This window comes from Streptomyces sp. DH10 (assembly GCF_029813805.1).
Lineage (GTDB): Bacteria > Actinomycetota > Actinomycetes > Streptomycetales > Streptomycetaceae > Streptomyces > Streptomyces coeruleofuscus.
The window spans coordinates 1-57671 of record NZ_JARVKU010000028.1; the positions used below are offsets into that span (position 1 = coordinate 1).

Consider the following 57671-nt stretch of genomic DNA (forward strand, 5'->3'; position numbering starts at 1 on the left):
GTTTCGGTGGTTATAGCGTAGGGGAAACGCCCGGTTACATTCCGAACCCGGAAGCTAAGCCTTACAGCGCCGATGGTACTGCAGGGGGGACCCTGTGGGAGAGTAGGACGCCGCCGAACAATTCTTGAAGGGCTGGACCCGTAACTTCGGTTACGGGTCCAGCCCTTTTTTGTTCTGCGTCACTTGAAGTTCACGTTGCGCGATCAGCATCCACGGTATGGGTACTGCTGCAATGCTCAGGGCCGCCGGTGTCGGACTCGGTGACGAGGTCGTCGTGCCGGCCTTCGGGAACGTCGAGGTCGCCGAGGCCGTGGCCAAGGCCGGGGCGATGCCGGTGTTCGCCGACATAGATCCGGTCACCTACTGTCTCGATGCCTCCGCTGTGGAAACGGCGGTGACTCCGCGGACCGCGGCCGTGGTGGTCGTACACCGCTTCGGGCGGCTCGCCGACATCGCGCGGCTTCACACGCTGGGAGCGCGGCACGGGCTGCTCGTGCTGGAACAGGGGGAGTCCGAGGCGCCGTACGACGAGATAGCCCAGCGCAGGGAGCGGGCGGCTTATCTCCATGCGAAGTTGAGGGGCGTGCGGACGCCGGACGACGGTGACGGGCACACCTATCAGCAGTACGTCGTGCGGGTTCCGGGCAATGGGCGACCGGATCGGGATGCTTTCGCGCGGGCTGTGCGGGCCAAGGGGGTCGAGTGCCGGGTGCCGGTGAAGACTCCGGTGCACCGGCTGCCCGAATTCCGGCGGTGTGTTTCTCTCCCGGAGACGGAGCGGGCTTCCGACGAGACGCTCGCACTGCCTGTGGACGCCACGCTGACCAAGCGGGACATGCAGCGGATCGTGTCCGCCTGCAATGCCCTTGGAGGGCTTCTCCAGCCCGCCTTCTGACGCGGTTGGGAGCACGGGTCTGTTCGGGGTATGATCTATCCCGTTGCCGCGCGGGAAACCCCGCAGGCGACAGGCCCCTATAGCTCAGTCGGTAGAGCGTCTCCATGGTAAGGAGAAGGTCAACGGTTCGATTCCGTTTGGGGGCTCCAGCAGAAAAGGCCCCACCCTCACGGGTGGGGCCTTTTTCATGTCCTAGTCCTTGTGGAGTCCCGGGACGCGCATCGCCAGGATCGCCATGTCGTCGGACGGGGCGTCCGAGGCGAAGCGTTCCACCGCGCGCATGATGCGGGCCGCGACCGCACCGGCCGTGAGGCCCGTGCAGGTCGTGAGGACGTCCGCGAGGCCGTCGTCGCCCAGCATGCGGGCGCCCTCACGGCGTTCGGTGACGCCGTCCGTGACGCACAGGAGGACGTCGCCCGGGTCGAGGGTGACCGTCTGCTCGTAGAGCTCCAAGTCGTCGATGACGCCGAGGAGCGGCTGGGGTTCGGCCGCCGGTTCCACCGAGCCGTCCTGGCGCAGGCGCAGCGGGAGCGGGTGGCCTGCGCAGACGACCTTGAGTTCGGCGCTGCCGTCCTCCTGGGGGCGCATCTCGCCGTAGAGGAGGGTGAGGAAGCGGCTGCGGGCGCCTTCGTCGAGGATGGCGGAGTTGAGGCGCTCCAGGACCGCCGGGCCGCTGAGTCCCTCGCGGGCCAGGAGGCGCAGGGCGTGACGGGCCAGGCCCGTGACCGCCGCCGCGTTCGGGCCCGTACCGCACACGTCGCCGATGGCGAAGCCGTAGGCACCGTCGCGGATGGGGAAGACGTCGTAGAAGTCGCCGCCGACCTCGTTGCCCTCGCCGGCGGCGCGGTAGATGACCTCGACCTCGACTCCCTCGATCGTGGGAAGTTCCGGTGGGAGGAGGCTGCGCTGGAGGGACTGGCTGATGGCCGTTCGCTCGGAGTAGAGGCGGGCGTTGTCCAGGGCCAGGGCGGCCCGGCGGGAAAGGTCCTCGGCGAGTTCCAGGATCTCCTGGCGGAAGTGCTCGTCGGTCGGCTTGCCGAGGGTCAGCATGCCGATGACGCGGTTGCGGGCGACCAGGGGGAGGACCACCGTCTCGCCGCCCACCGCGGATGCCGTGGCGAGGGTCGGGCCGATGCCGGGGGTGACCTGGTGGGTCGGGCCGCCGCTGAGGCCGAGGCTGCGCATGGAGCTGCGCAGGGCCGCCTGGTGGGCCACCTCGGCGGGGGCCGTCCAGACGCGGGCGCCGGGGGTGGGGACCGGGTCGGGCGGGGGGACCTTCGACAGCAGGGACTTGATGCCGTCGATGAGTTCCTCGTCCTCGTGCAGGACGTACGAGAGGTAGGGCTCGGAGGCCTGGTGGGCGATCGTGTAGACGGCGCACCAGGTGGCGAGGGTGGGGACCGTCATCTGGGCCATCAGGGCCAGGGTCTGGTCGCGGTCCAGGGTGCCGGCGAGCAGGTCCGAGGCCTCGACGAGGAAGTTCAGGGAGCCGCGGCGCAGGCGTTCCAGTTCGCCGAGGCGGGCCGATTCGACGGCGAGTGCGATGCGGTCGGCGGCGAACTGGAGGCGCAGAGCCTCCTCGTTGGAATATCTGCCGGGGGCCTCGGCGGCGACGCCGAGCGAGCCGGTGAGGCGGCCCTCGACCTTCAGCGGGACCGTGACGACCGAGCGCATGCCCGTGCCGTTCAGCAGCGGCACCGCGCCGGGGACCGCCGTCAGGTCGTCGTGGACGGCCGGCATGCGGGCGGACCCGTAGCGGCCGGAGCCCGCCTCGACGGGGACGCGGGCGAAGCGCTGGCGGGCGGAGGGCAGGCCCGTGGAAGCGCGGACCTCCAGTTCCGTCTCGTCGTCCGTGGCCAGCAGGAGGAACGCGGAGTCGCCGTCGAGCATGTCGCGGGCGCGTTCGACCGTGCGCTGGAGGAGGCCGTCGAGGTCGTCCGGGGCGGGGTAGCCGATGAACACCTCGAAGGGGTCGGTGCTCTGGCCCTCGGAGGTGGTGCCGGTGTCGGAGGCGGGGACGCGCAGAGGTGTCTGGAGAACTGCCCGTTCGTGGTCGCGTACCAGGAGGCACACGGTTGACGGTTCGCCGCCGGTGTCGCGGACGCGCAGGTGGGAGGCGTAGACGGGGGTCACACGGCCGTCGGCGGCGCGGACGCCGTAGCTGCCCTCCCAGCGGGAGAGCTGGAGTGCCTCCGCGATGCCGGTGCTGGTGCCCGGGGTGTGCGGCCAGGCAGCGAGGTCGGTCAGGGGCTTGCCGGTGACCTGCTCGGCCGAGTAGCCGAAGAGGTCCTCGGCGTCCTCGTTCCAGGCGGTGATGTGGCCGGTGCGGTCGATCTGGACGACGGCCACGCGGACCCGGCCGTCGGCGAGGGGGAGGAGGCCGACGGGGAGGGCCGGGCCGGCCGCGCGGGTGCCCACTGTCCGGGCGGGGAGGTCGAGTTGGAACCAGACGGTCTTGTGGGTGGGGGTGTACTCGACGCCCCAGTGGCCGGCGAGGGCCGCGCACAGCTGGAGGCCGCGCCCGCCCTCGCGGTCGGGGCTGCCCATGTTGATGGCCGAGGCCTGGAGCGGGATCTCACGCTCGGGGTAGCGGTCGGCCACCTCGATGCGCACGCCCTCGTCGCTGCGCAGGCAGAGCAGGTCGGCGGAGGTGCCGGCGTGGACCACGGCGTTGGTCACCAGTTCGCTGGTGAGAACGACGGCGTCGTCGACGATGTCGGCGAACCCCCAGCCCTGGAGGGTGTCGCGGACGAAGGAGCGGGCGCTGGCGACAGATCGCCCGACGGGCTCGAAACTGGCGGCCGCTCGCGCGGTGATCACAGAACTCCTCGACCGGTTCTCGACGTGCTGGGCTGCGTGACCGACCGGCTCGCGCCGCTGTTGCGGCAGGCCGCCCGTCGGCCGGGGGTCCGGGGGCTGTCCCCCAGGGATCAGTCCGGTGGTCATGTGTGCGGCCGCCCCTCCGATGCCCGCTCGTCTTCGTGCCACCGCCCAGGCCGGACGGACCGGCGTGGCTGGACAGCCGGATGCAAGGTTACTTACCTTCGCGGTCCATGCGGATGCCGGTCTGCAGTGTTTCCGTCCGGAGGGTGTGCGGACGATGTGCGAAGCTGCCGAACTGTTATGGCCTGGTTCGGCCAGGGTGAAACACTGGGCAAGCTTCTTGTGAAAGTCCGGGCAGGCTGAGTGTCTTCTGCGTACGGGGGGCAGCAGCCCCCTGGGAACGGCCTGGTATGCAGGGCGGAGAATACGCAGTAGTAACCGGTACGCCGAGCGCGGTACCTCAGCACAGCAGTGACGGTCGACCCCTGCGGGAGGGACACAGTGGAGTCTGGCGCAGCGACGCGTGGCAAGAAGACGCGCGCGAAAGGCGGACAGTCCCCAAGTAGTCAGGGCAAAGTGCGCAGCGGCACTACTGAAGTGGACACGGCAGCCCTGAACCGGCTGATGGTTGCCCTGGTGGCGATGCGGGACGGCAACTTCCGCAAGCGGCTCACGGTGTCCGGGGACGGCGTGATGGCCGAGATCGCGGCGGTTTTCAACGAGGTTGCCGACCGCAATCTGCATCTGACGGGTGAGCTCTCGCGCGTGCGGCGGATGGTGGGCCGGGAGGGCAAGCTCACCGAGCGGCTGGAGACCGGGGCCTGCGAGGGCTCCTGGGCGACCGCGATCGACAACTCGAACGCCCTGGTGGACGACCTGGTGCGGCCGGTTTCCGAGGTCAGCCGGGTGCTCTCCGCGGTGGCCGAGGGTGATCTGTCGCCGCGCATGGAGTTGCGGACGCAGGTGCCGGACGGGAACGGGCAGCCGCTGCGCGGCGAGTTCCTGAAGGTCGGGCGGACCGTCAACAACCTGGTCGACCAGCTGTCGACGTTCACCGACGAGGTCACGCGTGTGGCCAGTGAGGTGGGTACCGAGGGCAAGCTGGGCGGGCAGGCCCGTGTGCGTGGTATGTCGGGTTCATGGCGGGATCTCACGGACTCCGTCAACACGATGGCGTACCGGCTCACCGCTCAGGTGCGGGATATCGCGCTGGTGACGACGGCGGTCGCCAAGGGTGATCTGTCCCGGAAGGTCACGGTTCAGGTGGCCGGCGAGATGCTGGAGCTGAAGAACACCGTCAACACGATGGTGGACCAGCTGTCGGCGTTCTCCTCCGAGGTGACCCGGGTGGCCCGTGAGGTGGGCACCGAGGGTGCGCTGGGCGGGCAGGCGCAGGTGCCCGGGGTGGACGGCGTGTGGAAGGAGCTCACCGACTCCGTCAACACCATGGCCGGGAACCTCACGGCCCAGGTGCGCGGCATCGCGGAGGTGACGACGGCGGTCGCCAACGGTGACCTGTCGCGGAAGGTGACCGTGCAGGCGCGGGGCGAGGTCGCGCAGCTCGCCGAGACGATCAACCAGATGACCGAGACGCTGCGGATCTTCGCGGACGAGGTCACGCGTGTGGCCAACGAGGTCGGGGCCGAGGGGCGGCTCGGTGGTCAGGCGAACGTGCCGGGTGCGGCGGGGACGTGGAAGGACCTCACCGATTCGGTGAACACGGTCTTCCGGAATCTGACCACTCAGGTGAGGGACATCGCCGCCGTGACGACGGCCGTGGCCAACGGTGATCTGTCGCAGAAGGTCACCGTGGACGTGGCCGGCGAGATGCTGGAGCTGAAGAACACCGTCAACACGATGGTCGACCAGCTCTCCGCCTTCGGTGCTGAAGTGACCCGTGTGGCTCGCGAGATCGGTGTCGAGGGTGAGCTGGGCGGTCAGGCGCAGGTGCCGGGCGTGGCCGGGACCTGGAAGGACTTGACGGACTCCGTCAACACGGCGTTCCGGAACCTCACCGGACAGGTGCGGAACATCGCGCAGGTGACGACGGCTGTGGCCAACGGTGACCTCTCGCAGAAGGTCACGGTCGACGTCTCCGGCGAGATGCTCAAGATGAAGAACACCGTGAACACCATGGTGGATCAGCTGTCGTCCTTCGCCGACCAGGTGACCCGGATGGCCCGGGACGTGGGCACGGAGGGCCGTCTCGGCGGTCAGGCCCAGGTGGACGGCGTGTCCGGCACGTGGAAGGAGCTCACCGACTCCGTCAACTCCATGGCCGGGAACCTCACCTCCCAGGTGCGCAACATCGCGCAGGTGACGACGGCGGTGGCCCGGGGTGATCTGTCGCAGAAGATCGACGTGGACGCGCGCGGCGAGATCCTGGAGCTGAAGAACACCATCAACACGATGGTCGACCAGCTCTCGGCCTTCGCCGACCAGGTGACCCGGGTCGCGCGCGAGGTGGGTACGGACGGCCGGCTGGGCGGACAGGCGCAGGTGCCCGGCGTCGCCGGTGTGTGGCGTGACCTCACCGATTCCGTGAACGGCATGGCCGGGAACCTCACCGCGCAGGTGCGCAACATCGCGCAGGTGGCGACCGCGGTGGCCCGGGGTGATCTGTCGCAGAAGATCGACGTGGACGCGCGCGGCGAGATCCTGGAGCTGAAGAACACCCTGAACACGATGGTGGATCAGCTGTCGTCGTTCGCCCAGGAGGTCACGCGTGTGGCCCGTGAGGTGGGTACGGAGGGCATCCTGGGCGGCCAGGCCGAGGTGCAGGGCGTCTCCGGCACCTGGAAGGACCTCACCCAGTCCGTGAACGGCATGGCGAACAACCTGACCATCCAGGTGCGCAACATCGCCGAGGTCACGACCGCGGTCGCCCGGGGTGATCTGTCGAAGAAGATCACCGTCGACGCCAAGGGCGAGATCCTCGAGCTCGTCACGACCGTCAACACGATGGTCGACCAGCTGTCCTCCTTCGCCGAGCAGGTGACCCGGGTGGCCCGTGAGGTGGGCACCGAGGGCATTCTCGGCGGCCAGGCGCACGTGCCCGGGGTCACGGGCATCTGGAAGGACCTGAGCGACAACGTCAACCTGATGGCCAAGAACTTGACCACTCAGGTGCGGAACATCTCCCAGGTCTCCGCGGCGGTCGCCAACGGTGACCTGACGCGGCAGGTCACGATCGAGGCGCGTGGTGAGGTCGCGCAGCTCGCCGACACCATCAACACGATGGTGAAGACGTTGAGTTCGTTCGCCGAGCAGGTCACCAAGGTGGCCCGTGAGGTGGGCACGGACGGCATCCTCGGCGGGCAGGCGCACGTGCCGGGTGTGGCCGGCACGTGGAAGGACCTGACCGAGTCCGTGAACCAGATGGCGTCCAACCTGACCGGCCAGGTGCGCAACATCGCCATGGTGACCACGGCCATCGCCAAGGGTGACCTGACGAAGAAGATCGACATCGATGCGCGCGGCGAGATCCTGGAGCTGAAGACGACCATCAACACGATGGTCGACCAGTTGTCGTCCTTCGCCGAGGAGGTCACCCGAGTCGCCCGCGAGGTGGGTACGGAGGGACAGCTCGGCGGTCAGGCACGCGTGCGTGACGTCGACGGCACCTGGCGGGACCTGACCGAGTCCGTGAACGAGATGGCCGGGAACCTGACCCGGCAGGTGCGTGCCATCGCGCGCGTGGCGACGGCGGTGACCCGCGGTGACCTGAACCTGAAGATCGACGTGGACGCGTCCGGGGAGATCCAGGAGCTCCAGGACTACATCAACAAGATGATCGCCAACCTGCGCGACACCACGATCGCCAACAAGGAGCAGGACTGGCTCAAGGGCAACTTGGCCCGGATCTCCGCGCTGATGCAGGGCCGCCGGGACCTGGAGGACGTGGCCTCGCTGATCATGAGCGAGCTGACGCCGGTGGTGTCCGCGCAGCACGGCGCGTTCTTCGTGGCGATGCCGCTGGTCGACGGCGAGGACATGAACGCCGCGGACGAGGACCAGTACGAGCTGCGCATGCTTGGTTCGTACGGCTACTCGATGGGCTCCATGCCGACGTCGTTCCAGCCGGGTGAGGCGCTGGTCGGCACGGCCGCCGAGGAGAAGCGCACGATCCTGGTGGAGAACGCGCCGAGCGGCTATCTGAAGATCTCCTCGGGGCTCGGTGAGGCGCCGCCCGCGCAGGTGATCGTGCTGCCGGTGCTGTTCGAGGGCAGCGTGCTCGGGGTCATCGAGCTGGCGTCCTTCACGCCGTTCACGCAGATTCAGAAGGACTTCCTCAACCAGATCGCCGAGATGATCGCGACGAGCGTCAACACCATCTCCGTCAACACCAAGACCGAGCTGCTGCTGGCGCAGTCGCAGGAGCTGACCGAGCAACTGCGTGAGCGTTCGGCTGAGTTGGAGCAGCGGCAGAAGGCCCTCCAGGCGTCCAACGCCGAGCTGGAGGAGAAGGCCGAGCTGCTGGCCCAGCAGAACCGCGACATCGAGGTGAAGAACACCGAGATCGAGGAGGCGCGGCAGGTCCTGGAGGAGCGCGCCGAGCAGCTCGCCGTGTCGATGCGCTACAAGAGCGAGTTCCTGGCGAACATGTCGCACGAGCTGCGTACGCCGCTCAACTCGCTGCTGATCCTGGCCAAGCTGCTCGCCGACAACGCCGAGGGGAACCTCTCCCCGAAGCAGGTGGAGTTCGCCGAGACGATCCACGGGGCCGGTTCCGACCTGCTCCAGCTCATCAACGACATCCTCGACCTGTCGAAGGTCGAGGCGGGCAAGATGGACGTCTCCCCGACGCGGATCGCGCTCGTGCAGCTCGTGGACTACGTGGAGGCCACCTTCCGCCCGCTGACCGCGGAGAAGGGCCTGGATCTGTCCGTTCGGGTGTCGCCGGAGCTGCCCGCGACGCTGCACACCGACGAGCAGCGGCTGCTCCAGGTGCTGCGCAACCTGCTGTCCAACGCGGTGAAGTTCACCGACTCCGGGTCGGTGGAGCTGGTCATCAGGCCGGCGCGGGACGACGTGCCGCAGAAGATCCGGGAGCAGTTGCTGGAGACGGGGTCGCTGACCGACCCGGAGGCCGAGCTGATCGCGTTCTCCGTGACCGACACCGGAATCGGCATCGCGTCCAGCAAGATGCGGGTGATCTTCGAGGCGTTCAAGCAGGCCGACGGCACGACCAGCCGCAAGTACGGCGGTACGGGTCTCGGGCTGTCCATCTCGCGGGAGATCGCCCAGCTGCTCGGCGGTGAGATTTACGCGCAGAGCGAGCCGGGCCGCGGCTCGACGTTCACGCTGTACCTGCCGCTGCACCCCAGCGAACTGCCGCCGCAGGGCTATCAGCAGCAGCTGCCGGCCCTGGAGCCCGGGGACCTGATGGCGTCGACGCCGGACCTGTCCGAGCTGTCCGAGGTCGAGGTCGAGACGCCGGCCGAGGTGAAGTCGTACAACGAGACGCAGAACGGTCCGGCCGCCCTGTTCCGGCGGCGGCGCAGGATGCCGGAGCTGGCCCCGCGCCCGGCGCAGCCGGAGCAGTGGACGCCCGCGGAGCAGGAGGCGGCGCCGAAGCCGCGGCGCGGCATCCGCTTCGGCGGCCAGAAGGTCCTGATCGTCGACGACGACATCCGCAACGTCTTCGCGCTGACCAGCGTCCTGGAGCAGCACGGCCTGTCCGTGCTGTACGCCGAGAACGGCCGTGAGGGCATCGAGGTCTTGGAGCAGCACGACGACGTGGCGGTCGTCCTGATGGACATCATGATGCCCGAGATGGACGGGTACGCGACGACCACGGCGATCCGCAGGATGCCGCAGTTCGCCGGGCTGCCGATCATCGCGCTGACCGCGAAGGCGATGAAGGGCGACCGGGAGAAGGCGATCGAGTCGGGCGCCTCCGACTACGTCACGAAGCCGGTCGACCCCGATCACCTGCTGACGGTGATGGATCAGTGGATGCGAGGGGAATGAGGGGAAGGTTGGACCGTTACGCAACGTTGGCGGGAAGGTTCGGTGTTCACACGGAGTTGCGGACTCAGTGTGCGCATAGTCGTGTAGAAGTACGAGATCTGGGGAACCTTCTGGTCTCCTGCTGCGTTTCTGCTATGTGCACAGTGACATCCCGGTGACAGGGTGTGGCGACAGGCGGGGTGCGGCTACGATGACCGGCACAAGGACGGGCGGCGCAAGGGAGTCGTCCCCTGGGGCGGCACCCACCGGTGCGACCCCAGGTCCTGCGGACAGGGGAGGCCCCACGCCGGGGCGAGGAGGGCGGGCCATGGTGCAGAAGGCCAAGATCCTCCTGGTCGATGACCGGCCGGAGAATCTGCTTGCGCTGGAGGCGATCCTCTCTGCGCTCGATCAGACGCTGGTGCGGGCATCGTCCGGGGAGGAAGCGCTCAAAGCGCTGCTCACGGACGACTTCGCGGTCATTCTGCTGGATGTCCAGATGCCGGGCATGGACGGCTTCGAAACAGCCGCGCACATCAAGCGGCGGGAGCGGACCCGGGACATCCCGATCATCTTCCTCACCGCGATCAACCACGGGCCCCACCACACCTTCCGGGGTTACGCGGCGGGCGCGGTCGACTACATCTCCAAGCCGTTCGACCCGTGGGTGCTGCGCGCGAAGGTCTCCGTCTTCGTCGAGCTGTACATGAAGAACTGCCAGCTGCGTGAGCAGGCCTCGCTGCTGCGGCTCCAGTTGGAGGGCAACGGCAAGGACGCGGAGGGTGAGGCCAAGGAGTCGGCCGGTCTGCTCGCCGAGCTCTCGGCGCGGCTCGCGGCCGTCGAGGAGCAGGCCGAGGCGCTGACCAAGCAGCTCAACGACGACTCGACGGACGCGGCGGCGGTGGCCACGGCGGCTCATCTGGAGCGCAAGCTCACGGGGTTGCGGCGGGCGCTGGACGCGCTGGAGCCGGGCACCGGGAGCACGTCGTCGGTGTCCTCGCAGAACTGACGCCCGGCCAGGCGTCGTTGCCCGCTCATGAGCGCGCGTCAAGTTCTGGGCCTCTTTCGGAGCGACACGAACGGGTGAAGCCGTAGGCACACGTGTCCCTTGTCGTCTCCACCGGTAACCTCACACCCATGGCCTCACGTCCCTCCGCAGCCAAGAAGACGCCCGCGAAGAAGGCGGCCGCTTCGGCGAAGGCTCCGGCGAAGAAGGCCGCTGCCAAAAAGGCTCCAGCGAAAAGGGCGCCCGCCAAGAAGGCCGCGGCCAAGAAGGCCGCGCCCAAACCGGCTCCGAGCCCGACCGGGGGCATCTACCGGCTCGTGCGCGCCCTGTGGCTCGGGGTCGCACATGCCGTCGGCGCCGTCTTCCGCGGCATAGGGCAGGGCGCCAAGAACCTCGACCCGGCTCACCGCAAGGACGGTGTCGCCCTGCTGCTGCTCGGTATCGCGCTGATCGTCGCCGCAGGCACCTGGGCCGACCTGAAGGGCCCCGTGGGCGACCTGGTCGAGATCCTGGTGACCGGCGCCTTCGGCCGGCTCGACCTGCTCGTGCCGATCCTGCTCGCCGTCATCGCCGTGCGGTTCATCCGCCACCCGGAAAAGCCCGAGGCCAACGGACGCATCGTCATCGGCCTGTCCGCGCTCGTCATCGGGGTGCTCGGCCAGGTCCACATCGCCTGCGGCTCACCGGCGCGCGGCGAGGGCATGCAGGCCATAAGGGACGCCGGCGGCCTCATCGGCTGGGCCATGGCGACCCCGCTGTCGTACGCCATGGGCGACATGCTCGCCGTGCCGCTGCTCGTGCTGCTGACGATCTTCGGACTGCTGGTCGTCACGGCCACCCCGGTCAACGCCATCCCGCAGCGGCTGCGGCTGCTCGGGGTGCGGCTGGGGATCGTGCGCGACCCCGCCGAGGACGAGTTCGGGGAGGACGACGAGCGCTACGACGAGCAGTGGCGTGAGGCGCTGCCCGCCCGGCCGCGCGGCCGGCGTACGCCGGGGCCCACGGCGTACGACCCCGACAGCGCCGAGCAGGAGGCCCTCTCCCGGCGCCGCGGCCGTCCCCGGCGCTCCGCCGTGCCACAGCCCGATATGGACCGTCCCGGGGACGCCGTGGACGTCGCCGCGGCGGCCGCCGCCGCGCTCGACGGCGCCGTGCTGCACGGGATGCCGCCCTCGCCGATCGTCGCCGACCTCACCCAGGGCGTGACCGTCGGGGACCGCGAGCCGACCACACCGACGCCCGTCCCGGCCGCCCGGCCGCAGCAGGAGAAGCTCGAGCAGGACAAGCCCGAGCGGGAGAAGCCGAGGGCGGGCGTCCGCGACCTCACCAAGTCCCCGCCCGCCAAGCCCCGCGACCTGCCCCCGCGCGCGGAACAACTCCAGCTGTCCGGGGACATCACGTACGCGCTGCCGTCCCTCGACCTCCTCACGCGCGGGGGCCCCGGCAAGGCCCGCAGCGCCGCCAACGACGCCATAGTCGCCGCGCTGACCAACGTCTTCACCGAGTTCAAGGTGGACGCCAGTGTCACGGGCTTCACGCGCGGGCCGACGGTCACGCGCTACGAGATCGAGCTCGGCCCCGCCGTGAAGGTCGAGCGCATCACCGCACTGGCCAAGAACATCGCCTACGCCGTCGCCAGCCCGGACGTGCGGATCATCAGCCCGATCCCCGGCAAGTCCGCGGTCGGCATCGAGATCCCGAACACCGACCGGGAGATGGTCAACCTCGGTGACGTCCTGCGGCTCGCGGAGTCCGCGGAGGACGACGACCCGATGCTGGTCGCCTTCGGCAAGGACGTCGAGGGCGGCTACGTCATGCACTCGCTGGCGAAGATGCCGCACATGCTGGTCGCCGGCGCCACCGGCTCCGGAAAGTCGTCCTGCATCAACTGCCTGATCACCTCGATCATGATGCGGGCGACCCCCGAGGACGTCCGGATGATCCTCGTCGACCCCAAGCGGGTCGAGCTGACCGCCTACGAGGGCATCCCGCACCTGATCACCCCGATCATCACCAACCCCAAGCGGGCCGCCGAGGCGCTCCAGTGGGTCGTACGCGAGATGGACCTGCGCTACGACGACCTGGCCGCCTACGGCTACCGGCACATCGACGACTTCAACCGGGCCGTACGCGAGGGCAAGGTCAAGCCGCCCGAGGGCAGCGAGCGCGAGCTCCAGCCGTACCCGTACCTGCTGGTCATCGTCGACGAGCTCGCCGACCTGATGATGGTCGCGCCGCGGGACGTCGAGGACGCGATCGTGCGCATCACACAGCTCGCGCGCGCGGCCGGCATCCATCTCGTGCTCGCCACCCAGCGGCCGTCGGTCGACGTCGTCACCGGTCTGATCAAGGCGAACGTGCCGTCGCGGCTGGCCTTCGCCACGTCGTCGCTGGCCGACTCGCGGGTCATCCTCGACCAGCCGGGCGCCGAGAAGCTCATCGGCAAGGGCGACGGGCTTTTCCTGCCGATGGGCGCCAACAAGCCGACCCGTATGCAGGGCGCCTTCGTGACCGAGGAGGAGATCGCGGGCGTCGTCCAGCACTGCAAGGACCAGATGGCGCCCGTCTTCCGGGACGACGTCACCGTCGGGACCAAGCAGAAGAAGGAGATCGACGAGGACATCGGCGACGACCTCGACCTGCTGTGCCAGGCGGCCGAGCTGGTCGTCTCCACGCAGTTCGGGTCGACGTCCATGCTCCAGCGCAAGCTGCGCGTCGGCTTCGCCAAGGCCGGGCGGCTGATGGACCTGATGGAGTCCCGCAACATCGTCGGACCGAGCGAGGGTTCGAAGGCTCGTGACGTTCTTGTGAAGCCTGACGAGCTGGATGGCGTGCTCGCGCTGATCCGGGGGGAGTCTGAAGGGTAGGGAAGCGGGACACGCCGGTCGCCTCGCCGAGTTGTACTGCAAACGGGTGTCCGGATCGTGACTCACCCGTAAGGGATCATCGAGCAACCGTTTCCCGTCGGCGTACGTCAAGTTGAGGGAAACGACGAACAGCTTTCCCACCATCGGAATGTCGGGCCATTCCGATGGCGTACAAAGTGCCACCGCCCGGTTGCCCCACCCTTTTGTACCCCCCCTAGACTGAACCTCCAGCACAGGCGGCTACACGCTCGAAAGGCGCCCCCGTGTCCATCGGCAACTCCCCTGAAGACGAGCGTCCGTTCGAAGACGAGCGCGTCGAAGAAGACCGCGAGGAAGCCCGCCCCTCCATCGGCCGTGCCCTTCAGCAGGCGCGAATCGCCGCTGGGCTGACCGTCGACGACATCAGTAGCGCCACCCGGGTCCGCATGAACATCGTGCACGCCATCGAGGCTGACGACTTCACCGCCTGTGGCGGGGACGTCTACGCCCGCGGGCACATCAGGACCCTGGCCAAGGCTGTCCACCTCGACCCCGCCCCGCTGCTCGCCCAGTACGGCGACGAGCACGGCGGGCGCCCGGCGCCGACCCCGGCGGCTCCCCTGTTCGAGGCGGAACGTATCCGTCCGGAGCGGCGGGGGCCCAACTGGACCGCCGCCATGGTCGCCGCGATCGTCGCCGTGATCGGTTTCGTCGGGTTCACGATGTTCCAGGGCGACGACGGAGCCAACGAGGCGAACGTGGCCGAGGGCTCCACGCCCGGCGACTCCGCCTCTCCGACCACCAAGACCAAGAAGCCCGCCGACCCCAAGCCCGAGGTGTCCGACAGCGCCATCGCGGCCGCGCCGCAGGACAAGGTGACGGTCCAGGTGGCAGCCGTCGACGGCCGCAGCTGGATCGCCGCCAAGGACCACAACGGCCGGATGATCTTCGACGGCGTCCTCAAGCAGGGCGACACCAAGACCTTCCAGGACAGCTCGAAGGTCCACCTGGTCCTCGGGGACGCCGGCGCGATCGACCTCTTCGTCAACGGCAAGAAGATCAAGGACGACTTCCAGCCGGGCGCCGTGGAGCGCCTGACGTACACGAAGGGCGACCCCGAAGCCGGATAACCGGTTCGAGGGACGCAGTCACCACGGGGTTGGCCGGGAAACGGCCAACCCCGTCGACGTGGGGTGTCAGCGGGACGAAGTACTCTTGAGCCCATGCCTGAACGCCGTACCGTCGCACTCGTCACCCTTGGCTGCGCCCGTAACGAGGTGGACTCGGAGGAGCTCGCAGGCCGTTTGGAGGCGGACGGCTGGCAGCTCGTGGAGGACGCCGGGGACGCGGACGTCGCTGTCGTGAACACCTGTGGCTTCGTCGAGGCCGCCAAGAAGGACTCCGTCGACGCCCTCCTGGAGGCCAACGACCTCAAGGGACACGGCAGAACCCAGGCCGTCGTGGCGGTGGGCTGTATGGCCGAGCGGTACGGCAAGGAACTCGCCGAGGCCCTCCCCGAGGCCGACGGCGTGCTCGGGTTCGACGACTACACGGACATCTCGGACCGGCTCCAGACGATCCTCAACGGCGGCATCCACGCCTCGCACACCCCGCGCGACCGCCGCAAGCTGCTGCCGATCAGCCCGGCCGAGCGGCAGGAGTCGGCCGGCGCGGTCGCGCTGCCCGGGCACGCCCCGGCCGACCTCCCGGAGGGCCTCGCTCCGGCCTCCGGTCCGCGTGCGCCCCTGCGCCGCCGTCTGGACGGCTCCCCGGTCGCCTCCGTGAAGCTCGCCTCCGGCTGCGACCGGCGCTGCTCCTTCTGCGCCATCCCGTCCTTCCGGGGCTCCTTCATCTCCCGCCGCCCGAGCGACGTGCTGAACGAGACGCGCTGGCTGGCCGAGCAGGGCGTGAAGGAGATCATGCTGGTCTCCGAGAACAACACCTCCTACGGCAAGGACCTCGGCGACATCCGCCTGCTGGAGTCGCTGCTGCCCGAGCTCGCCGAGGTGGACGGCATCGAGCGGGTCCGGGTGAGCTACCTCCAGCCCGCGGAGATGCGGCCGGGCCTGATCGACGTGCTGACGTCGACCCCGAAGATCGCGCCCTACTTCGACCTCTCCTTCCAGCACTCCGCGCCCGGTGTGCTGCGCGCGATGCGCCGCTTCGGCGACACCGACCGGTTCCTGGAGCTGCTCGACACGATCCGCGGCAAGGCGCCCGAGGCCGGCGTGCGCTCCAACTTCATCGTCGGCTTCCCCGGCGAGAGCGAGGCCGACCTCGCGGAGCTGGAGCGGTTCCTGAACGGCGCGCGGCTGGACGCCATCGGCGTCTTCGGCTACTCCGACGAGGAGGGCACCGAGGCGGCGACCTACGAGAACAAGCTCGACGAGGACGTCGTCGCCGAGCGGCTGGCCCGCGTCTCGCGGCTGGCCGAGGAACTCGTCTCGCAGCGTGCCGAGGAGCGCGTCGGCCAGACGGTGCACGTGCTCGTCGAGTCCGTCGACGACGAGGAGGGCATGTACGGCCGCGCGGCGCACCAGGCGCCCGAGACGGACGGCCAGGTGCTGCTCACGAGCGGCGCGGGTCTGAGCAGCGGCCGTATGGTCGAGGCGAAGGTGGTCGGTACGGAGGGCGTCGACCTGGTGGCCGAGCCGCTTCGGAGCTCGTTCGCGTCGCCGTCGTGGAGTGAGGAGGCGGGCAGATGACCGGTGCTCCGGCATCCGCGGCGGGAGGCCCCTCCGGCGCGAGGAGGGCCGCGGCGGGTCCGGCCTCGGGGAAGGCTCCCGGGGCTGCGATGGGCCGTGGGGCCGCGCGGTCGGCCGAGGGCGGAGCGCCCGGTACGGGCGGCGGTGGGGCGTCTGAGGGTGACGGCTCGGAGAGCGCCGTCGTCGACGCGCAGGACGACGGGAAGCCCCCGCGGGGCGGGAAGCTGGCGGCCGCGGCCGTCAACCAGGCCAGCGTCTGGAACGTGGCCAATCTCCTGACCATGCTCCGGCTGATCCTCGTACCGGCCTTCGTCGCGCTGATGCTCGCGGACGGCGGATACGACCCGGTGTGGCGGTCCCTCGCCTGGGCGGCCTTCGCCATCGCCATGATCACCGACCTCTTCGACGGCCATCTGGCGCGCAGGTACAACCTGGTCACGGACTTCGGGAAGATCGCCGACCCCATCGCCGACAAGGCGATCATGGGGGCGGCGCTGATCTGTCTGTCCCTGCTCGGAGATCTGCCGTGGTGGGTGACCGGAGTCATCCTCGGCCGGGAACTCGGGATCACCCTGCTGCGTTTTGTGGTCATCCGCTACGGCGTCATCCCCGCCAGCCGCGGAGGCAAGCTCAAGACGCTCACCCAGGGCGTGGCCGTGGGCATGTACGTGCTGGCGCTGACGGGGTGGCTGGCGACCCTGAGGTTCTGGGTGATGGCGGCAGCGGTCGTTCTGACCGTGGTGACCGGGCTCGACTATGTGAAACAGGCCATTGTGCTGCGCAGGCGGGGAATCGCCGAGCGCAAGGCCGCGTTGGAGGAGAAGGAAGCGTGAGTTCCACGGCCACCGACGTGGTACGACTACTCACGGTGAAGGGCCGGACGCTTGCCGTCGCGGAGTCGCTGACCGGTGGCCTCGTCGCGGCGGAGATCACATCCGTCCCCGGGGCGTCCAAGGTCTTCCGGGGCTCGGTGACGGCCTACGCCACCGAGCTGAAGCATGAACTGCTGAGTGTCGACACCACCCTGCTGGCGGCGCGAGGAGCGGTGGATCCGCAGGTCGCGGCCCAGATGGCGGCCGGAGTGCGCAAGGCGCTCGGCACGGACTGGGGCATCGCGACCACCGGTGTCGCGGGCCCTGAGCCGCAGGACGGACAGGCCGTCGGGACGGTTTTCGTCGCCGTGGACGGACCCCTGAGGGCAGATTCCGGTTCTGCCGGCGGCGGAAAAGTGGAGGCTCTGCGGTTGAACGGCGACCGCGAGGAAATTCGTAGAGAGAGTGTACGGAGCGTACTCGCACTGCTCCTGAAGGAGCTTGCGGGCGAACAGACTGGGAATGAGCGGGCACAGGATACGGAACGGAACGGGGGGTTTTGATGTTTGCAGCCCTGAGTGAACACGACATCGCTCCCCGCACGGCCGCGGCGCAAGGCGGTACGGTGGGGCGTAATGGATGCGGCTACGCGGTCCGAGGAGGGAGCCACCGATGATTCTGCTCCGTCGCCTGCTGGGTGACGTGCTGCGTCGGCAGCGCCAGCGCCAGGGCCGTACTCTGCGCGAAGTCTCCTCGTCCGCCCGAGTCTCACTCGGCTATCTCTCCGAGGTGGAGCGGGGGCAGAAGGAGGCTTCCTCCGAGCTGCTCTCCGCCATCTGCGACGCGCTGGACGTACGGATGTCCGAGCTCATGCGGGAAGTGAGCGACGAACTCGCCCTTGCCGAGCTGGCTCAGTCTGCTGCGGCCACCCCCAGCGAACCTGTGCCCACGCCGGTTCGTCCGATGCTGGGCTCTGTTTCGGTGACCGGCGTGCCACCGGAACGGGTGACCATCAAGGCGCCCGCCGAGGCGGTGGACGTCGTCGCCGCGTGACGCTTCGCGCGTACGTGGCATGAGCGAGCGGCGCCGACCAGGCGCCGAGACTGGTGAGGCCCCGGCCGGGGTTCTCCGGGAGATCCGGAGGGGTGTCGGTCGGGGTTTTCGCTTACCCGCAGGCCTTCGGACAGGCGTGTGCCCGATTTGTTTGCGTTTGCCCATGGGGCGTGCGGCGGTCATCGTTGAGGGGATGGCGGGGGGCAGCCAACGGAGGTGCGGATGTACGTCGTGAAGAGCCCGCTGTCCGACGCGAGCCTGAAGACCGTGTCCGAGGCGTTGCAGGGCGCCCTCGTCGACCTGGTGGACCTCGCCCTCGTGGCGAAGCAGATCCACTGGAACGTGGTGGGGCAGCGCTTCCGTTCCGTGCACCTCCAGCTCGACGAGGTCGTCGACATCGCGCGGAAGTACTCCGACACCGTGGCGGAGCGCGCCGCGGCGCTCGGGATCCCGCCCGACGGGCGAGCCGCGACCGTGGCCGTCGGCAGCGGCATCGGCGTGACCCCCGAGGGGTGGGTCGACGACACGACCGCCGTGCGAACGCTCGTCGAGGCACTCGGCGCGGTGATCACGCGGATGCGCGGGCGGGTCGAGGCGACCGGTGAGCCGGATCCGGTGAGCCAGGACATCTTCATCGGGATCACGGCGGACCTGGAGAAGCATCACTGGATGTTCCAGGCCGAGAACGGGTGACCGCAGCGGGCACGGCAGCAGGCGACGGGCCGGCCGGAGGGCTCGCCGCTCGGCGTTGCGCGGCTCGCGGTCTCACGGCTCGCGGTCTCGCGGCTCGGCGCAATGGGGCTCGGGGCGGTGGGGTGCGCGGTGCGCCTGCGTGCCGTTGGTGCGCCCTGTCCGTCGGCCCGAGTGGCCGAATAGCGTCGGGCTGGAGGTGCCGGCCATGGCGGGGATAGGGCGCTGGGGGGTCCGCGGAGCCGTGCTGGGGCTGGGGGCGCTGTGGTGGTGGGCGGTGCTGCGGCTGGCGGTCGCGCCCGGGGCCGGCGTGCTGGAGGCGACGGTCGCGGCCGGAGGGTGGGGGCTGAGTGTGCTGCCGGTGCATTGCGTGCCGAAGGGCCAAGCGAACGGGGCGGTCGGTGCGGGGCGGTGGCGGAAGGTGCTGGGAGCGGGGGGCCGGGGTGTGGTGTCGCGGCGGGGGTGACGTCGGGGGCGTGGCGCGGGCCCTGGGTGGGCGGGTGTGCGCTACCAGGGCATCGCGACACCGCCGTTCGGGCGGATGATCTGGCCCGTCGTGAAGGCCGAGGCGTCGGATGCCAGGTGGAGGACCGCGTGGGCGATGTCCTCCGGGGAGCCGACCCTGCCCAGGGGTGACATACGAGCCATGACGGCCTCGGTGTGCGCCTGGGCCTCGCTGTCGTGGCGGTCGGTCATGGGGGTACGGATCCATCCCGGGGCGACCGCGTTCACGCGGATGCCGTGCCGGCCCGTCTCGGTCGCGAGGGTCCTGGTCAGCTGGACCACCGCCGCCTTGGCCGCGCCGTAGCAGAGCAGGCCGGGAGCGCCGGTGTCGACGGCGCCCGAGGCCATGGTGACGATGCTGCCGCCGGTGCCCCGGGCGATCATCAGGCGGGCAGCCTCCTGGCAGGCGTACAGCACTCCCTTGAAGTTGACGTCGAGCACCCGGTCGAGGTCCTCGTCCCGGGTCTCCAGGACCGGGCTGCTGTGCATGATCCCGGCGATCGCGGCCATGACGTCCAGGCGCTCGCAGGAGCTGATGGCCTGTCTCAGCCGGGCGCGGTCGGTGACGTCGAGGTCGTGGGTGCGGGCGGTGCCGCCGCCGTCCTTGATCAGGGTCGCCGTCTCGTGCAGGCCCTCGGTGTCGCGGTCCGCGCAGTGCACGGTGGCGCCCGCCTCCCCGAGCAGGAGCGCCGAGGCACGGCCGATGCCGCTCGCGGCTCCGGTGACGAACGCGGTGCGGCCGGTGAGGTCGTACGCCGTGACGGGCATACAGGGACCGTACGAGCGTTTCTGACGGGTCGTCAATTGGTGCGGCTTCGCCGCGGTGGGGGAGTGGCCGGGGCGGGGCCCGGCTGGCAGGTGGGACACCAGTACGTGGGGCGTTCGCGGGAGCCGTCACCCTGGTCGGCGACGCGGACGGAGGTGTGGCAGCGCAGACAGGGGCGGGGAGCCCGGCCGTACACGAAGAGGTCCTGGCCACGGCGGCCCGTCGTGGTGCGGATCGGGCGGTCGCGGTTGGTCTCCAGCAGCTTCTTGGCAAGCGCGGGCAGCTTGGCGGCGCGCTCGGCGGGCAGGTCGCCGACGGGGAGCCAGGGGGTGACGCCGAGCAGGAAGCAGAGCTCGCTCTTGTAGACATTGCCGATGCCGGCCAGATTGCGCTGGTCGAGCAGGGCCTCGCCGAGGGGGCGGGCGGGGTCCTTCAGGAGATTGGCGAGGGCCAGGCCGGGGTCCCAGTCCGGGCCCAGGAGGTCGGGGCCGAGGTGGCCGACCGCGCGGTGCTCGTCGGTGGTGCGCAGGAGTTCCAGGACGGGGAGGCGGTAGCCGACGGCCGTGCGGTCGGTGGTGCCGAGGATCGCGCGGATCTGGTGGCCGGGGCCGCCGCTCCAGCGCCGGCCGTTCTCGTACACCTTCCAGGAGCCGTCCATCCGCAGGTGCGAATGCAGGGTCAGGCCGCCCTCGACGCGGGTCAGGAGGTGTTTGCCGCGCGGGGTGACGTCCAGGACCGTGCGGCCCGTGAGGTCGGCCGTGGCGAGCCGGGGCACCCGGAGGTCGCTGCGGATCAGCACCTTGCCCGCGAGGGCGTCGTGCAGCCTCCTCGCGGTCTGCCAGACCGTGTCACCTTCGGGCATGGGTCAAGGGTGGCACGGGCGCGGGACGGTCAGGCGCGGAGACGGAGGCCTCGGGGGGTCGCGATGAAACCCGCTCCTTCCAGGAGGGTGCCGATGGGGGAGGTCAGGGCCTGGGCGCCGTTGACGCGCTCCACCGTGACCGTGCCGAGGGAGCCCGCTCGGGCGGCTGCGGCGAGTGCCTCGGCGGCCGTGTGGAGGCGGGGGTCCTCGGTGGGGTCGCCGTCCGGGGCGGTGGTCCAGGCCAGCAGGGTCTTGCCGCCGCGCTCCATGTAGAGCGTCAGCTCACCGTCGACCAGGACCACCAGGGAACCCGCCTTGCGGCCCGGCTTGTGCCCGGCGCCGGTCGGAGGCTCGGGCCAGGCCAGGGCGGCGCCGTACGCGTTCGCCGGGTCGGCGGCGGCGAGGACGACCGCCCGGGAGGCGGAGTCCGGGCGGGTGCGGCGGCCGGGGAGCCCGGCACCGTACGGTGCGCCTCCGCCGTTCTGCCAGGGCGGGGTGCCCTGCGGGGCGTAGTCCCGGGGCGAGACGTACTCGTCCCGGGACGGCTGGGGGGCCGGGGTGACGTAGGCGGGGCCGGGGCCGGGGAAGCCGTCGGGGCCGGGGTCGCCGGGGTGGCTGCCGAACAGGAGCGAGTCGTCCTGCCCGGCGAAGTCGTGTGCGGGGAACGGGTCGAGGTCGTGGCCCGGAGGGGGGCCGGGCAGGTCCTCACCGCGGTCGCGGGCGTTGGACACCGCGCGCAGGCGGTCCACGGCACCGTCCATCGCGAACTGTGCGGCGCCGAGGCCCTCCACGACGTAGCCGCGGCGGGCCTGGCCGCTCTCCTCGAAGGCGGACAGGACGCGGTACGTCGCCGAGAACCCGCCCTCGACGCCCTCCGCCGAGACCGCGCCCCTGGTCACCACGCCGTGCCGGTCGAGGAGGGTGCGGGCGAGGGCGTGGGCCCGCACCGTGGGATCCGGCTCGTGGGCCGGGAGCAGGGACCAGCGGCCGGCGACGGTCGGCGGGCCGGAGCGGGAGGCGGGGCGGGCCGCGGCCGTCAGGGAGCCGTAGCGGCCGCGCGGGACCGTGCGCTTGGCGCGGTGGGCCGTGGAGCCGGCGGTGCGGCCCGAGCCGAGCAGGGAGCGCATGGGAGAGAGCGTGTCGTTGGTCAGGCGTCCGGACCAGGCCAGGTCCCAGATGACGTCGGCCAGTTGGGGATCGGTGGCGTCGGGGTGGGTGGTGGCGCGGACCTGGTCGGCGATCTGGCGGAAGAACAGGCCGTAGCCACCGGAGAGGGCGTCCAGGACGGACTGGTGGAGAGCGGTCAGCTCCAACGGGTGCGGGGGCGGCAGGAGCAAGGGGGCCGCGTCCGCCAGGTAGAGGGAGACCCAGCCGTCCTTGCCGGGGAGAGCGCCGGCCCCGGACCAGACCACCTCTCCGGCGGCGGTGAGCTCGTCCAGCATGGCCGGGTTGTAGTTCACGACCCGGGAGGGCAGGACCAGCTTCTCCAGGGCGGAGGCGGGCACGGACGCGCCCTGCACCTGCTCGATGGCGCGCACCAGGCCGTCGATGCCGCGCAGGGAGTGTCCCTTGCCGATGTGCTGCCACTGGGGGAGGAACTGGGCGAGTGCGGCCGGCGGCACCGGCTCCAGCTCATGGCGCAGGGCGGCCAGCGAGCGGCGGCGGAGTCGGCGCAGCACCGCCGCGTCGCACCACTCCTGGCCGATGCCCGCCGGATGGAACTCGCCCTGGACGATCCGGCCCGCCGCGGCCAGCCGCTGGAGGGCGCCTTCGGTGACGGCCACGCCCAGGCCGAAGCGGGCCGCCGCCGTGGTGGAGGTGAACGGGCCGTGGGTGCGGGCGTGGCGCGCGAGGAGGTCGCCGAGCGGGTCCTTGACGGGCTCCGTGAAGGCTTCCGGGACGCCGACCGGCAGGGCGGTGCCCAGTGCGTCGCGCAGCCGGCCCGCGTCCTCGATCGCCGCCCAGTGGTCCCTGCCCGCGATCCGGACCCGGATGGCCCGGCGGGCGCCGGCCAGTTCCTGAGCCCATCGCGGTTCGGCGCCCCGTTCGGCCAGTTCCGCGTCCGTGAGCGGGCCGAGGAGGCGGAGGAGGTCCGCGACGCCTTCGGCGTCCTTGACGCGGCGGTCCTCGGTCAGCCACTGAAGCTCCCGCTCCAGCTCCGTCAGCACCTCCGCGTCGAGCAGCTCACGCAGCTCCGCCTGGCCCAGCAGCTCGGCCAGCAGCCGTGAGTCCAGCGACAGGGCCGCGGCGCGGCGCTCGGCGAGCGGTGAGTCGCCCTCGTACAGGAACTGCGCGACGTAGCCGAAGAGGAGGGAGCGCGCGAAGGGGGACGGCTCGGCAGTGGTGACCTCGACGAGGCGTACCTTGCGGGACTCCAGGTCGCCCATCAGCTCGACGAGACCGGGAACGTCGAAGACGTCCTGGAGACACTCGCGGACCGCCTCCAGGACGATCGGGAACGAGCCGAACTCGCTCGCCACCTGGAGCAGCTGGGAGGCGCGCTGGCGCTGCTGCCACAGCGGCGTGCGCTTGCCCGGGTTGCGGCGCGGCAGCAGCAGCGCGCGGGCGGCGCACTCGCGGAACCGGGCCGCGAACAGGGCCGAGCTGCCCACCTGGTCGGTGACGACCTGGTCGACCTCGCCCTTGTCGAAGACGACGTCGGCGGCGCCCACGGGGGCCTGCTCGGCGTCGTACTCCCGGCCCAGCTTCACCGGCTCCTGGTCGAGCAGGTCCAGGCCCATCAGGTCCGCGTCCGGCAGGCGCAGCACGATGCCGTCGTCGGCGTGCATGACCTGCGCGTCCATGCCGTAGCGCTCGGAGAGCTTCGCGCCGAGCGCGAGGGCCCAGGGGGCGTGCACCTGGGCGCCGAAGGGCGAGTGCACGACCACGCGCCAGTCGCCGAGCTCGTCGCGGAAGCGCTCCACGACGATCGTCCGGTCGTCCGGGACGTGCCCGCAGGCCTCGCGCTGCTCGTCCAGGTACGACAGCACGTTGTCCGCCGCCCAGGCGTCCAGGCCGGCGGCGAGGAGGCGCAGCCGGGCGTCGTCCTTGGACAGCGAGCCGACCTCGCGCAGGAACGCGCCCACCGCCCGGCCCAGTTCGAGCGGGCGGCCCAGCTGGTCGCCCTTCCAGAAGGGCAGCCGCCCCGGCACGCCCGGGGCCGGGGAGACCAGGACGCGGTCGCGGGTGATGTCCTCGATGCGCCAGGAACTCGTGCCGAGCGTGAAGACGTCGCCGACGCGGGACTCGTAGACCATCTCCTCGTCGAGCTCGCCGACCCGGCCGCCGCCCTTCTTGGGATCGGCGCCGGCGAGGAAGACACCGAAGAGCCCCCGGTCGGGGATCGTGCCCCCGGAGGTGACGGCGAGGCGCTGTGCGCCGGGGCGGCCCGTGATCTCTCCGGTGACGCGGTCCCACACCACGCGCGGGCGCAGCTCGGCGAAGGCGTCCGACGGGTAGCGGCCGGCCAGCATGTCGAGGACCGCCGTGAAGGCCGACTCCGGGAGCGAGGCGAAGGGCGCGGTCCGTCGGACGGCGGCGAGGAGGTCGTCGAACTGCCAGGTGTCCATGGCCGTCATCGCGACGATCTGCTGGGCCAGGACGTCCAGCGGGTTGGCGGGGACCCTGAGGGACTCGATGGCACCGGTCCGCATGCGTTCGGTGACCACCGCCGCCTGCACCAGGTCACCGCGGTACTTCGGGAAGACGACGCCGGTGGAGACCGCGCCCACCTGGTGGCCTGCCCGGCCGACGCGTTGCAGGCCGGAGGCCACCGAGGGGGGTGATTCGACCTGGACCACCAGGTCGACGGCGCCCATGTCGATGCCCAGTTCGAGGCTGGACGTGGCGACGACCGCGGGCAGGCGGCCCGCCTTGAGGTCCTCCTCGACCAGGGCACGCTGCTCCTTGGACACCGAGCCGTGGTGCGCACGGGCGATGACCTGTGGCGCCCCATGGGCGGCTCCCGAGCCGCCCATGAGCTCGGCGGGGGAGTGGTGCTCGTCGAGGGTCTCGCCCGTGGCCCGTTCGTACGCGATCTCGTTCAGGCGGTTGCACAGGCGCTCCGCGAGGCGGCGGGAGTTCGCGAAGACGATCGTGGAGCGGTGGGACTGGACGAGGTCGGTGATCCGCTCCTCCACATGGGGCCAGATCGACGGGCGCTCGGCTCCTTCCGAGCCGTCCGCCACCGGGGAGCCGCCCAGCTCGCCCAGGTCCTCGACCGGGACGACCACGGAGAGGTCGAACTCCTTGCCCGACTCCGGCTGGACGATCTCCACCTTGCGGCGGGGCGAGAGGAAGCGGGCCACCTCGTCGACCGGGCGGACCGTCGCGGACAGGCCGATGCGGCGGGCGGGCTTGGGGAGGATCTCGTCCAGCCGCTCCAGGGAGAGCGCGAGGTGGGCGCCGCGCTTGGTGCCCGCGACCGCGTGCACCTCGTCGAGGATCACCGTCTCCACGCCGGTCAGCGCGTCGCGCGTGGCCGACGTCAGCATCAGGAACAGTGATTCGGGAGTGGTGATCAGGATGTCCGGCGGGCGGGTGGACAGGGCGCGCCGCTCGGCGGCGGGGGTGTCGCCCGAGCGGATGCCCACCTTGACCTCGGGCTCGGGCAGGCCCATCCGCACGGACTCCTGGCGGATGCCGGTCAGGGGGCTGCGGAGGTTGCGCTCGACGTCCACGGCCAGGGCCTTCAGGGGGGAGATGTAGAGGACCCGGCAGCGCTTTTTGGGGTCGGCGGGGGGAGGGGTCGAGGCGAGCTGGTCCAGGGCGGCGAGGAAGGCGGCCAGGGTCTTGCCGGAGCCGGTGGGGGCGACGACCAGCACGTCCGAGCCCTGGTGGATGGCCTGCCACGCGCCGGCCTGGGCGGTGGTGGGCGCGGAGAAGGCGCCGGAGAACCAGGCGCGGGTCGCGGGGGAGAAGGCGTCCAGGGCTCGGTGTGCGTTGCTGGCCATGCGTCCATCGTGCACCTCGCCACTGACAACGGGTGTCCGCGGCGGTCGGGCCGGGGAGCGCGCGACCGCCGGGGGCGTATCGGCGCGTGCGGATGCGTGAGGCTTGCCACCGTGCGTTCGGGGCCGCGGACAATGGCCGTATGAACGAGCGCGCGCGGCATTGGCAGTACGACGAGCTGCCCGGGGTGGATCTGCTGCGGGCCCGGTACGTGCACAAGACGTTCGTGCGGCACACGCACGAGAACTTCGTGATCGCCGCCATCGCCGACGGGGTGGAGGTGTTCCACCACGGTGGGGGTGACCAGTACGCGGGGGCCGGGGCGCTCGCGCTGGTGAACCCGGACACTCCGCACACCGGGCGGGCCGGTGTGCCCGAGGGGTGGCGGTACGGAGCCGTGTATCCGCCCGTCGATGTGGTGGCGGAGATCGCGGCCGAGACCACGACGCTGCGGGGGACACCCGGGTTCGTCAGCCCGGTGGTGGATGATCCGTATGCCGTCGGGCTGGTGCATCAGGTGCTGCGCGCCGCCGACGAGGGCAACCCGCTGGCCGCGGACACGCTGCTGCGGGTCGCCGTGACCAGGTTGCTGCGCCTGAACGGTGGGCCCATGCCGCGGCGGGAGGTGCGCACGGCCGGGGCCCGGATCGCCGCACGCGCGCGTGCGGCGCTGGAGGAGCGGCTGGCGCGGCCGCCGAGCCTGGAGCGGTTGGCGGCCGAGCTCGGTACCAGCCCGTTCGCGCTGTTGCGGGCCTTCCGGGACGCCTACGGGATGCCGCCGCACGCGTGGCTCACCGACGCTCGGGTGCGGCGGGCGCGGCGGCTGCTGGACCTGGGGACGGCGCCGTCCGAGGTCGCCGTGACCGTGGGGTTCACCGATCAGCCGCACCTCAACCGGCACTTCAGCCGGATGGTCGGGGTGCCCCCGGGGGCGTACCAGCGCGAGCGCAAGAACGTACAAGACGTGCGGTAGCGGCCCCTCGTAGCGTGCGGGGCGTGGCAGATCGGACAGCTCTCACAGATACAGAAACCGGTGGGAAGGCGGACCGTGCCGTCGTGCGGGACGCCCTGGGCGTCGGGGTGGCCGTCGGGCTCTCCGGGTTCGCCTTCGGGGTGACATCGGCCGGCAGCGGACTCACGCTGATGCAGACGTGCGCGCTCAGTCTGCTGGTGTTCACCGGGGCGTCACAGTTCGCCCTGGTGGGCGCCCTCGCGGCCGGTGGCGGCCCGTTCACGGCGGCGGCCGGGGCCTTCTTCCTGGGCGTGCGGAACGCCTTCTACGGGCTGCGTCTGTCGCAGTTGCTGGCCCTCCCGCGCGCGGTACGGCCGTTCGCCGCCCAGTGGGTGATCGACGAGACGGCCGCCGTCGCGCTGGCACAGCCCACGCGGCGCGCGGCGCGGCTCGGGTTCGTCGTGACCGGGCTGAGCCTGTACGTGCTGTGGAACCTCACCACGCTGCTCGGTGCCCTGGGCGCCGGAGCCATCGGGGACACCGGCGCGTGGGGGCTGGACGCCGCGGGGCCCGCGGTGTTCCTGGCGCTGCTCGCGCCCATGCTGAAAACCGGCACCGAGCGGGCCGTCGCCGGGCTCGCCGTGCTGCTGGGGCTCGGGCTGCTGCCCGTGCTGCCCGCCGGTGTGCCGGTTCTGATGGCCGCGCTGGCGGCGCCGGTCGTGCTCTGGGCGGACGGCCGGCGCAAGGGACGGGGGATCGAAGGATGAACGTCTGGATCGCGATCGGTGTGACCGTCCTCGGGTGCTACGCCGTCAAGCTGGCCGGGCTGCTGGTGCCCGCCGGGGCTCTTGAGCGGCCCGTGGTGAAGCGCCTCGCCGCGTTGCTGCCGGTCGCGCTGCTGGCGGCCCTCACGGCCCAGCAGACCTTCGCCGACGGGCAGGCGCTGGTCCTGGACGCGCGGGCCGCCGGGCTCGGAGCAGCGGCCGTGGCGCTGATGCTGCGCGCCCCGTTCCTGCTCGTCGTCGCGGCGGCCGTGCTGGTGACCGCGGGCGTGCGGGCCATGGGCGTGGGGTGATCAGCCGACAGGGCGACCGTGGGACCGGAGCGTGCGCAGGGCCTCGACCGTCACCAAGGGGCGTGCCTCCAGAGCCGGCGCCGGGGCCCACCGACGCCACCGGACGGGCCAGCCGCCGTCCTCCTGTTGCCGGGCCGCGAGGTGGTCCAGGGAGCGCGCCATCTCGTCGTCCGTGAACCACGCGCGCGCGAGCGACTGCGGTGTCCTCGCGTAGTCGTACGGGAAGTGGTGCTCGCCCGGGGCGTAGCCGGGGGAGACCGGATACGCGTCCAGGTCGTCGGGGTCCAGGGCCGCGAGGCGGTGTGCGCGTACCAGGCGGCCCAGGCGGTCGGCGGCCGCCTCCGCGCGCGGGCGGTCGGGGGCGGAGTCGAGGAAGGCCACGGCGGCCTCGATCTCGTACGGGTGGGACTCCTCCAGGGACTCGACCGCCTGCCAGCAGAAGTCCGTGGCCCGGAACAGCCAGGCGTGCCACACCTCGTTGCGATGCAGCAGCCCCACCACCGGCCCGGTGGCCAGGAGAGCGCTGGGCGGGTCGTCCACGACCGGCACGAAGGGGGCCGTCGGGTAACCGCGCTGGCTCGGGTGGATCGCCGGGAGGGCACCGTCCGCCGTGGAGACGGACGTCAGGTAGCGGCAGATGCGTTCCACACGCTGCCCGGCGCAGCGTCCCACGGCGTCCAGGACGCGCAGGGCGTGGGCGGTGTGCAGCGGCTGGCTGACCGGGCCGCGCAGATCGGGCTCCAGCGCGTGGCCGTACCCGCCGTCCTCGTTGCGGTAGGCGTCCAGGGCGGTCTCCACCGGGTCGGAGGCGCCGCCCCGGAAGTGGTGGGCGAAGAGGCGCTGCTCGAGCACGCGCGCGGTGAGCCAGACGAAGCGTTCCGCGCGCGCCACGGGGGTGTGCGGCGGGTGCGACGGGGGGAGTGGGGGAGCTCCTGTTGCGGCCATGGGTCAGACCGTAGGGCGGAAAACGGTGCCGGCAGGCGGTCCCGGCTCAGGCCCACCCCCACGGGCGGGATACTTGAGTCATGCGGTTGACGGTCTTCTGGCAGCGGATGGCGGAGCACTTCGGTCCGGGCTACGCCGACACCTTCGCACGCGACCATGTGATGTCGGATCTCGGCGGGCGCACCGTGCACGAGGCCCTCGACGCCGGCTGGGACGCCAAGGAGGTCTGGCAGGTGGTGTGCGCGGTGATGGACGTGCCGAGGGAGAAGCGTTGACCCGTCGTGGAGACCGCTGACCGGCGGCCCACGAAGATCGCAGGCGGGCAGACGGCTGTCGGTGCCGTGGGCGAGACTTGGTGCGTGGCACGCACTGACGAGACCGGGCGGGAAGCCCAGCAGTCCTCCCCGTTCGGCACGACCCCGCCCGCCCCGCCCCCCGTCGACGGGGCCGCCGGGCCGAACGGCCGTATGCCGCGCTGGCTGCCGCGCGCCCTGGTGCTCGCACTCGCCCTCGTCGCCGTCTTCCAGCTGGGCAGCTGGGCCTTCCACCAGCTCACCGGCCTGCTGATCAACATCCTCATCGCGTTCTTCCTGGCGCTCGCCATCGAACCGGCGGTGAGCTGGATGGCCTCGCGCGGCATGCGCAGAGGACTGGCCACGTTCGTCGTCTTCATCGGCGTGATCATCGTGGCGGCGGGCTTCGTCACGTTGCTCGGCTCCATCCTGGCGGACCAGATCATCAAGATGATCGAGGGCTTCCCGGACTACCTCGACTCCGTCATCAACTGGATCAACACGCACTTCAAGACCGACTTGAAGCGCGTGGACATCCAGGAGGGCCTGCTCCGCTCCGACTGGCTGCGCACCTACGTGCAGAACAGCGCCACCGGTGTCCTGGACGTGTCCGCCCAGGTCATCGGGGGTCTCTTCCAGCTGCTGACGATCGCGCTGTTCTCGTTCTACTTCGCCGCGGACGGCCCGCGGCTGCGCCGCACGATCTGCTCCCTCCTGCCGCCCGCACGGCAGGCCGAGGTGCTGCGCGCGTGGGAGATCGCCGTGAACAAGACCGGCGGCTACATCTACTCGCGCGGCCTGATGGCACTGATCTCCGGCATAGCCCACTTCGTCGTGTTGCAGGCCCTGGACGTGCCCTACGCGCCCGTGCTCGCCGTGTGGGTGGGCGCGGTGTCGCAGTTCATCCCCACCATCGGTACGTATCTCGCGGGCGCGCTGCCCATGCTGATCGCGTTCACGGTCAACCCCTGGTACGCGCTGTGGGTGCTGATCTTCGTGGTGATCTACCAGCAGTTCGAGAACTACGTGCTCCAGCCGAAGCTGACGGCCAAGACCGTCGACATCCACCCCGCGGTCGCCTTCGGCTCGGTCATCGCGGGCACCGCGCTCCTCGGTGCGGTCGGCGCGCTGATCGCCATCCCCGCCATCGCCACGCTCCAGGCCTTCCTGGGGGCGTACGTGAAGCGGTACGACGTCACGGACGACCCCCGGGTCCACGGCCATCGCCGACGCGGGGAGGGGCCGAGCCTGGTCACGCGCGCGAGGCAGCTGTGGGCACGGCGGGCAGGTGCGGAGCGGCCCGAGGGCGGGGGCTCCGAGGGCGGGGGTTCCGGCAAGAGCCCGGCCTGAGTCGCCCGGCGCCCTGCCGTAGGCGGTGCCGCCTGGTGCCGTACCGAGGTGCCGCGTGTGCCGCACGGACGTGCCGCGTGGTGCGCTTGACACGAAAATCGAACATCCATTCTTATGGAGTCTCCGGTGCAGCTCAACGACGGGCGTTTCGACGTACTTTGGGTGGAGAAGTGCCCGAGTTATCCACAGGCCGGACGTGCGTCGAGGCGCATTGTCAGTGGCAGGCGTTAGCGTCTTTGACGTGAAGCGATCGACTCAAGCAAATCGGGTGGAACCCATGGCAGGAACCGACCGCGAGAAGGCCCTGGATGCCGCTCTCGCACAGATTGAACGGCAATTCGGCAAGGGCGCGGTCATGCGCATGGGTGACCGGACCAACGAGCCCATCGAGGTCATCCCGACCGGATCCACCGCCCTCGACGTGGCCCTCGGTGTGGGCGGACTGCCCCGCGGCCGTGTCGTGGAGATCTACGGACCGGAGTCCTCCGGTAAGACCACCCTCACCCTGCACGCGGTGGCGAACGCGCAGAAGGCCGGAGGCCAGGTCGCCTTCGTCGACGCGGAGCACGCACTCGACCCCGAGTACGCGAAGAAGCTCGGCGTCGACATCGACAACCTCATCCTCTCCCAGCCGGACAACGGCGAGCAGGCCCTGGAGATCGTGGACATGCTGGTCCGCTCCGGAGCCCTCGACCTCATCGTCATCGACTCCGTCGCGGCGCTCGTCCCGCGCGCGGAGATCGAGGGCGAGATGGGTGACAGCCACGTGGGTCTTCAGGCCCGCCTGATGAGCCAGGCCCTGCGAAAGATCACCAGCGCGCTCAACCAGTCCAAGACCACCGCGATCTTCATCAACCAGCTCCGCGAGAAGATCGGCGTGATGTTCGGCTCCCCGGAGACCACGACCGGTGGCCGGGCGCTGAAGTTCTACGCCTCGGTGCGCATCGACATCCGCCGCATCGAGACCCTGAAGGACGGCACGGACGCGGTCGGTAACCGCACCCGCTGCAAGGTCGTCAAGAACAAGGTCGCGCCGCCCTTCAAGCAGGCCGAGTTCGACATCCTCTACGGCCATGGCATCAGCCGCGAGGGCGGTCTGATCGACATGGGTGTGGAGCACGGCTTCGTCCGCAAGGCCGGCGCCTGGTACACGTACGAGGGCGACCAGCTCGGCCAGGGCAAGGAGAACGCGCGCAACTTCCTGAAGGACAACCCCGACCTGGCCAACGAGATCGAGAAGAAGATCAAGGAGAAGCTGGGCGTCGGCGTGCGCCCCGAGGAGCCGGTCGCGGAGCCGGGCACGGACGCGGCGGTCTCCCCGGCACCGGCCGACGCGGCGGCGGCGGTCCCCGCTCCGGCAGCGGCCAAGTCCGCCAAGTCCAAGGCCGCCGCAGCCAAGAGCTGACCCGTGACACGACGAACCGACTGGGCGGAGTACGAGTACGCCGCCTCCGGTGCCCCACGGGGGAGGGGCACCGGAGAGGAGACGGGCTCGGCCGTGGACGGGGAGGACGCGCACGGGAACGACCGGCTGTACGGGGACGACGGTCCGTACGGGGACGACCGGCTGTACGGGGACGCCTCCCAGGGCAGCGGCTCAACCGGCAGAGGCTCACGCGGAGGCGGCTCGTCCAGGGACGGCTCGCGTGGCGGCGGGTCGCCTGACGGGCGGGGACGCGGGCGCCGCCGGCGCGGCTTCGGCGCGGCGGTCGCCGAGGACGGAGGTTCGCTCTCCTCGTCGAGGGCCGAGCAGGGGGAGCCTCCGGGGGACCCGGTCGAGCAGGCGCGGGCGATCTGCCTGCGCCTGCTCACCGGGACCCCGCGGACCCGCAAGCAACTCGCCGACGCCCTGCGCAAGCGGCAGATCCCGGACGACGCCGCCGAGGAGGTGCTGTCGCGGTTCGAAGAAGTCGGCCTCATCAACGACAGCGCCTTCGCGGAGGCCTGGGTGGAGTCCCGGCACCACGGCCGAGGACTGGCGCGGCGTGCGCTCGCCCGGGAGCTGCGGACCAAGGGCGTCGACTCCACGCTGATCGACGAGGCCGTCTCCCAGCTCGACTCCGAGCAGGAGGAGGCGACCGCGCGGGAGCTCGTCGCGCGGAAGCTCCGCTCCACTCGTGGACTCGACCGGGACAAGCGCCTCCGACGCCTCGCGGGCATGCTCGCCCGCAAGGGCTACTCCGAGGGCCTGGCCCTGCGTGTGGTCCGGCAGGCGCTGGAGGAGGAGGGCGAGGACACGGAGTTCCTCGGGGACGAAGGGGTCTGAGGCGAGGCCGGACCCTCATGGGGCCGCGCCCGCTGTCGAGCCCCGCGATCACACCACCGGCAGCCCCGCGGCCCGCCAAGCCTGGAACCCGCCGACCAGATCGGTGGCCCGGTGCAGTCCCAGCTGGTGCAGGGACTGGACCGCCAGGCTGGAGGCGTACCCCTCGTTGCAGATCACGACGACGCGCAGGGCGTGGCTCGTGGCCTGAAGGAGACGGTGGCTGCCCTGCGGGTCGAGGCGCCACTCCAGCTCGTTGCGCTCGACGACTAGGGCGTCCGGGATCAGGCCGTCCCGTTCACGCAGGGCCGCGTAGCGGATGTCCACCAGCAGTGCGTCACCGGACCGAGCGGCCGCGTACGCCTCCTGCGGTTCGATCCGCTCGTAGCCCGCCCGTACGCGCTCCAGCAACTCGTCGATTCCGACGGCACGGTGGACACGGCCGCTGCCATCGCTGTTGCCGTCGCCGCCGCTGCTGCCGTCGCTCACCCGCTCGTGCGCCGCGCTCACTGCCAGTCCTCCGGTCGTTCCACCTGCTCGAGCCGCAGGATCGACCCGCTGCGGCTGTAGCGGCGGATCTGCGGCAGGGGCGGGTAATAGGCGTGGACGGAGACCGCGTGACGGTCGAGGGACTCGTTGAGCACCTCGTGGACGTGGTGACGGCCGAAGGCGCGGCCCTGGCCGGATGGCAGCCGGCGTTCGCGGTCGACATCGTCGGTGAGTTCCAGGGTCTTCCAGCCGTCGGTGGGCAGCCGCGCGGCGAGCGAGTTCTCCTTGAGTTCGCCCGACGCGGTCAGGAAGGCGCCGACGGAGTCGGCGTGGTCGTGCCAGCCGGTGCCGGTGCCGGGCGGCCAGCCGATCAGCCAGGCCTCGCTGCCGCCTGGCCCGTCCAGTCGCACCCAGGTGCGGCCTTCCGGGTCGAGTGGCAGGGAGGCGATCAGCTCGGCGTCGGCGGCCGTACGCCGCACGAAGTCGAAGAGGTCGGCCTGAGTGGGCTCCGAAACGGTGGAGGGGACAGACGAGGAGCCGGAAACGGAAACGGAGCCGGAAACGGATCCGGAATCGGATCCGGAATCGGATCCGGAAGAGGAGACAGCGGGGGATGCGGAAGGTGATACAGACACGGGTGCCGTCCTGAAGGTCCTGATGAGAGTTCGCGAGTCAGGCGCGTCGGCCGCAGCAGACAGAGAGCGGCGCGCGCACAAAGGAAGAGGGGTGCGAAGTCAGCAGGACGGGCGACACACGCAGCCCGCATAGCGGACGAGGTCCATATGGACCCTCCGCCACAGGCGCACACAGGTGTCGGTCACGCACCGGAGTACACCATGACCGCCCGGACCGGTCAACTCACTGTCACCATGCGGACGCACGGTGACAGCGATCACGTCACTCTCGGTGCCGACGTCAGCGAGAGCCGGCCGACGCACCGGCTTCGGCCTGCGTCTTCGCCGGTCCGCCCACCGTGGCCTCCGCCGCCGCGTACAGGTCGTCCGGCCGCACTCCGCTCAGCGCGGTGACGAGGTGCCCGTCGGGACGCACCAGGAGCACCGTGTGCGCGGCAGCACCCGGATAGCTCTCGGCGACCAGCAACTCGGCGGGATGCGGCAGCGCCGTGACCGCGGCCGCGAGCCGGGGCATGATGCCGGCGCCGACCCAGTGCTTGCGCTCCCACACACCCGTACCCGGGGCGATCAGCACCACGAGCAGGGCGCCGCGGCCGAGCCGGTCCCGCAGCCGTACGAAGGTGCCGTCCTCCGCGGTGACCCGTACGTCGGTGACCGGTGCTCCGGGCGGCGTGTCGACGGGGGTCTCTCCTTCGAGGCGTCCGGGCGCGAGGGGCGAGTCGGCGTACGCCCCCGGCGCGCCGAGCTGGCCGAGCCCCAAGTGACCGTCCGTAAGCAGCGCGTCGTGGCCCCGGGACGAGCCGGGGACGTAGGAGCGCAGGCCCCCGCCGCCGCGCAGCAGCGGCAGTGCCTGGTCGGCGGCGCGCAGCCGGGCGGCGACGGCCGCCCGTCGCTCGGTCTGATAGCTGTCGAGGAGCGCCTCGTGCGGCCCGTGGTGCCAGGCCAGGGCCAGCTTCCAGGCGAGGTTGTCGGCGTCCCTGAGGCCTTCGTCCAGCCCGTGCGTGCCCAGCGCGCCGAGCAGGTGTGCCGCGTCCCCGGCGAGGAAGACGCGGTCGGCGCGCCAGCGGCGGGCCAGACGGTGGTGGACCGTGTGGACGCCGGTGTCCAGCAGTTCGTACGGCGGGGTCGTCCCGCCCGCCCAGCCGGCCAGGGTCTCCCGGATGCGGGTCAGCAGCAGTTCGGGGGTGACCAGGTCCTTGCCGGGCGGCAGGAGCCAGTCCAGACGCCAGACGCCGTCCGGCAGCGGGCGCGCGGTGACCTCGCCGGCCGAGGGGCCCGACGTGCGCCACGGCGGCATGCGGTGCAGCAACGCCTCGTCGTGCCAGGGCAGTTCCGTACGCAGCGCGGCAACGGCGTGACGTTCCACCGCCGTACGGCCAGGGAAGCGGATGTCCTGGAGCTTGCGCACGGTCGAGCGGGGGCCGTCGCAGCCGACCAGGTAACTGCCACGCCAATAAGTTCCTTTGGGACCGCGGGTGTGGGCCGTGACGCCCGACGGCTCCTGCTCGAGGCCGTCGAGCCGGCTGTCCACCGCGACTTTGACGAGTCGTTCTCCGGAGAGGGCGGTCCGCAGGGCATCGGTCAGCACGTGCTGGGCGATGTGCAGGGGGGCGGGCTCGGTGCCGTCGAAAAGGATCTCGCGGATCACCTGCTTGCGCCGCATCGACCGCCATCCGGCCCAGTGGGCACCGGCCCGGGACAGGGGCACGCCGGTCAGCCGTTCCACGAGAGCGGCGGTGTCCTCGCGCAGGACGACGGTGCGCGCCGCACGGGGTTCGTCCTTGCCCGGCCCCTCGTCGAGGACGACACACGGCACCTCCTGCCGCGCCAGCGCCAGGGCGAGCGTGAGCCCGACGGGCCCCGCTCCGACGATGATCACCGGGTCCACGGCGCGGCGCCCCCTGCCCGTGGTGATGTCCTGAGAGACGTAGGTGAACAGGAAGTCGGAGCAGGGTGCACGATCACAGAACGTATGCAACCCATTGCCGGTGCTTGCGTCAAGTGACCGGCGGCCGGTGGCGATCATGCCGCAGCACCAAGGGTAGCCGGGCGACACGCTCGTCACTTGATGGGGTTTCAGGGTTGGCCGGAGCCGGATGGCTCAGGGCTCCGTACGACTGTGGCCCGCCGGATCCCCGGCGGGCCACAGTCGTAGCGGTTGTCGGACCGTCAGATAGAGCCGCCGGCGCCGGTGCCGTAGGTGCCGCCCACCTCGGCCGCGTTCACGTCGTCGACCTTGTCGGCACCGAGAACAGCACCCGTGCTGCGCTTGCTGCGGCGCAGCCTGCCCTCCAGCCAGGAGGCGAAGGAGGTGAGGATGAAGTTCAGGATGATGAAGATGACCGCCACGACGATGAAGCTGGGGATGACGTTCGCGTAGTTGGCCGCGAGCGTCGCGCGTGTGCTGAGCAACTCGGTGAACCCGAGCATCACGCCGCCCAGCGCGGTGTCCTTCACGATGACGACCAGCTGGCTGACGATGGCGGGCAGCATGGCGGTGACGGCCTGAGGGAGCAGGATGCTCGACATCGTCTGGCTCTTGCGCAGGCCGATCGCCATGGCGGCCTCCGACTGCCCCTTGGGCAGGGAGAGGATGCCCGCGCGGACGATCTCGGCGAGGACCGACGCGTTGTAGAGCACCAGTCCGGTGACGACCGCGTACAGGGGCCGCTCATCGCTGGGGATGCCCGTGGAGCGGACGTAGAACTCGTTGGCGAACAGCATGAGCAGCAGCACCGGGATGGCCCGGAAGAACTCGACCACCGCGCCGGCCGGGATGCGCACCCAGCGGTGGTCGGACAGGCGCAGGATGCCGAGGACGGCGCCCAGCGGGAGGGCGATGACCATGGCGAGGGCTGCGGCCTTCAGCGTGTCGCCCAGACCGGGCAGCAGATAGGTCGTCCAGGCCTCGGACGTGGTGAACGGCTTCCACAGGGACCACTCCAGCTGGTTCTTGTCGTCCAGCGTCTGCCAGACCCACCACAGGAGCAGGGCGAGCAGGACGAAGAAGAGCACCGAGAACAGCAGGTTGCGCCGCTTGGCCTTCGGGCCCGGGGCGTCGTAGAGAACGGACGTCATCGCTTCACCGCCAGTCGCTTGCTCAGCCAGCCGAGGATCAGGCCGGTGGGCAGAGTCAGTACCACGAACCCGAAGGCGAAGACCGCGCCGATGAGCAGCGTCTGTGCCTCGTTTTCGATCATTTCCTTCATCAGCAGGGCGGCCTCAGCCACACCGATGGTGGCAGCCACGGTTGTGTTCTTGGTCAGTGCGATGAGCACGTTGGCCAGTGGTCCGATGACGGAACGGAACGCCTGCGGCAGTACGACGAGCCTCAGTACCTGGCTGAAGCTGAGACCGATGGCTCGTGCCGCCTCCGCTTGACCGACGGGCACGGTGTTGATGCCGGAGCGGATGGCCTCGCAGACGAAGGCAGCCGTATAGGCAACGAGACCGAGGATGGCCAGTCGGAAGTACTTGAGCTCGAAGTCATCGGTCGCGCCCATCGTCACGCCGAAGATGTCGGCGAGGCCGAGCGACGTGAAGACGATGATGACGGTCAGTGGGATGTTCCGGACGACGTTCACGTAGGCAGTGCCGAAACCGCGCATCAGTGGGACGGGGCTGACCCGCATGGCCGCCAGCAGGGTGCCCCAGATCAGGGAACCGATGGCCGAGAAGACGGTGAGCTGAATTGTGACCCAGAAAGCGCCCAGCACGGACGGGTCGTCATATTTTGAAAGAAAGTCGAACACGATCTCCCGCGCTTCCGGGTGGGTGGCGTAGGTGGCGGACGTGGCGCGCCGCCGTCAGAGATGTGATGGCGGCGCGCCTGCGGATCCCCGCAGGGACTGCAGGGATCCTGCGTCGGCGGAGTCCCGCGTTACTGGACGATCTGGCCGATCTTCGGGGCGGGCTCGTTCTTGTAGTTCGCCGGGCCGAAGTTCTCCTTGACGGCCTTGTCCCAGGAACCGTCGCTGACCATCTTCTCGAGGGCGGTGTTGATCTTGTCGAGGGTCGCCTTGTCGCCCTTCTTGACGCCGATGCCGTAGTTCTCGTTGCTCAGCTTCAGGCCGGCCAGCTTGAACTGACCCTTGTACTGCTCCTGCGCGGCGTAGCCCGCGAGGATCGAGTCGTCGGTGGTCAGCGCGTCCACCCCACCGCTCTGCAGAGCGGAGAGGCACTCCGAGTAGCCACCGCGCTCGCTCAGCTGAGCCTTCGGCGCGAAGTCGTCCCTGACGTTCTGCGCCGAGGTCGAGCCGGCCACCGAGCACAGCTTCTTCTCGTTCAGGTCCGTGGCCTTGGTGATGTCCGAGTCCTTCTTCACCAGCAGGTCCTGGTGGGCCAGCAGGTACGGACCGGCGAAGTCGACCTTCTGCTTGCGCTCGTCGGTGATCGAGTACGTGGCCGCGATCATCTTCACGTCGCCGCGGGACAGCGCGTTCTCACGGTCGGCGCTCTTGGTCTCGACCCACTCGATCTGGTTGGGCTCGTAGCCCAGTTCCTTGGCCACGTACGTCGCCACGTCCACGTCGAAGCCGGAGAAGGAACCGTCGGGCTCCTTCAGGCCCAGACCGGGCTGGTCGTACTTGATGCCGACCTTGATCTTGTCGCCGCCGCCGGAGCCGGAGTTGGAGTCACCGCCGTCATCGCCACCACACGCGGTAGCGGTCAGGGCGAGAACGAGAGCGGTGGCGGCCGCGGCGGAGACCTTGCGGAGCTTCATGGTGAACATCCTTTGCCGTGAAGAGAAAAACCGTCGTTTCGGGTGACGCGGGTCGTCGCAGGAGCGACGCGCGCCTCAGTGGTGCAGGATCTTCGACAAGAAGTCCTTGGCACGGTCGCTGCGCGGATTGCTGAAGAACTGGTCGGGCGCAGCCTCCTCGACGATTCGGCCGTCCGCCATGAACACCACGCGGTTTGCGGCCGATCGTGCGAAACCCATCTCATGGGTGACGACGATCATGGTCATGCCGTCCCGGGCGAGCTGCTGCATGACCTCCAGCACCTCGTTGATCATCTCGGGGTCGAGCGCGGAGGTCGGCTCGTCGAAGAGCATGACCTTCGGCTCCATGGCCAGCGCCCGCGCGATCGCGACGCGCTGCTGCTGGCCGCCGGAGAGCTGTGCCGGGTACTTCTCGGCCTGCGCGGCCACGCCGACCCGGTCGAGCAGGGCACGGGCCCGCTCCTCGGCCGCCTGCTTGTCCTTCTTGCGGACCTTGACCTGGCCGAGCGTCACGTTCTCGAGCACGGTCTTGTGCGCGAAGAGGTTGAAGGACTGGAAGACCATCCCGACGTCGGCCCGCAGCCGCGCGAGCCCCTTGCCCTCGGCGGGCAGCGGCTTGCCGTCGATCGCGATCGTGCCGGAGTCGATCGTCTCCAGGCGGTTGATGGTGCGGCACAGGGTGGACTTGCCGGACCCGGAGGGTCCGATGACCACGACGACTTCGCCGCGGGCGATCGTCAGGTCGATGTCCTGGAGTACGTGCAACGCGCCGAAGTGCTTGTTGACGCTCTTCAGGACGACCAGTTCTCCGGTCGCGGCCACATCTTCCTTGGCCACCGATACTTCGGTCATCGCTCTCAGGCTCCGTCCTCCTCGGTTTCGGAGGACAGTAGTAACCCTCTACGACCTGCGTCATTACATCTGAGGGGAATCTGAGCATCACGATCCGATAGCAATCGGACACGTGTCGTAGCACTTATGAGCAGCGCTCATATCGGCCGGGTAACGGAAGCTCCCCGCAACCGGAACCCTCTTGACGCCGTCCTCATCCATCAGCGTGACTGCACAAGGTGCACGCGCGCGCGTGCACGCGTTTTTGTACACAGATAGATCGTACGACCAGTGAACCGAAGGGGGCCCGGGTGAGACTGCTGCTCGTCGAGGACGACAACCACGTCGCCGCCGCCCTGTCGGCGGTCCTGGCGCGGCACGGGTTCGACGTCACGCACGCGCGCAGCGGCGAGGAGGCCCTTCAGGCGCTGGTCCCCGAGGTCGACGGCTTCGGTGTCGTCCTGCTCGACCTCGGCCTGCCCGACCAGGACGGATACGAGGTCTGCGGCAAGATCCGCAAGCGCACCAGCACGCCGGTGATCATGGTCACCGCCCGTTCCGACGTGCGCTCCCGCATCCACGGCCTCAACCTCGGTGCCGACGACTACGTGGTGAAGCCGTACGACACCGGGGAACTGCTCGCCCGTATCCACGCCGTGAGCCGGCGCACCTCCCACGAGGACACCTCCAGCGGCATCGAGACGGAACTGCGCCTCGGCCCTGTGCACATCGAGCTGCCCACGCGGCGGGTCAGCGTGGACGGGACCGTGATCCAGCTGACCCGCAAGGAGTTCGACCTCCTGGCCCTGCTCGCGCAGCGGCCCGGGGTGGTCTTCCGCCGGGAGCAGATCATCAGCGAGGTGTGGCGGACCAGCTGGGAGGGGACCGGGCGCACCCTGGAGGTGCACGTCGCGTCCTTGCGCGCCAAGCTGCGCATGCCCGCCCTCATCGAGACCGTACGCGGAGTCGGCTACCGGCTCGTCGCGCCTGCCGGATAGCGGGGCCGGGTGCGCACTCGTCTGCTCCCGCTGCTGATCGTCCTGATGGCGGCCGTACTGCTCGCGCTCGGCGTCCCGCTCGCCGTCAGCCTGGCCGGCGCCCAGCAGCAGAAGGTCGTCGTCGACCGGATCGACGACACGGCACGCTTCGCGGCTCTCGCCCAGTTCGTCACCGACTCGCCCGCCGGGACCGCCAGCGCGTTCGAGAACGAGCGCCTGGCCACGCTCAGCAGCGAACTCGACAGCTACTACAAGGTCTACGGCATCCGGGCCGGTGTCTTCTACCGCAGCCGCAGTGCCATGGCCCACGCACCCGCCGGGTGGTCCCTGCCGGAGCAGGGCGAGGTGCGTGACGCGTTCGACGAGGCGCTGCTCAGCCGCCGCAGCCACGACCCGCGGCAGGTGTGGCCCTGGCAGCGGGGCAACCTCGTGGTCGCCTCACCGGTCATCCGGGACGGTGACGTCGTCGCGGTCGTCGTCACCGACTCGCCCACCGGGCAGCTGCGCTCCCGCACGCTGCACGGCTGGCTGGTCATCGGCGCGGGCGAGTTCGCCGCGATGCTGCTGGCCGTCGGCGCGGCTCTGCGGCTGACCGGCTGGGTGCTCAAGCCCGTACGGGTGCTGGACGCCACCACCCACGACATCGCCACGGGCCGGCTGAAGTCCCGGGTCGCCGCCGCCGGCGGTCCGCCGGAACTCAGGCGCCTGGCCCGGTCGTTCAACGAGATGGCGGACAACGTCGAGGACGTGCTGGAGCAGCAGCGCGCCTTCGTCGCCGACGCCTCGCACCAACTGCGCAACCCGCTCGCGGCGCTGCTGCTGCGCATCGAGCTGCTCTCCTTCGAGCTGCCCGAGGGCAACCAGGAGATCGCCTCGGTCCAGTCCGAGGGCAAGCGCCTCGCGCAGGTCCTGGACGATCTGCTCGACCTGGCGCTGGCCGAGCACACCGAGGCCGATCTGAAGATCACCGACATCGGCGAGCTCGCCGCCGAACGGGTCGCGGCCTGGTCCCCGACCGCCGAGGCCAAGGGCGTCCACCTGGTGGGCGACTGCCCGCCGACCACCGCGTGGGCCGACCCGGTGGCGCTGTCCAGCGCGCTGGACGGGGTGATCGACAACGCGGTGAAGTTCACGCCGGAGGGCCGGACCGTCGAGGTGACCGTCGCCTCCAACGGTGACATCTCCACCGTGGTCGTCACCGACGAGGGCCCCGGCCTCACCGACGAGGAACTGGCCCGCATCGGCGACCGCTTCTGGCGCAGCAGCCGCCACCAGAACATCAAGGGCTCCGGCCTCGGACTGTCCATCTCGCGGGCGCTTCTCGCTGCGGGCGGTGGCTCGATCACGTACGACCATCACGAGCCGCACGGGCTGAAGGTGACGGTGGCGGTGCCGAGGGTCGGACCGGCGTAACGAAGGCGAGGCGGGGGCGGCCGGGCTACGGCTTGACGGACCGGTAGTAGCGCCGGGCGCCCTCGTGCAGCTTGAGCGGGTCCGTGTAGATCGCCGTGCGGACGTCGACCAGCTGGGCGGAGTGGACGGTCGAGCCGATGCCGTCCCGGCTGTCGATCACCGTACGGGTCAGCCACTCGGTGAGCCGGGGGTCCATGTCGTCGCGCGTGACCAGCACGTTGGACACCGCCAGGGTGGGGACCGGGTCGCCGCGCTGGATGGTGGGGTAGGCCGACTCGGGCATCTTGGTGGCGCGGTAGTAGCGCGTGGCACCGCCCTGGTCGTGCAGCTTGGCTACGAGGCCGACGTCGATCGGCACGAAGCGGAAGGCCGACGCCGACTTCTTCGCCAGCCGGCTGAGCCCGTCCGTGGGCAGTCCGCCCGACCAGAAGAACGCGTCGAGGCCGTGCCCCAGCCGTTTGGGCCCGGTGTCGATGCCGTCCGACGACGGCTTGATGTCCTTCTCCGGGTCGATGCCGGCCGCCCTGAGCACGCCGTTCGCGATCAGCCGTACGCCGGAGTTCGGCAGCCCTATGGCCACGCGCTTGCCGCGCAGGTCCGCGACGGAGCGGATGTCCGAGTCCGGCGGTACGACGAGCTGGGCGTAGTCGTCGTACAGGCGCGCGACACCGCGCAGCCGGTCGGCGCCCGTGCTGTTGTCGAGCTTGTACGTGGCGACCGCGTCGGCGGCGGCGATCGCGAAGTCGGCCTTGCCCGTCGCCACGTCCGCGACGTTCTCCTGCGAACCGGCACTGGTCAGCAGCCGCACCTTCAGATCGGGCATGTCCTTGTCGATCTCGGTGCGCAGGAGCTTGCCGTACTCGTGGTAGACCCCCGCCTGGGTGCCCGTGCTGAACCTGATCGTCCCGCTCGGAGGCTCCTCGGCCCAGGGGCGCAGCCACCACAGCAGCAGCCCGAGGACCACGAGGGAGGCGGCGCCGCCCTGAAGGGCCCGGCGCCTGCCGAGAGGGGGGAACGTCTTGGGCATGCGCGAGATCCTGCCAGCCGTGGTGCCCCGCTGACCAGGGGCGGGCTCACGGGGTGGGGTCAGACAGGGGGCAGGGGGAGCGTCAGTGGCGGCCACTACTGTCGCCCCCATGAGCTCGTCGCCCGCAGATCTGGTCCGTGAATTCCACCTCGCCTTCGGCCTGGACGCCCGCAGTACCCCGACGGAGGTGTCCCCGGAGCTCGCCGCCCACCGCGGTGAACTCCTCGCGGAGGAGGCCGCGGAGGTCGCCGAGGTGTCGGTGACGGGCCCGCTCGACCGGCTCGCCCACGAGCTCGCCGACGTCGTCTACGTCGCCTACGGCACCGCCCTCGTCCACGGCATCGACCTCGACGCGGTGCTGGCGGAGATCCACCGCTCCAACATGACCAAGATCGGCCCCGACGGTTCCGTCTCCCGCCGCGAGGACAAGAAGGTGCTCAAGGGGGAGCACTATGAGGCACCGGATGTGACCGGGGTGCTGCGGAAGCAGGGGTGGGAGCCGGGCGCGGGCGGCTGAGCCGCCCGCCCGGACCAACGCCGGCTCCTTTGTCCGCTGCTGACGGCCGTCAGGGCCGACGGCGGCTCCCCTGTTCTCTGCCCGGGCCCCCTCAGTCGGCCACCGGCGCGTCCGCCTCCTTGGCCCGGGGCGTCGTCTCCGCCGTGCCGCGGGGGGACTCGCGGCGTCGGCTCCACCAGGTCGCCACGGGCTCCGTATAGCGCGCGGTGAGGGGGCCCAGGACGACCAGGATGAGGACGTAGGCCGTGGCCAGGGGGCCGAGAGACGGTTCGATGCCCGCCGAGACCGCCAGACCGGCGATGACGATCGAGAACTCGCCACGGGCCACCAGCGCACCCCCCGCCCGCCAGCGGCCCTTGACGGAGATCCCGGCCCGCCGCGCCGCCCAGTAGCCGGTGGCGATCTTCGTCAGGGCGGTGACGACGGCCAGGCCCAGGGCGGGCAGCAGAACCGGCGGGATGCTGGTCGGGTCGGTGTGCAGTCCGAAGAAGACGAAGAAGACGGCCGCGAACAAGTCACGCAGGGGGCTGAGGAGCGTGTGCGCACCCTCCGCCACTTCTCCCGACAACGCGATGCCCACCAGGAAGGCCCCCACCGCCGCCGACACCTGGAGGTGCTGCGCCACCCCCGCGACCAGGATCGTCAGACCCAGCACGACCAGCAGCAGCTTCTCGGGATCGTCGCTGGAGACGAAGCGGGAGATGACCCTGCCGTAGCGCAGCGCCACGAACAGGACGAGGCCCGCCGCGCCCAGCGCGATCGCCAGGGTCAGACTGCCGGCCAGTAGCCCGGCTCCCGCCACCAAAGCGGTGACGATGGGCAGGTACACCGCCATCGCCAGATCCTCCAGCACGAGCACGCTGAGGATCACCGGCGTCTCCCGGTTGCCGACCCGGCCCAGATCGCCGAGGACCTTCGCGATCACTCCGGACGACGAGATCCAGGTGACACCGGCCAGGACGACGGCGGCCACCGGCCCCCAGCCGAGCAGCAGCGCCACCGCCGCCCCCGGCAGGGCGTTGAGCGCGCAGTCGACCAGACCGGACGGGTAGTGGGTCTTGAGGTTGGAGACCAGATCGCTCGCCGTGTACTCGAGACCCAGCATCAACAGCAGCAGGATGACGCCGATCTCGGCGCCCGTGGCGACGAACTCCTCGCTCGCGCCCAGCGGCAGCAGACCGCCCTCGCCGAAGGCCAGACCGGCCAGGAGGTACAGCGGTATCGGCGACAGCCGGAAGCGGCCGGCGAACCGGCCTAGCAGGCCGAGGCCGAGGATGATGGAACCGAACTCGATCAGGAGGACCGCGGAGTGCACCGGCTCACTCCCGACCGAGTATCGTCGCGGCGCCGTCGACGCCCTCACGGGTGCCGACGACGATCAGCGTGTCACCGCCCGCCAGCCGGAAGTCCGGCGCGGGTGAGGGGATGGCCTCGGCCCGGCGCAGCACCGCCACGACCGACGCCCCCGTGTCCGTCCGCATCCGCGTGTCACCCAGGACCCGCCCGTTCCAGTGCGAGGTCGCCGCCACCTCGATCCGCTCGGCGACCAGCCCCAGGTCCGTGGTGTACAGCAGACTCGGGCTGTGGTGGGACGGCTTCAGCGCGTCGATCAGCGAACCGGCCTCCGAGCTGGACAGTCGCAGGGAGTGCGCGCAGGAGTCGGGATCGTCGGCCCGGTACACGTTCACCGTGCGTGTGCCGTCGCGGTGCGCCACCACCGACAGATGGCGGTGTTCCCGGGTCTCCAGGTCGTACTGGACCCCGATGCCCGGCAGCGGCGTCGCCCTCAGGCGCGGAGCTGACACGTTTCTTCCCCTTGTTCGTCTGGCTCTGGTCGGTCTGGTGAACGGTGTCGATCGACGGACGGGTCAAGTCCGCATGCTGTCATCCAGCCGTACGGTGACGACATGGGTGTCGTGACGGATATACGCAGCGGCCGGTCGCCGGAGAGGGTGGAGGAGGCGGTGCCACACGCGAGGGCCGGGTCGGACGCGAAGGCCGGGTCGTACGAGAGGGCCGGCTCACACGCGAAAGGCGGGCCATACGCGAAAGGCGGAAGGAGCGGATCCAGGAACGTGTCGTTGTTCTGGCGGATCTTCTCGCTCAACGCGGCCGGCCTGGTCGTGGCCACCGCGTTGCTGCTCGGCCCGGTCACCGTGTCGACCCCCGTCCTGGCGGGCGAGGCGCTCGTCCTGCTCGGCGGCCTGGCGATGCTGCTCGCCGGCAACGCACTCGTGCTGCGCTTCGGCCTCGGGCCCCTGCAACGGCTGGACCGGGCCATGGCCACCGTGGACCTGCTGCGCCCGGGCTCCCGCCCGGTGGTCGCCGGACCCGCGGAGACGGCCGGGCTGATCACGACGTACAACGCGATGCTCGACCGGCTGAAGGCCGAGCGGGCGGCGGGCGCCGCCCGGGCGCTGTCCGCGCAGGAGAGCGAACGGCACCGGATCGCCCGGGAGCTCCACGACGAGGTCGGGCAGACCCTGACCGCCGTCCTCCTCCAGCTCAAGCGCGTCGCGGACCGGGCGCCCGAGGACCTGCGTGAGGAGGTCGGCCAGGCGCAGGAGGCGACGCGGGCCGGCCTGGACGAGATCCGCCGTATCGCCCGCCGGCTGCGCCCCGGCGTCCTGGAGGAACTCGGCCTGGCCAGCGCCCTGCGCTCACTGGCCGCCGAGTTCACGACCCACGGGCTGACCGTGCGCCACCACGTCACCGGCGACCTCCCCGCCCTGACCCCGGAATCGGAACTCGTCGTCTACCGAGTGGCCCAGGAAGGCCTCACCAACACCGCCCGGCACGCCGGTGCCGACCGTGCCGAACTCCGCCTCCGGCCGGTCCCCGGCGGCGTCGAACTCCTCGTACGCGACAACGGCACCGGCCCCGGCGACGCCCCGGAGGGCGCCGGCATCACCGGCATGCGGGAACGCGCCCTCCTGATCGGCGCCTCCCTCGCCCTCGAACCGGCCCCCGACCGGGGCACCGACATACGCCTGCGCGTACCGGTGCCGGAAGGAGCACGCTGATGTCCACACCCGTGACGCCGGGAAGCCCGCCGACCACCCCCCGGTCCCCGAACGCCCGGCCCCCGATCCGCGTCCTGCTCGCCGACGACCACACCCTCGTGCGCCGGGGCGTACGCCTCATCCTGGACGGGGAGCCCGACCTGACGGTCGTGGCCGAGGCCGGGGACGGGGCCGAAGCCGTCGCCCGCGCCCGGGAAACCGACGTCGACCTGGCCGTCCTGGACGTCGCCATGCCCCGGATGACCGGCCTCCAGGCGGCCCGCGAACTCTCCCGCCGGCTGCCCGCGCTGCACATCCTGATCCTGACGATGTACGACAACGAGGAGTACTTCTTCGAGGCGCTCAGGGCCGGAGCCAGCGGCTACGTCCTCAAGTCCGTCGCCGACCGCGACCTGGTCGAGGCGTGCCGGGCGGCCGTGCGCGACGAGCCGTTCATCTACCCGGGCGCCGAGCGGGCCCTCGTCCGCTCCTACCTGGAGCGGCTGCACCGGGGCGACGGCCTGCCGGAACGCGCCATCACAGAACGAGAGGAGGAGATCCTCAAGCTGGTCGCCGAGGGCCACACCTCCAAGGAGATCGGGGAGCTCCTCTTCATCAGCGCCAAGACGGTCGAACGCCACCGTGCCAACCTCCTCCAGAAGCTCGGCATGCGCGACCGTCTGGAGCTGACCAGGTACGCGATCCGCGCCGGTCTCATCGAGGCGTGAGCCCGGGCCCGGGTTGTCCACAGGCGGCCGAGCCACCTCCGGCGACCGCCTACCCTTGTCCCCATGAGCAGCATCGACCGGAGCCAGTCAGTGGGCGGCACGCGCACATATGAGGTACGCACCTACGGGTGCCAGATGAACGTCCACGACTCCGAGCGATTGGCCGGTCTGCTGGAGGACGCGGGCTACGTCCGCGCCCCCGAAGGCGCCGACGAGGCCGACGTCGTCGTCTTCAACACGTGCGCCGTGCGTGAGAACGCCGACAACAAGCTCTACGGCAACCTCGGTCACCTGGCGCCCAAGAAGGCCGCCCGCCCGGGCATGCAGATCGCGGTCGGCGGCTGTCTGGCACAGAAGGACCGCGACACCATCGTGAAGAAGGCGCCCTGGGTGGACGTCGTCTTCGGCACGCACAACATCGGCAAGCTGCCGGTCCTGCTGGAACGCGCGCGCGTCCAGGAGGAGGCGCAGGTCGAGATCGCCGAGTCGCTGGAGGCGTTCCCCTCGACGCTGCCGACGCGGCGCGAGAGCGCGTACGCGGCCTGGGTCTCCATCTCCGTCGGCTGCAACAACACCTGCACCTTCTGCATCGTCCCGGCCCTGCGCGGCAAGGAGAAGGACCGCCGCCCCGGCGACATCCTCGCCGAGATCGAGACCCTGGTCGCGGAGGGCGTCTCCGAGATCACGCTCCTCGGGCAGAACGTCAACGCGTACGGCTCCGACATCGGCGACCGCGAGGCCTTCAGCAAGCTGCTGCGCGCCTGCGGGAAGATCGAGGGCCTGGAGCGCGTCCGCTTCACCTCCCCGCACCCGCGCGACTTCACCGACGACGTCATCGCCGCCATGGCCGAGACGCCGAACGTGATGCCGCAGCTGCACATGCCGCTCCAGTCCGGCTCGGACACGGTCCTGAAGGCCATGCGCCGCTCCTACCGGCAGGAGCGCTACCTGGGGATCATCGAGAAGGTCCGCGCCGCCATCCCGCACGCGGCGATCAGCACCGACATCATCGTGGGCTTCCCCGGCGAGACCGACGAGGACTTCGAGCAGACGCTGCACGTGGTGCGCGAGGCCCGCTTCGCCCAGGCCTTCACCTTCCAGTACTCCAAGCGCCCGGGCACCCCGGCCGCCGAGATGGACGGCCAGATCCCCAAGAAGGTCGTCCAGGAGCGCTACGAGCGTCTCGTCGCCCTCCAGGAGGAGATCTCCTGGGAGGAGAACAAGAAGCAGGTCGGCCGCACGCTGGAGCTGATGGTCGCCGAGGGCGAGGGCCGCAAGGACGACGCGACGCACCGCCTGTCCGGCCGCGCCCCCGACAACCGCCTCGTCCACTTCACCAAGCCGGACCAGGAGGTCCGCCCCGGCGACGTGGTCACGGTCGAGATCACCTACGCCGCCCCGCACCACCTCCTCGCCGAGGGCCCCGTGCTGGACGTGCGCCGCACGCGCGCGGGCGACGCCTGGGAGAAGCGCAACGCGGAGAAGGAGGGCCAGCCGGGCCAATCGGCCGGCGTGCTCCTGGGCCTGCCGACGATCGGTGTCCCCGAGCCGCTCCCGGTGGCGGCGAGCGGCTGCGGCCGCGACTGAGCCGAGCAGCTGAGCCGAGCAACTGGGCCGGGCCGCTGGGCCGCGCTCCGGTCGCCGCCGGACCTGAGTGAGGCCGCGGCCTGACCTGACCGCGCCTGGGCCCGGCTGCGGTCGGTTCCGGCCGTGGCTTGTTCTGAAGGGCTCGCGGGTTACCCTGCCGATCATGCTTGTCGCCGCCGCTGTCTGCCCCTGCCCGCCCCTGCTGGTGCCCGGCGTCGCCGCGGGCGCCGCTCCGGAGCTGGACGCCGCGCGGGCCGCCTGCACGGACGCGCTGGGCGTGCTCGCCGCCGCCCGGCCCGGCCGGCTCGTGGTCGTCGGGCCGGTGGAGAGCACCGGACCCGAGACGTATCCGGAGGGCGCGCGGGGCTCGTTCCGGGGCTTCGGCGTCGATCTCGACGTACGGCTGGGGCAGGGCGACGAGGGGCCGTCCGCGGAACAGGGCGACGAGGGTTCGTCCGCGGAACAGCGGCTGCCGTACTCGCTGGCGGTGGCCGCCTGGCTGCTGGAGCGGACGGGCTGGTCCGACGCCCCCGTCGAGGGACTCGGCGTGGGGGACCGGCTCGCGCCCGAGCGGTGTGCCCGGATCGGGCGAGACCTCGCCACACGGGCCGAGCGGGTCGCGCTGTTGGTGATGGGTGACGCCAGCGCGTGCCGGACGCTCAAGGCCCCGGGCTATCTGGACGAACGGGCGGCACCCTTCGACGCGGAGGTCGCACGCGCGCTCGGCACGGCGGACATGGCCGCGCTCACGACGCTGGGCACAGGGCTGGCGCGTGAACTGAAGGCCTCCGGCCGGGCCCCCTGGCAGGTCCTGGCGGGCGCGGCCGAGGGCGCGGACCTCGGTGGATCACTGCTGTACGAGGACGCGCCGTACGGGGTGGGATACATCGTGGCCACCTGGTCGTAGACCCGGCGGCAGGGCGGCCCCGGCGGCGCGTACGAGAACGGCGTGGCGGCGGGCACGGAAAACGGCGGCGCGTACGGGAAACGGCAGCGGGCACGGGAAACGGCGGACGGCCGGGAGCCCTAGTGCTCCGCGGCCGTCCGCCGATGTGCCCTTCGGTGTGCCGATGTGTGTTCAGGACCTGCTGCGTCGATGTGCGCTCAGGAAGTGGGCGGTGGTGCGTCCGGCGGCGGAGTGCCTCCGGCGTCCCGAGGCGGTGCCGTACGGCCCGTGTCCGGCGGCATGGTGCCGCCCGGGCCCGGCGGCGGTGTCGTGCCACCCGCAGTCGGCGGCGGTGTCGTGCCACCCGCAGTCGGCGGTGGTGTCGTGCCGCCCGCGGCCGGTCCGCTGTCGCCCTTGTGCGCGAGTCGGTCCATGGCACCCTTGGCCTTGCCCGTGCCCGACTGGATCCTGTCGCTGTACTTGCCCTTGGTCCTCTTGTCGACGATGTGCGCGGCCTTGTCGAGGCCGTGCTGGATCTTGTCCTCGTGCCGCTGCGCGAGGTCCGAGACCTTGCCCTTGGCCGGGCCCAGCTTGGCTTTCACATTGTCCAGGAGACCCATGGTTCACCTTCCCTCGCGCGGGGCGGTCACGCGCGGGCGCCCTCGCCGGCCTCGTTGTCGGCGGCCTTGTCGGTGGACTGCTGCTTCGGGATGTCGACGCCCTCGGTCTCGGTGACCTCGGCCGCCTCAGTCGCCGGCTCGGCCGCTTCCGCTGCCCCCTCAGCCCCCTTCGCCGCCTCAGCCCCTGCAGTTTCCTCCGCCTCGGTCCCGGCCGTCGCCTTGTCGGCCTGAGCCTCGGCAGGCGTCTCCTCCGTAGCCTTGGACCGCCGGAGAAGTCGTGCAAAAACGCCCATATCCACTCCATACGTTACTCGTGCGGGCGAAATCCCGCGTCGCCCGGTGCGTCCGTTTGCGCGACCCGGGCCACCGCCTCTGCGATCCGGCGGCAGGAACCTCGCAACGGGCAACGACCCCGCGGCCGTGGCGTCACGTAACTCGTTCGAGAGCAGGGTTCGAGGTTTGCGAGACTGGGTCGGTGAGCAGTGCACCCCCCGCCCCCCGCGTCATCGCCGTCGTCGGACCAACCGCGGCCGGAAAGTCCGATCTGGGCGTCTTCCTGGCCCAGCGTCTCGGTGGTGAGGTCGTCAACGCCGACTCCATGCAGCTCTACCGAGGGATGGACATCGGCACCGCCAAGCTGACGCCCGAGGAGCGCGGCGGCGTTCCCCATCACCTCCTGGACATCTGGGACGTGACCGTCACGGCGTCCGTCGCCGAGTACCAGCGCCTGGCCCGCGAGCGGATCGACGCCCTGCTCGCCGAGGGCCGCTGGCCGATCCTGGTCGGCGGCTCCGGACTGTATGTGCGCGGGGCCGTCGACAACCTGGAGTTCCCCGGCACCGACCCCGAGGTCCGCGCCCGGCTGGAGGAGGAGCTGACGCTGCGCGGCTCCGGTGCGCTGCACGCCCGTCTGGCCGCCGCCGACCCCCAGGCCGCGCGGGCGATCCTGCCGAGCAACGGCCGCCGGGTCGTCCGGGCCCTGGAGGTGATCGAGATCACCGGCAGGCCCTTCACCGCCAACCTCCCCGGCCACGACTCCGTGTACGACACGATCCAGATCGGTGTCGACGTGCCCCGGCCCGGACTGGACGAGCGCATCGCGCGCCGGGTGGACCGGATGTGGGACGCCGGCCTCGTGGACGAGGTGCGCGCACTGGAGGCGCGGGGGTTGCGTGAGGGGCGTACCGCCTCGCGCGCGCTCGGCTACCAGCAGGTGCTCGCGGCGCTCGCCGGGGAGTGCACCCTGGAGGACGCGCGGGCTGAGACCGTACGTGCCACCAAGCGCTTCGCGCGCCGTCAGGATTCGTGGTTCAGGCGCGATCCCCGGGTGCACTGGTTGAGTGGGGCTGCGGCCGATCTCTCAGAACTTCCGCAGCTCGCGCTGTCTTTGGTCGAACGACCGGTTACAGCCTGATCACGTCATGGCATCGGGACGCCCAGGCCGTCATCCGGGCCTGCGGCGGCGTGCCATCATCAAGCTTCGATCGACCGAGTTGAGTCCTAGTTGGGAGGGCGCGTGGCGATGGAGGCCGGCCCTCGCGACACCGCACAAGGCACCGATCACATCACCGCCGACCGGGATGTGCCGGAGCGCCGGGACGACCCGGAGCTCGGGGACGGACCGGAGCTCGGGGACGGACCGGACCAGGAATCGGACCGTCTCAGCGCCGACGGGCCCGACGAGACGCAGGGTGTGACGGACGACGGCCCCGAGCCCGAGGAGATGTTCGCGGGCGAGGTCGAGGTCGAACTGCGCCCGCAGCGCCGGCTGCGCATCTGGCAGCTCGCGCCCATCGTGAGCCTGGCCGCGCTCGGCTCCCTGATGTTCGCGTTCCCGCTCGCCTTCGACTTCGGCGACAGCGGAGCCGTGATCGCCATGCTCGGGCTGCTGATCTGCTCGTGCGCGGCCGGCTGGGGCATGATGGCCGCCCGCCGCGTGGGCCACACCTGGCCGGGCCTGCCGGCCAAGGGCTCGGGCCGCAAACGCGACTGGCGGGTCGTCCTCGCGTACTCGGTGATGGTGGCCGCGGTGGTCGTACTCGCGGTCTGGCGGGTAGCACGGCTCCGTTGAAGTGCGCCGCATAGGGGCACGGGGCTGTGTCGACATGTTGCTCCGCCGCGTGGGCGCGACAAGCCACGATGCACCCGCACGGAATCACGGCCCGATACCCCCTGGCACCCTCCTTCGGCTGGACCCGCGGAGCGCCCCGTACGATCGAGGAATGAGCACGCGGATCCCCTTCCTCAAGGGCCACGGCACCGAGAACGACTTCGTGATCGTCCCGGACCCCGAGAACGCCGTCGACCTGCCCCCGGCCGCCGTCGCAGCCCTCTGCGACCGCCGCGCGGGCATCGGCGGTGACGGACTGCTGCACGTGGTGCGGTCCGCGGCGCATCCCGAGGCGAAGGGCATGGCGGCTGAGGCGGAGTGGTTCATGGACTACCGCAACGGCGACGGCTCGATCGCGGAGATGTGCGGCAACGGCGTGCGGGTGTTCGCGCGCTACCTCCAGCGCGCCGGGCACGTCACCGAAGGGGACCTCGCGGTCGCCACGCGCGGGGGCGTGAAGACCGTGCACATCGCCAAGGACGGCGACGTCACCGTCGGTATGGGCAAGGCGGTGCTGCCCGAGGGCGACGTCACGGTCAGCGTCGGCGAGCGCAGCTGGCCCGCGCGGAACGTGAACATGGGCAATCCGCACGCGGTCGCCTTCGTGGACGACCTGTCCCACGCCGGTGACCTGCTCTCCCCGCCGCCCTTCAGCCCGGCCGCCGCCTACCCGGACGGTGTGAACGTCGAGTTCGTGGTCGACCGCGGTCCCGGGCACGTCGCGCTGCGCGTGCACGAGCGCGGCGCCGGGGAGACCCGCTCGTGCGGCACGGGCGCGTGCGCGGTCGCCGTCGCCGCCGCCCGGCGCGACGGCGCCGACCCGACGGCCACCGGTACCCCGGCGACGTACACCGTGGACGTACCCGGTGGCACCCTGGTGATCACCGAGCGGCCCGACGGCGAGATCGAGATGACGGGCCCTGCGGTGATCGTCGCCGAGGGCGAGATCGACGCGGACTGGCTGGACACCGCCACGCGCGCGTGAGGCAGGCGCCGACCGTCCTGGAAGTGCCGCGAGCTGTCGGACCCTCGACCCGAAACCGCCGTACGGATCCGGCCACTTGGCGGGAACGGAGCCGTCATGGTCACGATGCACAGGGGTACAAACCTCACATTCGTCCCTCGAATGGGTGATCAGTTTCACGCTCGGCGAGAGGCGGTCAGCCAGGCATGGTGGGGTCGGTAGCATCAAGCACCGGCCCGGACGGGGGACGAAGCCGCCCCCTGAGCCGTGTCCGCCCTGGGGCACCCCGTCCGCCGGTCCACGCAGCCGGAGGTGCCCATGAGTGCGGAGGCCACGAATTCCGTGACCCCAGGCCCGATGCCGGGCGCGGTGTCAGGGCCGGTGACGCCGACAGCCCCCCGCAGAAAGGCCCGCCCCCGGATCGATCTGCGCCGCCTCGGCCGCGCGGCCCTGCTCGGCCCCGCCGCCCGCGACCGGCTGCCCGACGCCATCAGCCACGTCGTCGACGCGCACCGCGCCCACCACCCCGACGCGGACCTCGAACCCCTGCGCCGCGCCTACGTCCTGGCCGAGTCCTCGCACCGCGGCCAGATGCGCAAGAGCGGCGAGCCGTACATCACCCACCCGCTGGCCGTGACCCTGATCCTCGCCGAACTCGGCGCCGAGACCACGACGTTGACCGCCTCCCTGCTCCACGACACCGTCGAGGACACGGATGTGACGCTCGAGCAGGTCGGCGAGCAGTTCGGCGAGGAGGTCCGCTACCTCGTCGACGGCGTCACCAAACTGGAGAAGGTCGACTACGGCGCCGCCGCCGAGCCCGAGACCTTCCGCAAGATGCTCGTCGCCACCGGCAACGACGTCCGCGTCATGTCGATCAAACTCGCCGACCGGCTGCACAACATGCGCACCCTCGGCGTCATGCGCCCCGAGAAGCAGGAGCGCATCGCCAAGGTGACACGTGACGTGCTGATCCCGCTCGCCGAACGGCTCGGCGTCCAGGCGCTCAAGACCGAACTGGAAGACCTCGTCTTCGCGATCCTGCGCCCCGAGGAGTACCAGCACACGAGGGAGTTGATCGTCCGCAACGCCGCCCGCACGGACGACCCGCTCGCCGAGGTCGCCGACGAGGTGCGCACCGTGCTGCGCGAGGCGGACATCCCGGCCGAAGTCCTCATCCGGCCCCGCCACTTCGTCTCCGTGCACCGGGTCTCCCGCAAACGCGGCCGGCTCCGCGGCTCCGACTTCGGCCGGCTGCTGGTGCTGGTGAACGAGGACGCCGACTGCTACGGCGTCCTGGGCGAGCTCCACACCTGCATGACGCCGGTGGTCTCGGAGTTCAAGGACTTCATCGCCGTACCGAAGTTCAACCTGTACCAGTCGTTGCACACGGCCGTCGCCCGCGAGGACGGCCAGGTCGTCGAAGTCCTCATCCGCACGCACCAGATGCACAAGGTCGCGGAGGCCGGGGTCGTCGCGCTCGGCAACCCGTACGCGCCGGCCGCCGACGACCCGGCCGACGGCGAGCGCGTCGACCCCACCCGCCCCGGCTGGCTCTCCCGCCTCCTCGACTGGCAGGAGGCGGCGCCCGACCCGGACCACTTCTGGTCGACGCTGCGCGAGGACCTCGCCCAGGACCGTGAGATCACCGTCTTCCGGCCCGACGGCGGCACACTCGGCCTGCCCGAGGGGGCGACCTGCGTGGACGCCGCGTACGCGCAGTACGGCGAGGACGCGCACGCGTGCATCGGCGCCCGGGTCAACGGCCGTCTGGCGACGCTGAGCACCGTCCTGAAGGACGGTGACACGGTCCAGCTCCTCATGGGCCAGGACCCCGCGTCCGAGCCCTCCCGGGAGTGGCTGGAGCACGCGCACACGCCCGCGGCCCGGATCGCCATCCAGCGCTGGCTGGCAGCCCATCCGGCACAGGCCGAGGCCCAGCGGACCGACGTCCAGGGGGACCGGCGGGCCGAGGAACGCGCGGCGGCCCGCCGGCCCGCGACCGCCGAGGCATCCGACCCGGACGGAGCGGCTCCCGAGCAGGCGGCCGTCCGCCCCGCCGGCGGCAACGTCCTCACCGACCGGCCCGGCGCCAGCGTCCGGCTCGCCGGCTGCTGCACACCCGTACGACCGGACGAGATCACCGGCTTCGCCGTGCGCGGGGGAGCCGTCACCGTGCACCGCGTCGAGTGTGCCGCGGTGGCCCGTATGAAGGACGGGGGGCGCACGGAGGTCGGAGTGGGCTGGGGCGATGCCAGCGAGTGCCGGGTCACGCTGGTCGCCGAATCGTTCGTCCGTCCCCATCTGCTCGCGGACCTCACGGAGGCCATGGCCCTCGAAGGCGCCGAGATCGTCTCCGCGACCGTCGAACCCCCGACCCAGCAGCAGGTCCGTCACACGTACACCGTGCAGCTCCCGGACGCGGCCCACCTGCCCGCCCTCATGCGCGCGATGCGCAACGTCGCCGGGGTCTACGACGTCACCCGGGCCCAGCGGCAGACGCAGGGCGGCTGAGCCCGCCCGGGCACCGGCCCACTGGAACGGCTCCGCTGAGGCCGCCTGAGCACCGGCCCACGGGAACGGCTCCGCTGAGGCCGCCTGGTGGATTCGGCTCGGCAGGCCGCCCAGGCGTCGCCCACGGGATTCGGCTCGGCTGAGGCCGCCCGGGGCGCCGGCCGCCGGATACCGCTCGGCTGAGCCCGCCCGGGCGTCGGCCATCTGACGCGGGGTGGCACCCGGCGCAGGCCCCGGTCCCCGGTTCGGGTGGGACGGACGCGCGTCGTCCGCGTCGCGCACGCGCGCGCTGATAGCCGTGAGGCATGCGCCTCACCCCCCACCGCACCCGCCCCCGTACCCGCTCCTGTCGTCGGCGGACGTCCGCGGCGCTGCTCGCCTCGGCCGTCTCCGTCTGCCTCGTCGCCGCGAGCGCCCCCGTCGTCCCGCTCGGCGTCGGCGACCGCCTCTTCCCGTACCTCGGCAACCCCGGCTACGACGTCGCGTCGTACGACCTCTCCTTCTCCTACCCCGGCAGCAACAGCGAGCCGCTGCGGGCCGTGACCACCATCGACGCCTGGACCACCGCCGACCTGGACCGGGTCAACCTCGACTTCGCCCACGGCGCGGTCCACTCGGTCGAGGTCGACGGCGAGCCCGCCACCTTCAGCACCGCCGGCGAGGACCTGGTGATCACGCCGCAGGGCTCCGTGTCGGACGGCAACTGGATGCGGATCACCGTGCGGCACACCAGCGACCCCGTACCCGCCAAGGGGCGCGAGGGCGGCTGGGTGCGCACCGCGGACGGCCTCGCCATGGCCAACCAGGCGGACGCCGCGCACCTGGTCTTCCCGTGCAACGACCACCCCTCCGACAAGGCGATGTTCACCTTCCGGGTCACCGCACCCGACGGTCACACGGCCGTCGCCAACGGCCTGTCCACCGGGGTGGACAAGTCCCGCGGGTCGACCACGTGGACGTACCGCACCCAGCACCCCATGGCCACCGAACTCGCCCAGGTCTCCATCGGCCGCTCCACCGTGCTGCACCGCACCGGCCCGCACGGACTGCCGGTACGGGACGTCGTCCCGACCAGGTACCGCAAGGCGCTCGCACCCTGGCTGGAGAAGACCCCGGAGCAGATCGCCTGGATGGAGGGCAAGGTCGGCCGCTACCCCTTCGAGACGTACGGCCTGCTCATGGCCGACGCCTCCACCGGCTTCGCCCTGGAGACCCAGACGCTCTCCCTCTTCGAGCGGGAGTTGTTCACCGAGCCCGTCCACCCCGCGTGGTACGTCGAGTCGATCATGATCCACGAGCTGGCCCACCAGTGGTTCGGCGACAGCGTCGGCCCCCGCACATGGTCCGACCTGTGGCTCAATGAGGGACACGCCACCTGGTACGAGGCGCTGTACGCCGAGGAGCAGGCCGGCAAGCCCATGCGGGACCGTATGAAGGCCGCGTACGGCGCCTCCGACCGCTGGCGCGCGGCCGGCGGACCCCCCGCCGCCCCGAAGGCCCCCGAGCCCGGCCGCAAGACCGGCATCTTCCGGCCGAACGTCTACGACGGCGCCGCGCTCGTCCTGTACGCCCTGCGCCAGGAGATCGGCCGCGCGGCCTTCGAGCGCCTCCAGCGCGCCTGGGTCGGCCGGTACAAGGACCGCACCGCCACGACGGAGGACTTCGTCCGGCTCGCCGCCGAGATCTCCGGGCGCGACCTGGACGGCTTCTTCCAGGGCTGGCTCTACGGGGAGAAGACCCCGCCGATGCCGGGGCACCCGGACTGGAAGCCGGCCGCGCCGGAAACCGGATGAGCCCGGGAAGGCGGCTGAGCCCGATAAGGCGGCCGAATCCGCTGAGGCGGCCGCTCGATAAGACGGTGACGAGACGCCCCGTGCCGTGCGAC

At 71.0% G+C, this 57671-nt stretch carries 48 protein-coding genes, 1 tRNA gene and 1 rRNA gene; 32 read left to right on the forward strand and 18 right to left on the reverse strand.

Going from position 1 to position 57671, the window contains the following annotated elements; all coding sequences use genetic code 11:
* Positions 1-2 precede the first annotated feature (2 nt).
* The 3 genes from rrf (at position 3) to QC385_RS38160 (ending at position 1044) form a co-directional block, all read left to right on the forward strand.
* Positions 3-119: ribosomal RNA gene (gene rrf, locus QC385_RS38150) — 5S ribosomal RNA — on the forward strand.
* Between the two features lie 113 nt (positions 120-232).
* Positions 233-895, forward strand: a complete 663-nt coding sequence (locus tag QC385_RS38155) for a DegT/DnrJ/EryC1/StrS family aminotransferase (protein WP_279546058.1) — start codon at positions 233-235, stop codon at positions 893-895.
* 73 nt (positions 896-968) lie between these two features.
* Positions 969-1044: transfer RNA gene (locus tag QC385_RS38160), tRNA-Thr, on the forward strand.
* Positions 1045-1087: 43 nt separating this feature from the next.
* Here the strand turns inward: QC385_RS38160 and QC385_RS38165 are convergent.
* A complete protein-coding gene (locus tag QC385_RS38165; RefSeq protein ID WP_279545990.1) occupies positions 1088-3841 on the reverse strand; it encodes a SpoIIE family protein phosphatase in 2754 nt (917 codons plus the stop codon).
* Positions 3842-4219: 378 nt separating this feature from the next.
* On the opposite strand from QC385_RS38165, the gene QC385_RS38170 reads away from it, so the two are divergent.
* The 10 genes from QC385_RS38170 (at position 4220) to QC385_RS38215 (ending at position 19248) form a co-directional block, all read left to right on the forward strand.
* Positions 4220-9691: a HAMP domain-containing protein gene (locus QC385_RS38170; protein ID WP_279545991.1), complete on the forward strand. Its 5472-nt coding sequence runs from the start codon at positions 4220-4222 to the stop codon at positions 9689-9691.
* Positions 9692-9998: 307 nt separating this feature from the next.
* Positions 9999-10679 carry a response regulator gene (locus QC385_RS38175; protein WP_279545992.1) on the forward strand — a complete coding sequence of 227 codons (681 nt, stop codon included), beginning with the start codon at positions 9999-10001 and terminating at the stop codon, positions 10677-10679.
* A gap of 128 nt (positions 10680-10807) precedes the next feature.
* On the forward strand, positions 10808-13543 hold the full coding sequence (locus QC385_RS38180) for an FtsK/SpoIIIE family DNA translocase (protein WP_279545993.1): 2736 nt from the start codon (positions 10808-10810) through the stop codon (positions 13541-13543).
* 263 nt (positions 13544-13806) lie between these two features.
* Positions 13807-14652: a helix-turn-helix domain-containing protein gene (locus tag QC385_RS38185; protein ID WP_279545994.1), complete on the forward strand. Its 846-nt coding sequence runs from the start codon at positions 13807-13809 to the stop codon at positions 14650-14652.
* Positions 14653-14745: 93 nt separating this feature from the next.
* The gene (gene rimO / locus QC385_RS38190; protein ID WP_279545995.1) at positions 14746-16227 is read left to right on the forward strand and encodes a 30S ribosomal protein S12 methylthiotransferase RimO; all 1482 of its coding nucleotides are present in this window, start codon (positions 14746-14748) and stop codon (positions 16225-16227) included.
* Positions 16224-17060 carry a CDP-diacylglycerol--glycerol-3-phosphate 3-phosphatidyltransferase gene (gene pgsA / locus QC385_RS38195; RefSeq protein WP_279545996.1) on the forward strand — a complete coding sequence of 279 codons (837 nt, stop codon included), beginning with the start codon at positions 16224-16226 and terminating at the stop codon, positions 17058-17060. Before rimO ends, pgsA begins: the two co-directional genes overlap by 4 nt.
* On the forward strand, positions 17057-17602 hold the full coding sequence (locus QC385_RS38200; protein ID WP_279545997.1) for a CinA family protein: 546 nt from the start codon (positions 17057-17059) through the stop codon (positions 17600-17602). Before pgsA ends, QC385_RS38200 begins: the two co-directional genes overlap by 4 nt.
* A 109-nt stretch (positions 17603-17711) precedes the next feature.
* Complete coding sequence (locus tag QC385_RS38205; protein ID WP_003993396.1) at positions 17712-18092, forward strand: helix-turn-helix domain-containing protein; 381 nt, start codon at positions 17712-17714, stop codon at positions 18090-18092.
* 222 nt (positions 18093-18314) lie between these two features.
* Positions 18315-18785: a Dps family protein gene (locus QC385_RS38210; protein WP_279545998.1), complete on the forward strand. Its 471-nt coding sequence runs from the start codon at positions 18315-18317 to the stop codon at positions 18783-18785.
* Between the two features lie 205 nt (positions 18786-18990).
* Positions 18991-19248, forward strand: coding sequence for a hypothetical protein (locus QC385_RS38215; RefSeq protein ID WP_279545999.1), 258 nt, complete (start codon positions 18991-18993; stop codon positions 19246-19248).
* A 41-nt stretch (positions 19249-19289) separates the two neighbouring features.
* Here QC385_RS38215 and QC385_RS38220 read toward each other — a convergent pair whose 3' ends face one another.
* Genes QC385_RS38220 through QC385_RS38230 form a run of 3 tightly spaced genes read right to left on the reverse strand, consistent with a single transcriptional unit; the run spans position 19290 to position 25866 of the window.
* Positions 19290-20054: an SDR family NAD(P)-dependent oxidoreductase gene (locus QC385_RS38220; RefSeq protein ID WP_279546000.1), complete on the reverse strand. Its 765-nt coding sequence runs from the start codon at positions 20052-20054 to the stop codon at positions 19290-19292.
* Positions 20055-20086: 32 nt separating this feature from the next.
* Positions 20087-20914 (reverse strand): Fpg/Nei family DNA glycosylase, encoded by an 828-nt coding sequence (locus QC385_RS38225; protein ID WP_279546001.1) that lies wholly within the window; start codon positions 20912-20914, stop codon positions 20087-20089.
* A gap of 29 nt (positions 20915-20943) precedes the next feature.
* Positions 20944-25866, reverse strand: a complete 4923-nt coding sequence (locus QC385_RS38230) for an ATP-dependent helicase (protein ID WP_279546002.1) — start codon at positions 25864-25866, stop codon at positions 20944-20946.
* Between the two features lie 140 nt (positions 25867-26006).
* On the opposite strand from QC385_RS38230, the gene QC385_RS38235 reads away from it, so the two are divergent.
* The 3 genes from QC385_RS38235 to QC385_RS38245 are packed head-to-tail and all read left to right on the forward strand — an operon-like array spanning position 26007 to position 27891.
* Positions 26007-26837 carry an AraC family transcriptional regulator gene (locus QC385_RS38235; protein ID WP_336621345.1) on the forward strand — a complete coding sequence of 277 codons (831 nt, stop codon included), beginning with the start codon at positions 26007-26009 and terminating at the stop codon, positions 26835-26837.
* Between the two features lie 23 nt (positions 26838-26860).
* Positions 26861-27583, forward strand: a complete 723-nt coding sequence (locus QC385_RS38240) for an AzlC family ABC transporter permease (protein ID WP_336621346.1) — start codon at positions 26861-26863, stop codon at positions 27581-27583.
* The gene (locus tag QC385_RS38245) at positions 27580-27891 is read left to right on the forward strand and encodes an AzlD domain-containing protein (protein ID WP_279546004.1); all 312 of its coding nucleotides are present in this window, start codon (positions 27580-27582) and stop codon (positions 27889-27891) included. Before QC385_RS38240 ends, QC385_RS38245 begins: the two co-directional genes overlap by 4 nt.
* On the opposite strand, the gene QC385_RS38250 is transcribed toward QC385_RS38245, so the two are convergent.
* Complete coding sequence (locus QC385_RS38250; RefSeq protein ID WP_279546005.1) at positions 27892-28836, reverse strand: hypothetical protein; 945 nt, start codon at positions 28834-28836, stop codon at positions 27892-27894.
* An 80-nt stretch (positions 28837-28916) separates the two neighbouring features.
* Between QC385_RS38250 and QC385_RS38255 the strand changes: the two genes are divergently transcribed.
* The 4 genes from QC385_RS38255 (at position 28917) to recX (ending at position 32745) form a co-directional block, all read left to right on the forward strand.
* Positions 28917-29111, forward strand: a complete 195-nt coding sequence (locus QC385_RS38255) for a DUF3046 domain-containing protein (RefSeq protein ID WP_086600650.1) — start codon at positions 28917-28919, stop codon at positions 29109-29111.
* Between the two features lie 84 nt (positions 29112-29195).
* On the forward strand, positions 29196-30479 hold the full coding sequence (locus tag QC385_RS38260) for an AI-2E family transporter (protein ID WP_279546006.1): 1284 nt from the start codon (positions 29196-29198) through the stop codon (positions 30477-30479).
* A 277-nt stretch (positions 30480-30756) separates the two neighbouring features.
* On the forward strand, positions 30757-31884 hold the full coding sequence (gene recA / locus QC385_RS38265) for a recombinase RecA (protein WP_336621347.1): 1128 nt from the start codon (positions 30757-30759) through the stop codon (positions 31882-31884).
* Positions 31885-31887: 3 nt separating this feature from the next.
* Positions 31888-32745 carry a recombination regulator RecX gene (gene recX, locus QC385_RS38270; protein WP_279546008.1) on the forward strand — a complete coding sequence of 286 codons (858 nt, stop codon included), beginning with the start codon at positions 31888-31890 and terminating at the stop codon, positions 32743-32745.
* 48 nt (positions 32746-32793) lie between these two features.
* On the opposite strand, the gene QC385_RS38275 is transcribed toward recX, so the two are convergent.
* The 8 genes from QC385_RS38275 to QC385_RS38305 form a co-directional block, all read right to left on the reverse strand.
* Positions 32794-33231 carry a rhodanese-like domain-containing protein gene (locus QC385_RS38275; protein WP_443033099.1) on the reverse strand — a complete coding sequence of 146 codons (438 nt, stop codon included), beginning with the start codon at positions 33229-33231 and terminating at the stop codon, positions 32794-32796.
* Between the two features lie 17 nt (positions 33232-33248).
* On the reverse strand, positions 33249-33710 hold the full coding sequence (locus tag QC385_RS38280; protein ID WP_443033093.1) for a cysteine dioxygenase: 462 nt from the start codon (positions 33708-33710) through the stop codon (positions 33249-33251).
* A 255-nt stretch (positions 33711-33965) separates the two neighbouring features.
* The gene (locus tag QC385_RS44395) at positions 33966-34169 is read right to left on the reverse strand and encodes a putative leader peptide (protein ID WP_443033094.1); all 204 of its coding nucleotides are present in this window, start codon (positions 34167-34169) and stop codon (positions 33966-33968) included.
* Positions 34147-35754 (reverse strand): FAD-dependent monooxygenase, encoded by a 1608-nt coding sequence (locus tag QC385_RS38285; RefSeq protein ID WP_279546010.1) that lies wholly within the window; start codon positions 35752-35754, stop codon positions 34147-34149. The genes QC385_RS44395 and QC385_RS38285 overlap by 23 nt, the downstream gene beginning before the upstream one ends.
* 281 nt (positions 35755-36035) lie before the next feature.
* Positions 36036-36944, reverse strand: coding sequence for an amino acid ABC transporter permease (locus QC385_RS38290; RefSeq protein ID WP_279546011.1), 909 nt, complete (start codon positions 36942-36944; stop codon positions 36036-36038).
* Complete coding sequence (locus tag QC385_RS38295) at positions 36941-37618, reverse strand: amino acid ABC transporter permease (RefSeq protein WP_279546012.1); 678 nt, start codon at positions 37616-37618, stop codon at positions 36941-36943. Before QC385_RS38295 ends, QC385_RS38290 begins: the two co-directional genes overlap by 4 nt.
* Positions 37619-37746: 128 nt before the next feature.
* On the reverse strand, positions 37747-38589 hold the full coding sequence (locus QC385_RS38300; RefSeq protein ID WP_279546013.1) for a glutamate ABC transporter substrate-binding protein: 843 nt from the start codon (positions 38587-38589) through the stop codon (positions 37747-37749).
* Between the two features lie 75 nt (positions 38590-38664).
* Positions 38665-39441, reverse strand: a complete 777-nt coding sequence (locus QC385_RS38305) for an amino acid ABC transporter ATP-binding protein (protein WP_279546014.1) — start codon at positions 39439-39441, stop codon at positions 38665-38667.
* A 290-nt stretch (positions 39442-39731) separates the two neighbouring features.
* Between QC385_RS38305 and QC385_RS38310 the strand changes: the two genes are divergently transcribed.
* A complete protein-coding gene (locus tag QC385_RS38310; RefSeq protein WP_010034790.1) occupies positions 39732-40418 on the forward strand; it encodes a response regulator transcription factor in 687 nt (228 codons plus the stop codon).
* A 9-nt stretch (positions 40419-40427) separates the two neighbouring features.
* A complete protein-coding gene (locus QC385_RS38315; RefSeq protein WP_279546015.1) occupies positions 40428-41831 on the forward strand; it encodes a sensor histidine kinase in 1404 nt (467 codons plus the stop codon).
* 25 nt (positions 41832-41856) lie between these two features.
* Here the strand turns inward: QC385_RS38315 and QC385_RS38320 are convergent, their stop codons facing one another.
* Positions 41857-42858, reverse strand: coding sequence for a TAXI family TRAP transporter solute-binding subunit (locus tag QC385_RS38320; RefSeq protein WP_279546016.1), 1002 nt, complete (start codon positions 42856-42858; stop codon positions 41857-41859).
* 109 nt (positions 42859-42967) lie between these two features.
* Here QC385_RS38320 and QC385_RS38325 point away from each other — a divergent pair, with 109 nt between their 5' ends.
* Complete coding sequence (locus QC385_RS38325) at positions 42968-43375, forward strand: MazG nucleotide pyrophosphohydrolase domain-containing protein (protein WP_279546017.1); 408 nt, start codon at positions 42968-42970, stop codon at positions 43373-43375.
* A gap of 91 nt (positions 43376-43466) precedes the next feature.
* Here the strand turns inward: QC385_RS38325 and QC385_RS38330 are convergent, their stop codons facing one another.
* Together QC385_RS38330 and QC385_RS38335 are read right to left on the reverse strand one after the other, a co-directional pair.
* A complete protein-coding gene (locus QC385_RS38330) occupies positions 43467-44690 on the reverse strand; it encodes a cation:proton antiporter (RefSeq protein WP_279546018.1) in 1224 nt (407 codons plus the stop codon).
* Between the two features lie 4 nt (positions 44691-44694).
* On the reverse strand, positions 44695-45180 hold the full coding sequence (locus QC385_RS38335) for a cation:proton antiporter regulatory subunit (protein WP_279546019.1): 486 nt from the start codon (positions 45178-45180) through the stop codon (positions 44695-44697).
* A 270-nt stretch (positions 45181-45450) separates the two neighbouring features.
* Between QC385_RS38335 and QC385_RS38340 the strand changes: the two genes are divergently transcribed.
* From QC385_RS38340 to QC385_RS38355, 4 genes are all read left to right on the forward strand, one after another.
* Positions 45451-46398, forward strand: coding sequence for a sensor histidine kinase (locus QC385_RS38340; protein ID WP_443033095.1), 948 nt, complete (start codon positions 45451-45453; stop codon positions 46396-46398).
* The gene (locus QC385_RS38345) at positions 46398-47105 is read left to right on the forward strand and encodes a response regulator transcription factor (protein WP_279546021.1); all 708 of its coding nucleotides are present in this window, start codon (positions 46398-46400) and stop codon (positions 47103-47105) included. The genes QC385_RS38340 and QC385_RS38345 overlap by 1 nt, the downstream gene beginning before the upstream one ends.
* Before the next feature lie 63 nt (positions 47106-47168).
* Complete coding sequence (gene miaB, locus QC385_RS38350; RefSeq protein ID WP_279546022.1) at positions 47169-48692, forward strand: tRNA (N6-isopentenyl adenosine(37)-C2)-methylthiotransferase MiaB; 1524 nt, start codon at positions 47169-47171, stop codon at positions 48690-48692.
* A 163-nt stretch (positions 48693-48855) separates the two neighbouring features.
* Complete coding sequence (locus tag QC385_RS38355; RefSeq protein WP_279546023.1) at positions 48856-49599, forward strand: class III extradiol dioxygenase subunit B-like domain-containing protein; 744 nt, start codon at positions 48856-48858, stop codon at positions 49597-49599.
* 197 nt (positions 49600-49796) lie between these two features.
* On the opposite strand, the gene QC385_RS38360 is transcribed toward QC385_RS38355, so the two are convergent.
* Together QC385_RS38360 and QC385_RS38365 are read right to left on the reverse strand one after the other, a co-directional pair.
* On the reverse strand, positions 49797-50198 hold the full coding sequence (locus QC385_RS38360) for an antitoxin (protein WP_279546024.1): 402 nt from the start codon (positions 50196-50198) through the stop codon (positions 49797-49799).
* 26 nt (positions 50199-50224) lie between these two features.
* A complete protein-coding gene (locus tag QC385_RS38365; RefSeq protein ID WP_279546025.1) occupies positions 50225-50491 on the reverse strand; it encodes a hypothetical protein in 267 nt (88 codons plus the stop codon).
* A 182-nt stretch (positions 50492-50673) separates the two neighbouring features.
* Between QC385_RS38365 and miaA the strand changes: the two genes are divergently transcribed.
* The 5 genes from miaA to QC385_RS38390 all read left to right on the forward strand — a co-directional run bounded on the left by miaA (position 50674) and on the right by QC385_RS38390 (position 57579).
* The gene (miaA, locus tag QC385_RS38370; RefSeq protein WP_279546027.1) at positions 50674-51612 is read left to right on the forward strand and encodes a tRNA (adenosine(37)-N6)-dimethylallyltransferase MiaA; all 939 of its coding nucleotides are present in this window, start codon (positions 50674-50676) and stop codon (positions 51610-51612) included.
* Positions 51613-51720: 108 nt separating this feature from the next.
* Positions 51721-52269, forward strand: coding sequence for a hypothetical protein (locus QC385_RS38375; protein WP_279546060.1), 549 nt, complete (start codon positions 51721-51723; stop codon positions 52267-52269).
* A 151-nt stretch (positions 52270-52420) separates the two neighbouring features.
* On the forward strand, positions 52421-53293 hold the full coding sequence (gene dapF / locus QC385_RS38380) for a diaminopimelate epimerase (protein WP_279546028.1): 873 nt from the start codon (positions 52421-52423) through the stop codon (positions 53291-53293).
* 297 nt (positions 53294-53590) lie between these two features.
* On the forward strand, positions 53591-55786 hold the full coding sequence (locus tag QC385_RS38385; protein ID WP_279546029.1) for a RelA/SpoT family protein: 2196 nt from the start codon (positions 53591-53593) through the stop codon (positions 55784-55786).
* Between the two features lie 305 nt (positions 55787-56091).
* Complete coding sequence (locus QC385_RS38390) at positions 56092-57579, forward strand: M1 family metallopeptidase (protein ID WP_279546030.1); 1488 nt, start codon at positions 56092-56094, stop codon at positions 57577-57579.
* The last annotated feature ends 92 nt before the right edge of the window (positions 57580-57671 follow it).

What these genes read in the sequence shown, in the direction of transcription:
- QC385_RS38225 (WP_279546001.1), bottom strand. Translation starts at nt 20,914, where the DNA reads ATGCCCGAAGGTGACACGGTCTGGCAGACCGCGAGGAGGCTGCACGAC.
- QC385_RS38220 (WP_279546000.1), bottom strand. Translation starts at nt 20,054, where the DNA reads ATGCCCGTCACGGCGTACGACCTCACCGGCCGCACCGCGTTCGTCACC.
- QC385_RS38255 (WP_086600650.1), top strand. Translation starts at nt 28,917, where the DNA reads ATGCGGTTGACGGTCTTCTGGCAGCGGATGGCGGAGCACTTCGGTCCG.
- QC385_RS38235 (WP_336621345.1), top strand. Translation starts at nt 26,007, where the DNA reads ATGAACGAGCGCGCGCGGCATTGGCAGTACGACGAGCTGCCCGGGGTG.
- QC385_RS38175 (WP_279545992.1), top strand. Translation starts at nt 9,999, where the DNA reads ATGGTGCAGAAGGCCAAGATCCTCCTGGTCGATGACCGGCCGGAGAAT.
- QC385_RS38230 (WP_279546002.1), bottom strand. Translation starts at nt 25,866, where the DNA reads ATGGCCAGCAACGCACACCGAGCCCTGGACGCCTTCTCCCCCGCGACC.
- QC385_RS38320 (WP_279546016.1), bottom strand. Translation starts at nt 42,858, where the DNA reads ATGCCCAAGACGTTCCCCCCTCTCGGCAGGCGCCGGGCCCTTCAGGGC.
- QC385_RS38375 (WP_279546060.1), top strand. Translation starts at nt 51,721, where the DNA reads ATGGAGGCCGGCCCTCGCGACACCGCACAAGGCACCGATCACATCACC.
- QC385_RS38300 (WP_279546013.1), bottom strand. Translation starts at nt 38,589, where the DNA reads ATGAAGCTCCGCAAGGTCTCCGCCGCGGCCGCCACCGCTCTCGTTCTC.
- pgsA (WP_279545996.1), top strand. Translation starts at nt 16,224, where the DNA reads ATGACCGGTGCTCCGGCATCCGCGGCGGGAGGCCCCTCCGGCGCGAGG.
- QC385_RS38305 (WP_279546014.1), bottom strand. Translation starts at nt 39,441, where the DNA reads ATGACCGAAGTATCGGTGGCCAAGGAAGATGTGGCCGCGACCGGAGAA.
- dapF (WP_279546028.1), top strand. Translation starts at nt 52,421, where the DNA reads ATGAGCACGCGGATCCCCTTCCTCAAGGGCCACGGCACCGAGAACGAC.
- QC385_RS38325 (WP_279546017.1), top strand. Translation starts at nt 42,968, where the DNA reads ATGAGCTCGTCGCCCGCAGATCTGGTCCGTGAATTCCACCTCGCCTTC.
- QC385_RS38210 (WP_279545998.1), top strand. Translation starts at nt 18,315, where the DNA reads ATGTACGTCGTGAAGAGCCCGCTGTCCGACGCGAGCCTGAAGACCGTG.
- miaB (WP_279546022.1), top strand. Translation starts at nt 47,169, where the DNA reads ATGAGCAGCATCGACCGGAGCCAGTCAGTGGGCGGCACGCGCACATAT.
- QC385_RS38355 (WP_279546023.1), top strand. Translation starts at nt 48,856, where the DNA reads ATGCTTGTCGCCGCCGCTGTCTGCCCCTGCCCGCCCCTGCTGGTGCCC.
- QC385_RS38155 (WP_279546058.1), top strand. Translation starts at nt 233, where the DNA reads ATGCTCAGGGCCGCCGGTGTCGGACTCGGTGACGAGGTCGTCGTGCCG.
- QC385_RS38365 (WP_279546025.1), bottom strand. Translation starts at nt 50,491, where the DNA reads ATGGGCGTTTTTGCACGACTTCTCCGGCGGTCCAAGGCTACGGAGGAG.
- QC385_RS38290 (WP_279546011.1), bottom strand. Translation starts at nt 36,944, where the DNA reads ATGACGTCCGTTCTCTACGACGCCCCGGGCCCGAAGGCCAAGCGGCGC.
- QC385_RS38345 (WP_279546021.1), top strand. Translation starts at nt 46,398, where the DNA reads ATGTCCACACCCGTGACGCCGGGAAGCCCGCCGACCACCCCCCGGTCC.
- QC385_RS38250 (WP_279546005.1), bottom strand. Translation starts at nt 28,836, where the DNA reads ATGGCCGCAACAGGAGCTCCCCCACTCCCCCCGTCGCACCCGCCGCAC.
- rimO (WP_279545995.1), top strand. Translation starts at nt 14,746, where the DNA reads ATGCCTGAACGCCGTACCGTCGCACTCGTCACCCTTGGCTGCGCCCGT.
- QC385_RS38390 (WP_279546030.1), top strand. Translation starts at nt 56,092, where the DNA reads ATGCGCCTCACCCCCCACCGCACCCGCCCCCGTACCCGCTCCTGTCGT.
- QC385_RS38215 (WP_279545999.1), top strand. Translation starts at nt 18,991, where the DNA reads ATGGCGGGGATAGGGCGCTGGGGGGTCCGCGGAGCCGTGCTGGGGCTG.
- recA (WP_336621347.1), top strand. Translation starts at nt 30,757, where the DNA reads ATGGCAGGAACCGACCGCGAGAAGGCCCTGGATGCCGCTCTCGCACAG.
- QC385_RS38360 (WP_279546024.1), bottom strand. Translation starts at nt 50,198, where the DNA reads ATGGGTCTCCTGGACAATGTGAAAGCCAAGCTGGGCCCGGCCAAGGGC.
- QC385_RS38205 (WP_003993396.1), top strand. Translation starts at nt 17,712, where the DNA reads ATGATTCTGCTCCGTCGCCTGCTGGGTGACGTGCTGCGTCGGCAGCGC.
- QC385_RS38165 (WP_279545990.1), bottom strand. Translation starts at nt 3,841, where the DNA reads ATGACCACCGGACTGATCCCTGGGGGACAGCCCCCGGACCCCCGGCCG.
- QC385_RS38385 (WP_279546029.1), top strand. Translation starts at nt 53,591, where the DNA reads ATGAGTGCGGAGGCCACGAATTCCGTGACCCCAGGCCCGATGCCGGGC.
- QC385_RS38180 (WP_279545993.1), top strand. Translation starts at nt 10,808, where the DNA reads ATGGCCTCACGTCCCTCCGCAGCCAAGAAGACGCCCGCGAAGAAGGCG.
- QC385_RS38245 (WP_279546004.1), top strand. Translation starts at nt 27,580, where the DNA reads ATGAACGTCTGGATCGCGATCGGTGTGACCGTCCTCGGGTGCTACGCC.